The organism is Bacteroides sp. K03, from assembly GCF_019734355.1.
Lineage (GTDB): Bacteria > Bacteroidota > Bacteroidia > Bacteroidales > Bacteroidaceae > Bacteroides > Bacteroides nordii.
The window spans coordinates 57,672-115,019 of the sequence record NZ_JAASHC010000004.1 but is presented as its reverse complement, the minus strand read 5'-3'; the positions used below and the strand labels follow the sequence as shown (position 1 = coordinate 115,019).

The window sequence follows — 57,348 nt, the reverse complement described above, 5'->3', positions numbered from 1 at the left end:
TTCTTCCTTAGCTCAGTCGGTTAGAGCATCTGACTGTTAATCAGAGGGTCCTTGGTTCAAGTCCAAGAGGAAGAGCAAAGTTTAAAATCTTGACTGCAAATTATTCTTCCTTAGCTCAGTCGGTTAGAGCATCTGACTGTTAATCAGAGGGTCCTTGGTTCAAGTCCAAGAGGAAGAGCAAGAAAGTCCGTCACTATGGCGGACTTTTTTGTATTTATTCCCCTCAACAAAACGACAATGTCACCTTTATCATAGCCGCAAAACTACGCTATATGCTTATAGCAACCGTCTACCCTGTCCCATCCGTATAACTATAGCCACCATTCCCGAACACGCCGAATATCACAACTCATTAAAAAAAATGCTTCCCTTTAAAATATTCCTTTTTCACATTCGTCTACCAGAATAGATGGTATACCTCGACAACAAATTTAATAACCCTAAACTTTTCACAAGTATGTTTGGATTAAAAAGAAGAAAGATAATATCTTTACTCATAATAGACGCAAAGTGCACTGGTTGCGGTACGTGTATAGACAGATGCCATCAGGCTGATGACAAAAAAGATAGTGGAATAATGTACTTTAATAACAAAATCCCGGTTAATACACTGTTGTCGAGAAAACGTTACGCAGTGCTTCATCTGAGAAAACGGTTAACCCGGTTATATGAAGAACTTCTGGACAGTGAATAATTCTTTGACATAAGCCAAGCCATTTTCCAATTCTATTAGTTACTTTTGTGCAATACCAATAACAGTAAGGTAATATGGAAAAGAAAACAATTGTAGCACGCGTCGAGGTGCTTCCTGGCAAAGAACAGGAGTTTATCAGTAAAGCAGAACCTCTGATACAAGAAACAAGAGCTGAAGAAGGCAATATCAGTTACAATCTTTATCAGAATCCAACGAACCCGGTAGCATTCATCTTTTACGAAGAGTACAAAGATCAGCATGCAATAGATATACATGCTACATCCACACATTTCCGAACGTTCGGGAAGGCTATTAAAGGGTTATTGGCGTCAGAGCTAATCATCGAATCGTTCTAAACAAGTTATTCGGCTATAGCCAATGCAAGTATGCTAAAACGCACTTCACCAGCTTTTTCAAGGGCAGAAGCACAGGCCACGGTAGTAGCTCCGGTGGTAAGCACATCATCAATAATAAGTACATGCTTTCCCACGAAACACTCCGGAGTAACAAGATGAAAGGTACCATCCACGTTTTCCCAACGTTCAAACACAGATTTACGAGTTTGCGTTTCGGTATTCTTTTCACGTACCACACCGGAAGTTTCTACTGGTATGGAAGTAATAGCAGAAACTCCGCGAGCTATCCATTCGCTCTGATTATAGCCGCGTAGTTTCTGTTTTTTCTTATGAAGCGGTACAGGAACAATTACATCCACCCCTTCAAAAAAGCCGGAAGAAAGTAATTCTGCTGCCACACAACGTCCCATTACTTCTCCAATTTCCTTTTGACCACCATACTTCAATTGATGAAGGATATGACGAAAATCACTTCCCCGTCGATAAAAGAAATAAGCCGTAGCTCTTTCCAGAGGTATTTTCCCCCAGAATAATTGCTCCGCCAAATTATCTTTAATCTGATGGTATCCCGTACGAGGCAACTCCATATTACAACGGGCACACAAACACTTTTCTCCTTTTGCCAATGGACCACCACATATCAGACAACAGCGCGGAAAAAAGAGAGAAAAGAAAGAGCTAAACCAGTCTTTCATAATACTTAATGATTAAGCAATCCTTCTGGCAGAAGTTCGTTTACCAAATTCTGCAAAAGCGAATGAATCCCCCCATTCGTAGCAATAATATGATGCCCTTCTATAAAATGTTTATTCCCACAAAAATCGGTCACCTCTCCACCGGCTTCCAATACAATCAATGCAGCCGCAGCATAGTCCCATTTACCAATAAATGCTTCCAACCAACCTTCAAAGCGTCCGGCAGCTACATAGCAGATAGCAGCAGCGGCAGATCCATTCATACGAATACCACCCACTCTGCCATAAAGGTTATCTAACAGGTGCAGTGCTGTCTGTTTATATGCCCCGTCATTGTAAGGCAGTTCTACTATAAGAAAAGAATTGGTTATATCCCGAACTTCCGAAACTTGTAACTGTACACCATTCAACCAAGCCTTCCCTCCTTTCCAGGCATAAAAACACTCGTCACGGCAAACCTCATAAACAACACCAAGTAATAATTCATCGCGGTTACGCAGCGCAATACTAACACAATAGGGGGCATTATCATGGATATAGTTAGTAGTTCCGTCCAGCGGATCAATTACCCAACAATAGGGTTCGTCATTATAAGTAGCCGACCCTTCTTCGGCAATAAATCCCGCCTCGGGAAGTAATGCAGAAAGTGCTGCTACTAACTTTTTCTCTGATTCCTTATCTACATAAGAAACATAATCGTGCGCACACTTCTCGACAACATATTCAGAGCGAAAATTCTTCCGCTCTTCTCTCAGAAAACCACCGATAGCATTTGCTATACAGCATACATCGGCAGTCAATTGTTTTAAATCTAACATCTCATTTTAATTTAATCCTTCGATTTTCCCAAAGAATACACCTTCGACATTCCCGCATAAATGCCGGTATCAGAAAAATCACATACGATTGTCTTTACATGCTTATCTACAGAAGGAATACAAATATCCACATTAATAACAGATTGTGTCTGTGCTGGATCTGCAATATGAAAATATAAAGCGGAATTCTCCAGATTTTTAAAAAGTAGCGCACAACCTTTATCCACCTTTACCGTAATCTTACCATGATTGAACGTTGCAGCCCGATAAAACACCATCTCCCAAACATCCAGTTTCTTATTTCTGACTACCTGAATCGAATCGCTATTGGCAAGAATCTCTATATTGTCTACCGGATAAGCAGTCATGTCTTTCACCGTCTTTTTATTGGGAACCACAATATAAGCATAGGTTGCATCCCGGGGTGACAGCCCATGATCAAAACCCAGCGTAAATACATCTGTATCCTGCTCCATCCTTGGGGCAGCCGTATTGATATCATACCAGTTGCCGGACTGTGTTTTATTACTTAGAAAAACATTACCACCCATAGGGAATACATAGCCAACCTCATTGTGTAGTACCCAACTCAGTTTATCTTTATAGAAGTAATTTCCAGCTCCTACTGTGGAAATCCGGTTATTATCGGCTATGGTAACCGGTAACTCGTTATTGAGCAGACATTGATTCACCGTTGTACTGATACTCTCCGTGGCAGTAGATGTAATCCCTGCACCCAGACATACAACCTCATCATCAAAAAAGAACCATGCCTTTTTTGCAGTAGTATTTATTCCGGCATAATCATCCTGATAGGCATAAGCAGTTACCCCATAGATACTGTCTGACACACCACCGGCAAAGGTGGATGTTCCTCTCGTTTGCCAATCACTGGCAGCTTTAGGAATAGTTGTCATTTGCGGTGCTGTCACTCCGGGTATTTTTGCCCAGTCCCACACCGGGAAGATATTATAATACTCATCTCCCTTTATTACTATATTAGTACAACCATCCGAAAGGAAATAAGTTTTCAGATTCTCGCCATTCCCATACTCACACCGCATAGTACGAGAAGAAGCCATACGAACATCAAATGCATACCCCGGACGTACATGCAACGTATAATCTCCGATAAAATAGTGTGTATGGCACGGTTTCACAGCATAATCCGCTGGTTTCTTTCCGGCAAGGCGATCAACAATCGCCTCATATTCATCTGCATATTCCGGATCCAGAATGATCATTCGTTTAGCAAACTCAGCCATTGCGCTTTTATCCAGAATACCGGGACGGCTTACTCCACGCCCCAACACATCATATGACATATATTTACCACGAATCGTCTGGTAATAAGTACCCCGCATGAACTTACTCAGAAGTGCCAGTTTATCTGCTGGCAAAGCATACTGGGTACCTCTTGTATACATAGCCACCTGGGTCACTCCTTTCAGTATTTCGTCACCATAGCCACCTATATACAACTGTACTCCATGCTGAAAATAACAGTTATCATATTGAAATCCCTCCTTAGTAGTATACACAACAGTACTATATGAATAAGCAATGGCCTTTTTCAACATCTCTTCATCAGCTGTCAGGCAAGCCCGGTAAATCCAATGCAAGGCAATATCAGTCATATTGGCTCCGGTCCGTTTGGCCGGATCACCACCTTCAGCTTTCATCCGTTCCAAAGTTTTATGCTCAAGATCGGCAGGAATATGCTTTTTTCCCGTGCGCATCTGAATTAAAAGAACACCCATCCGTTGTGGTTCGGCTATCTGATTATACCACCAATTACTACAATTCGGATTACGCCGGTACCAATATTCAAGTGCAGCCACAATCTTACTATACAATGCTTCCTGCCGGTAGTATTTATTCTTCGGATTTGTATAGGCAAAAACAAAATCATAGACACGGTCAATGTGAATCAACGGTTCCCAGTTTGTACGGTCTGTACGACTATAATCTATATCTGTAAATGAACCATCGGCAGCATTGTATTTTGCCAGATATTCATCAATAGAAGGATTGCCGGCAAAATCCATCCGTATCTTATCCATCAACATTTCAAACTCATTTACTTCTCCCGGTGAAGGAGATAAAAGGCGGGTATTTGCCATGCTCGGTAGAAAAGGCACTGCAAGTACAACCAATACTACCATACAACGAAACACTGTTCTCATAGTCTGTTTTTTATAAATTACTTCTATAAATTGTCAGTAAAGTTGGCAATTTTCTATGAGATACAAGCTATTATACAGTATATTTTTCCTCTTTTTAAGATCCGGAAGAACCTAATATGATTCTGCTTCAATGATAATTAAATACTATATTTTACAAAAAGTATAAAAATCGGAACATTCCCTGCCTGTGGCTGTTTTATTCCTATAAACAATTAAAATAGAACGATTATGAGTGGTATTATTAACAGAAACAATCCTATTGCCGAAGAGAACATTGATCCTGACGGACGTCCGGCAATTGATAAGTTTGAAGATTGGAGTAATGAAGTATCAGAAACCGAAAATGCGTTTCATGATACCAAAGAAAACATTACTAAAAGTAAGAAAGAACGGATCAAGGAAATGGATAAAGTCATCAAAGAAGATTTGAAATGAAACAGTGCTTCTTCTCTCAGAGAATGCTGATTATCAAGCATTAAAAAAGTACGTACTTTTTTACTACAAACTAACGTATTTAACACAGCGTTAAATACGTATTTAAGTAGTAGTGAAATACGTACTTTCTTTATATAAAGAATCTATTTATTGGTGTACACATCCACCTTGAACTCTTCGGAAGGAAGAGTGGTAAGTTCTCCATAAGGAGTAAGAACTGACTGAATTCCTCCCTGTCCGACCCCCGAAGTACCACTATTCGTACGAATATACTTTCCGCAAACAGCCATATCCCAATCCGTACGGAGGCGCCAGTGAGCATCATCTTCTGCAGAATTCAGCGGCGAAGTACCTACTACCTCACCGGTAGACAAAGAGATATAAGTCCACTGCATATCATTCAGTCCGGATAAGGTAACCAAACGGTCTTCCTCTTGTATAACAGATTTCTCCGAAGCACAAGAAGTGAACAGACCTATACATATTAAAATAAAAATAATCGGTTTCATAACTAATTTTTCATTTACAGTTATCAAGGTAGAGGAGCATAACGAATGGTCAGTTTTCCATTCTTCCGGTCGTATCCCTGGAACTGTAATTTAACGGTTTGTCCGTTTGCTTTACGAACCACAAACGGGTGAGACTGAGGAGTATTAGTATCAGGAACCAGCCACTCCACAGGACTGGCTGAAAGTCCGCTTTCTATAGTAGAAGAGGTAGAAAGCTTTAACTCTCCTTTGATAGGCAGATCTTTCTCTGTACACGCATATTCTGTTCCAGTGCGATAGTCATTCACAGAAAAACTGTTTATTTTCCCTTCCCCTAATTTCCCATTGCCAATTTGCCTGACAATCAGAAAATATTTGGGAGAGCGGAAAGACTGAAAATCAGCTAATTTATCTGTAAAGTTAAGCCCTACTTCAATAGTCTTGAAAGATTCAAGTGTACCGTTTCCCTGCATATAATAGTCACCACCCTGTGTCAACATTAACGGATAATCTAATATGACGGAAGGAGAAGCGGCATCTCCTTCGGCTACACCCAAACGAAAATAGAGATCATTACGAGATGTATAAGTCAACTTCACCCGAAAAACAACAAGCGGAGTATGAATCTCCGGTTCTACCATAAGTGCCTCTGCATCCAAATCGGCAAGACCACCCTCAGCGGCAGGGAGTAGAAAATATTTATAAGGATAATAGCACTTACCTTCACTTCCCCACCAGGTTCCCCAGGAATTTACTACAATGAAAGCTCCACGCTCGTCTTCAGTAATCTCTCCATCACCATTTAAATCATAGGCTACCGTATCATCATACCCGGCAATGGTAAGAGCATGTGCTCCGTCCGTACCGGGACGGGTGATCATATGTGTCAATCCAGTGACAGATGTCCCCTTATAGGTAACCTCTTTCCAGTCAGAGCTCTTGCACGAAAAAGTAACCACACCACCCGGTTCTCCCTCTTCGCCACGATTATAAAGATACTGGCGAAGACGATCTATACCTTCCCGCGTCTTTAGAGTAAACTTTGAGTAACTCTTCACCCGATAATTCATAGCGCGAAGATATTTATCATAACCAGTCATCCAGGTAGTAGAAGAGGTGGCAGCACTCTCATCATTCATATCACTCAATGTTACAGCACCAGCTACCTTCATCATGTTATAACCCAGTTCAGGATGAGAGCCCTGGTCATTTCCTTCATTCAGATAATTCCAGGTAAAATGATAATTGAATATGTGTTCAGGACTATCAGCAGCACGATCAAGCAAACGGTTCAACTCATAAGTATAAACATAGCGCACACCAGAGGCTTGTGAGCAGGAATTACCCAACTGAGAAAATACAGGAGGGAAATATTTCAAGGTTGAATTATCTACACCCTCCGGGAGTACAGCAGAGGAGGCAGAACGTGTATTCGTCCCCCACTCCGGTATTCTTTGCCTGCGGGAGATATCCTCCTGTGTCAAAGGCTTCACCGGATAAACAGGGCGTACCTGCTGTGCTACCGATGACAGACCGATAGCAAGCAGGCAAGCTATTAAAATTATATACTTTCGTGAATTATTCATTTACGATGATTCATTATCCGATTATAAGTTTTAAGTGCCTCATCACGCACAGCTTGTGAATAACGGCTATCCTGACTCATAGCCTGTGCCACCTGGCTTATTTCATTGTGGCGACATGACATCCTGAACCATCCCAGCGCTTCAAGCAATGAAACCTGAACCGGTTCATTATCCGTTTTCTGGAGATACTCCAATAACTGAGGAATCTGGCTGTGCACATTATAATTGCGTAAATAGCGGATACGCCCCAACCGTTGATTCACCGTCAGACTATCATCTGCATAAATAGAACTAATATCTTTCAGCCAACGGTTAGAATTTACTTCAATAGCACGTTTAATGCCTTGCTCTGCCTTTTCGCTCTCTACATACAATGACGGATTAAACTGTTTCTGAAACTCAGCCGTCAATGCTTTTTCCGGGAGAAGTGCAAGTGCCTGTTTTACATTAAATTCAATACGCTCCGCTGTATTATTACGAATGGCAGCACGAATCAACGCAGGAACCAGACGATCATCTCCATTACGAGCAATCATATTGATAGCAAAACGCTGGATCATTTCATAACTATCGGATACAGCTAAATCAAGACAACGGATAAAGTTATCATCGTCATATTCAGAAAGTAATACCAGACATTCCATACGCACGATATCAGACGGGCTACTCATAAACTTATCCAACAGTTGTTTGGAGTTCATCTGTCCGCCATCCGAAAGCTGCCTCAATGCCATAGCCTGCAAAGCAGGATAAGAACTATTCAGTTGTTTCTTCCACCAGGCAGCATTTTTAGTTGAAAGCACCTCATTGATATCAAATCCCAGAGAAACGGGAACAGCAAAATGAAAAGTAGGATCACCAATCAAATGCCCTTCCAGATAAGGATTTTCCATCGCCATACGCCCAACTCTCATACCCAGACCAACAAGTCCCAAATAACGATCTGTCCACTTCTCCTGTAACACGTTTACACTGTTTGCAAGTACAGCCATTGTATTGCCTTTACCCGAAATATAGGCACCGGCTATATATTTATCTTTATGGAAAGAACCGTTGAAACAAGCATCCAGCACGATAAAACGGGCATTGGGAGTATAGTTGTCAAAGTCTTCAATATACAAATCGAGACTACGCAGGAAAAGAGAATCTTTTTGGGTGATTTCCGGATCAAAACTACCTTCAAACCAGGAAGCCGGCAGATCATCGAAACGCTTACTTAATACCAACTGTATCGAATCAGTATTCTTTCCCTTCTCACGGGCATGACGCATTGTTTCACGCAAATAAAGCTTGATGCCCTCCACCTGATCTTTAGTAGTCTGCGGTTCGGGCAGATCATTCATATATTCTATTTCCACATCTCCGTGATGATGGAGAATAGCGATATCAAGATCATTGCGCTGAAGTTCGGACATCAGGCGATACTTCACAGCAGCATCCCGTTTGTGATCAATATACTCAATGCCATTTTGCTGTATCCGTGTCCAGGGAAAGTTTTCAACTAAAGCTAACTTCTCATCAATCCGGGCCATCATAGATTCGGATACATACCCCTGCCCACTGAAGTAAAGTAACTGATCGGCAGGGTTAGTATTTTGCTTTAAAGCCACTACCTTTTGCAGATAAGCACGTAACTTATCATATTTAGAAGCATCATCAGCCGACATTTTTATACGTCCCGAATAGATTTCAGGAGACAGAAATTGCGGAGAATCCGGAGACAGAGAGTAGTAGTAATACAATGGATACTGTTCATCTTTATCCAGAAAATTGAACTTCAGATCGAAGTCGTCATAGAAACGGTCAGAAGGCACCGATGATTCGGTACGGGGAAAGGTTTCCTGATTCATTTTAAAAGCAGAAGTCAGGTGTTGTGCATCACGTATCATAGGTACCGGAATATCCCCGACAAAAACAGCTCCTTCAATAGGGCATTCCTTTTCAAGATACAACTGTTGAAGCTGAAAGCGAATCGAATCAGGGACTCCCCAACGGTCTACAATGATGTAGGTCTTTAGTCCGTCATTCTCTACAGCCTTAGCATAATTATCTATATCCGTACGAGCTTCCTTATAGCTCACCGGATCAACTACAATAGCGAAACCCCGTTGAAGTTTTGCAGCCAATGCAACAGAGGTTATTGTTCCGGCAAGAATCAGTAAGCTAACTATTCTTTTTATCATTTTTCGTCTATTACTTTAATTCATTAAAAAGTCAAATTCACACCCACATTTAATTGATTACGGTTTGTACCGTCCAGAGGTACATAATCTCCCGTGTAATGTTTCAATGTATACTCCGCATATACTCCCAGCCACGAGTGAAAACCGGAAATAGCAAGAGGAACCTGTGCCTTTGCACCTATATTCCCTTGACAGTAGGCAGCTGCAGAGGTTTCAAAAGCAGGAAGGCTATAAACAGTTTTCAGCTTCAGTCCATCAGCTGAAAAGCTGGAAGAAAGCCTGTGATTATACATCCCGTTAAGATAGATGCTAAGCAGACTTTTCTTAATAGGAAGGTTCTTACAGGCATTCAGTACAGCATAAGCAGCCGTATATTTCTGCAAATAAACCTCCGGATAATTTTTTATATCAGACTGACGGACTCCGGCCTTCACCTCCCAGGTGAAATGTGGTAGCATTTGCCGCATCCGGTCCATACGGTAGGTAAGTGAAGCATCCGTCCGTTTCTCGATATGGCATACGGAAGCATCTTTTACTTCCCATACGGTATTGCCATCTGCATCACTGGACTGTGTCTGGATATACCACGTTCCTTCTACTTTATTATGCGAAGCCTCAAGAGTGACATTATGCATTGTTCTTTCTCCGGAAATCCGAAAACGGTTCGTTAAAGAGAATCTTGTACGTGCATACTTTCCTCCTTTATATTTATTACTGCTGCTACCATCTATTGCTTCTTCTGTAGATTTCTCGTAACCTAACTCAAGAAAATCAGCCAGATGAGCCGCATTATTCCAACCCAACTGCAAATTACCCTGATAAGCAGTTCCGGTGTATCTCCGTTGGAAGCCAATCGCCTGCTGACTTTCATAATTTCCCATACCCCGGAACAAAAATAATTGATAGGTCTCGTAAGTTTTTACCAAAGTATAATTCACCGATTCACCCAGCCAGCGTACACCGGCAGAAGCACCAATTCTGAAGTTACCCCATTGATAATCCACACCCGGATTGAGCAAAAAGCGCATTCCTTTGATATCGGGGCGAGGATCTGTCTGATCCGCACTGCTTCCAACCTCATATATCGCTCTCAGCCCGGCTCTCCAATGTGCATTAATCTCATAAGAGAAACCTCCATTAAGTCTGAACTTCTCCACATTGTAATCACCCGTAAGTGAGTCGGCTACAATAAACGGGTTATCATCAGCTATAAACAGCGTACTGTTCCATTTCCGGTCTGTCTGTTTACCATTCTCATAGCTGACATCTCCTTCAAAAGTTATTTTGCCAATCCGCTGTATACCAAACAAGCTTCCACTCCACCAGTGTTCACGCGAGGACTGATCTACCAACCGGAAGTCACCCGAAGAACGAAGGAAGTTAATGTTGATATCCGTCACACTACGCAGAGGTGAATCGGAAATTGCCGTCGGATTATTACTGCCGTATTGTATATTACCCAGATAGAGCACATCCTGATACAAGCGTAGCGAATCTTTCCTGCCTTGCGCATGGCAAAGGCAGGAAAGAAACAAACCTATTATTAGAGAGAATTTCAGCTTTACAAACATGACTCGTTTTTTCTTTATTTATCTACTCCTGTCGGATGTGTTCCCGGAGTAGGAGTTTGTCCACCCAGGATGAAATCTTCGCTGGAGTTGTTTGTGTCTTTATACACCACCCGACCGTTATTAATAGCAATTACTTTACGACGGAGGCTCTTACCGGAGTATCCGCCATTCTTCAGAGAACCGTCAGAAGAACCGTCTACCCATGCCATACCCACATCCTCTGTAGATTTCAGGTGTTTGTATCGTTCGCTTGTTACAGCTGGTACAATATCGATACCATCAATTACATATTCACGTGGAATCATCAGCTGTGCCTTATCACTCTTACCGGGAGCCACCATCATATTCTCCGGATCAGCTACAAATGTTACATTCGTCATTCCTTCCGGGAGCTTAGCCAAAATCAGCGCCTGCCCATCTACAGAAGGCATGAAATCCATACCAAAGGAAGCATTCAGATAGAGGCAATCCATATTAGGAATTCCATTAATATCGGTATCGGTACTTGAGAACGGACCACAATAAATATCCCAGTCAGCTGTGCTCAAATCTACCGGAGAAGCTACATCATCACCTGTCAATTGACGTTCATTGTGTTTGATAGGATTCGTTGCAACCACCACACTTTCACCGGGTTGAAGAGGATGTTCCTTACCTGTTCCCGGGAAAGCAACGGTAAAGCTTGCCATCGGATAACGATCTAATAATTCTCCGTTTTCATCTACCCAGATAGAAGGAGAAGGAACATATACATTTACCGGAAGACCGTTGTCTACAATACCTAAGATAACTCCATCAAGATACTGCACTTCATCCGAGTTATTATAGATTTCATAGAAGGCATCTTTGAAATACCAGTCTTTCACTCCTGTAAAATAGACTTCTTTAAAAATCAATCCACTACCAGAGGCAATTGCCAAAGGTAAACTTACAGATTGATCGCTATAAACAGAAACTTTGCTTACCAACCCGTTCAGATTGTAATCTTTAGCACTACCTGATGCGCGGAAATCATATTCACCGGCATTCAAGGTAAACGAAGCTTTACCATCTACCGGATTAGCTACCGATTCTTCGGATGTTTGAGTATTAACGGCTGTTATTACCAATTCTGTTACATCCGCCATACTGATATCCGTGGGAAGAGTCACAGTTACATCCACTGTGTATTTCTTTGCGATGTTATCATTCTCATCATCTGAACACGATACCAAAAACAACATTGCCAACAAAGGCAATAAACAAAACAACTTTTTCATCTTTAGTTTTCTTTTTTAGTTATTACATCTTAGATTTTGATTTTTACTTCTGCTCCAAAGTAGATCGGAATAGTCAGGTCTTTGTAACCTGCAACGGTCCGGTACTTATAGCTCTTTGATATTTTGAGGAAATTATTTGCTGTAAACGAGAGTTCCAGCATCTTTCCCAATTCTTTTGTCAAACGAAAATTCAGTAATATAGTAGTCGGGTAATTCTCTACCCCAAAGTAATTACTGTGTCCATACTGAGTCATCATCAGGCGATATTTGTGTATATCCTGATATTCGGCTTTCCACTCATTGAAGTTTCCCTGCTTGTCGATGAAGCCTATAGGGTTGACAAAGTATTTCTCTTCATTGTTACCACTCAACGGATCAACAGCCTTGTAGAACAGATTATTTCCACTTTCATCTTCGTAAATACGCTGATAGCTCTCTTTCCATACAATCTGTGCCGTAGTGGAGAAAATCATTTTCAATTTAGGAATATGCGTGATAAAGCGGACGTTCGTATTGAAACGTTGTTCTATAGAACCACCTCCTCCGGGCATCACAGCCATATAAGGATAAAGTTTTCCCTCATACGAGGATCCTATCTTCGAATAGGTAGGCAATGTAGAATGACGCTTTACATAGAGCCACGCACCGTCTACCACTACAGATGTTTTCAGAAGAGGAATCTGTCCGAAGTTGATGCTATACTCTACTCCCCGCTTGATGGTACGGGTATTGTTCACTGGCATATTGTAAGAATACAAGGTAGTATCATTTACAATTGTAGCCGGGTTTCTTATTCCGTCTTTTTCATAATAAAGCATACCGTTGGTATAATTCACATTATCCACATATCCCGGAACCGAATAACGCCGAAAAGGCATCGTCACAGGTACTCCTTTGAAAGAATACTCATTGGTATGTTTTTCATAGAAGAAAGTAACATTTCCAGTTACCTTTCTGATACGTCCTGCCAAACCTATTTCCATCTTCTGGCTATAAGCTGGTTTCAGATCAGGGTTAGAGGTATTATCTATGACTTTGGTAGTCATAATAGAAGTGGACTTGCTCATATCATCGGCAAACATTAGATTGAAACTTGATTCGTCAAAATAAGCCTTATCAGGATACAGGTAGAGAAGAGTAGGTGCTTTGGCAGCAATACCAAACCCACCTACAATACTCAAGTCATCAAACACTTTATTATTGTCACCGTTCAAGATATTATATTCCATATTAATACGAGGTTCTACCATAAACATATCCTTTCTTCCGGCACTCTTATCTATAAACAGATTACTGAGGCGTACACCTCCCTGTAAGGTCAATGTTGTTTTCCGAATGGGTAACTGGGCTTTGTCTTCTATGAAGAAAGAAAGTGTATTGATAGCCGGAACTGATTTGAACGACCGGGGACGAATAGACTGAATATCGTTTACCACCGGAGGAAGCTTAGGATCAAACATCATCCCATCACCCCGGTTCACATTATATTTCCATTCGATGCCTGCTTTCAGGGTCATAAAACAATCGGATGAGAACTGGAAAAGTTTATTGGCTTTCAACTGTCCGAACACATCCAAAGGTTTACCGTCCACCGTATAGTCGGAATAATAAGATGAGTTAAGGAAATAGGTTTGGTATTCGCCACTCACATACGAATTAGCCACCGGAGTAATACCCGATTGCAAGATGATCTGTTCACGACGATAATCCTGCTGATGGCTATAATTTACCATGAAACTATATCCTAAAGAAGAAATCCAGGAAGTATTCAGGCGCCAGTTACCTTCAAGGTTGAAGCGCACTCCCATATTTTCATTTTTTATCTTCTCATCCTGCTTCAGTTGAGGATCTGATTTTTCACTATTTATGTTCTGATAATAGGCCAGCCTCATGTTGAAAGTCAGAGGCCGGGAACTTTTCATAAAAGTATTGGAATATCCCAGATTGGCCGTAATCCGGTCAAATCCGTTATAGCGTTTACGTATATCTGCATACGACTGTGAGTAATCGGCGGAAATATTCATTGCTCCCATTTTCTCACTGATAAGGAAACCTTTTCCGGCATAGGCCATTTTAGAGAAAGGATCTGCTTTCAGTTTTACTTCGAGCGGAGTAACCCCCGAACGAGTTTTGATAATGACCGCACCTGACGTAAGATTTCCATACTCTACAGAGGGAATGCCCCGGATTACTTCCATAGATTCAATGTTATCCGGAGAAATGGTACGCAGGTCAAGTCCTTTTCCACTCACCGACTGAGCATTCAGACTCGTACCGGACTTACTGGTGGAAAGCACCTGCATATTTGCATCATTCGAAAGTGGAGCACCATCCACCATCACCGATGTACCCAAAGCATTATTATCATTGGAAGATACTTCACGAATATAAGCCTGCCCCACGTTATTCAGATCCGGATTCTTAGTCAGATTGCCAGGAAGGAGTTGCAACATATCTTCCACACTCTTGGGTTGGATATGCTGAATGGCACTCTGATCTATTCTGGAAGCCGATCCCATCCGCTGCTCCTGAGCGGTGACGACTACTTCATTTAAAGCCAGAGTCATGGGAGAGAGTTTAATAACAGTTAGCTTCATCTCCGGCTTTATCTCTATTTTCTTAATTGTCTTTTGATAACCCAACACGGATATCTCACACGTATAAACTCCCGGCTTCATTCCCGGAATTTTAAATTTACCATCCATATCGCTAATTGCCCAAAGCGCATGATCCGGTATCTGTATAGTAGCAAATTCAATGGGAGCTCCTGTTTCCGCATCAATGAGGGTTCCATTAAAATCAATACGTTTGACTGGAGTATTCTGCGAAAATATACAAAGGGAGGATATCAAAAATAGTATTAGAAAAGATGCTCTTGTTACAGCATATTGTTGTCTCATATTCGTTCTTATCTTTACGCCTGATGTTGAGCTGCAAAGATACTTCAGTAAAGAAGGCAAAAAAATACCTATCAATAGGGATATTCACATCGGAATACCCTATCAATAGGTATTGTTTAAAATGAGGTAACACAAGAAAAAAGAATGTCTCAAATGATTCCTCTTACCCTGTCTTCGAAAGCAGACAAAGCAGCCTTGGCACCTTCACCCATGGCTATAATGATTTGTTTATAAGGTACAGTTGATACATCTCCGGCAGCATAGATACCCGGAACATTTGTGCGACAATGTGAATCAATACCAATCTCACCGGAACGGTTCATCTCCACAACTCCACGGAAAGAAGCACTGTTGGCAGCCAGACCTATCTGAACGAAAACGCCATCCAGTTCCATTATACGCTCTTCGTCTGTTTTACGGTCTTTGATACGGAGAGAAGTTAATTTATCACCATTACCTATTACCTCCGTCGTCTGTGAACTAACAAATATTTCCACATTAGACAAGCTTTTTGCTTTCTCCTGCAGAACAAGATCGGCTTTGAGCTCGTCCATAAATTCAAAGACTGTAACCTTCGAACAGATACCGGCCAAATCGATAGCCGCTTCTATTCCTGAATTTCCACCACCGACAACAGCTACGTGCTTACCTTTATAAAACGGACCGTCACAATGAGGGCAGAAAGCTACGCCTCTTCCGATATAGTCTGTTTCACCGGGCACATTCAGCTTCCGCCAACTAGCACCAGTAGCAATAATCAAGGCAGGAGCTACAAATTTCTCACCAACAGAAGTCGTCACAAGTTTCTCTTTTCCGTTGACTTCTACAGTTTCAATGCGACGATGTTCCAATAAATCTACCGGATATTGTAACAGATGCGTTTTCAAATTATCTGCCAGTTCACTTCCAGTCGTATGTGAAACAGATATCAGGTTTTCAATTCCTACCGTCTCCTTTACTTGTCCGCCAATACGTTCGGCGATAATTGCCACCCGCAATCCTTTACGTGCCGAATAGATAGCAGCAGAAACTCCGGCAGGACCTCCACCGGCAACAATAACATCGTAATTCTTTACGGTAGTGTCTATTTCGCTTTCATTGATACCATATTGGACCTCCAGTTTGGTAAGTAACTCACCAAAATCACCACGCCCTACATGCAGTAGTTTTCCATCGGCAAATACAGAAGGTACCCCCTGAATCTTAAGAGCTTCTACTTCGTCCTGATAAAGACCACCGTCCACCATCTCATGTGAGATAGAATTGTTCAGCGTAGTCATAGCATTGAGAGCCTGCACCACATCGGGACAGTTGGTACAAGTAAGCGAAACGTAAGTAGTAAGGTGTATCGGGCCTTTCAAGGCTTTCACACGGTTACAAACCTGTTCATCGGGAAAATTCTTTCCCTTACCGTCAAGATTAAGAATGGCAAGTAGCAGAGAAGTAAACTCATGCCCGTTAGGAATACCCCGGAAGGTAATACCGGTCTCATTTCCATTCTTCAACAGAGTAAACTCCAACCTTTCTCCCTCATTCACCCGACAAGAGATATGGGGAGAGCAATCGGCTACATCAGCCAGCAGATCGAGTAACTCGCCACGGCTTTCGTGTCCGGACGATACGTATATATCAAAAGTAAAATCAGCCTCTAATCCGGCAAATATACTTTTCAGTTGTTCTTTTAATGTAGGGTCTAACATAATTAGGAGATAGAATAATAGGAGTTAGAATATAGAATTGGAAGTCAGAAGTCAGGAGTCGGAATTATAGAATATGAGAGTCAGGAGCTGGAATACATGAATCAGAAAACACCTGAACAGATTCTAACTCCTGACTCCTAACTTCCAAATTCCAATTTAGATTTTTCCTACCAGGTCGATACTTGGTTTCAGCGTAGCTTCCCCTTTCTTCCATTTTGCCGGACAAACCTCTCCGTCGTGAGTAGCTACAAACTGAGCAGCCTCTACCTTGCGAAGTAGTTCACTTGCATCACGACCGATGTTATTGTCATGCAATTCGGCTACTTTAATCAAACCTTCCGGATTTACCAGGAAAGTACCACGATAAGCCATACCTTCTGATTCAATATATACGCCGAAAGCACGGGCCAAAGCACCTGTCGGATCTGCCAACATCGGATACTTGATTTTACGGATACTGTCTGAAGCATCATGCCATGCTTTATGAACGAAATGTGAGTCACAACTTACAGAGTATACCTCTACACCCATTGACTGAAGCTGATCGTATTTTTCGGCTACGTCTACGAGTTCTGTAGGACATACAAAAGTAAAGTCGGCAGGATAAAAGAAGAAAATCGCCCATTTACCTTTAACGTCATTATTGGTCACTGTTTTGAAACTACCGTTATGAAAAGCCTGAACACTGAATTCAGGAAGCTGAGAATTAAGAATTGATTCCATACTAAACTTATTATTTATTGATTAAACTTGTTTTTGTTTCTGATGCAAAGATAGGGGGATACCTACCGGAGAAACAAAAAAAGTCCAATCGAATAATTCTATACTCTGATAGACAAAATCCATTATACTATCTGTCTTTTTTGTACTTTTGCAGGAAACTATAAAGAAGAAGAAACATGGAACATCCTCTGTCTCAGTTCAAATACTGTCCGAAGTGCGGTTCGGAGCATTTCAACATACACAATGAGAAATCTAAACAATGCACCAATTGCGGGTTCGTATACTACTTTAATCCATCAGCGGCAACAGTTGCCCTGATTCTGAATAAGGAGAATGAATTGCTGGTATGCCGCCGCGCCAAAGACCCGGCAAAAGGTACGCTCGACCTGCCGGGAGGATTCATTGATATGAACGAAACAGCAGAAGAAGGTGTAACACGTGAAGTGTTAGAAGAAACCGGATTAAAAGTGAAAGAGGCAACCTATCGGTTTACTCTTCCCAATATTTATGTATATTCAGGATTCCCGGTACATACACTGGATATGTTTTTCCTCTGTAAAGTAGAAGACACCAGTCACATTGCCGCAATGGACGATGCTGCTGATGCCTTCTTTATTCCTGTTGCAGAGATCCGTCCCGAAGACTTCGGACTCAGCTCTATCCGCAAAGGTCTTGGAATTTTCCTATCTACTCTGTAACACCTGCCAACAGGTCATCAAGCATTTTCTTTAGCTGGGGTTTTCCAACTGTCCCCAGCTTCATCCAGGGTTTCCCTTCCATCGGGCAAAATAATAAATTCGGGATAGTACGGATGGAAAAAGCAGACTCTAAAAGAGGCTCGTTATCAACATCTATCTTATAGAAGTCAATCTTACCGGCATATTCAACAGCCAATTCATCAAGAACCGGCGATAACCTCTTGCAATAAATACACCAAGGAGCATGGAAATCAACGATACAAGGCTTATCTCCTTTGAACTCCCAGCCATCAGGATATTGCCGGAAATCAGATATTCTCTCATTAAAACTCTCTTTTGTCAAATCAATTACTTTCATATTCTTTAGGGTTTAATTTTCATTGTTTTCTATGATGCAAAATTACGGTATTCCATCCAGGCAGGAAATAGCAATTTAACTGATTCATATAGCAATTTTTCCCGCTATCACACAAAGATCAAATCTACATATCAGGCAGAAGTTCATCCTATTATCAGAACATTTTTCCTTCGATGGACGTTAAAACCTGTAAAACTAAAGAGCTGTTTGCTGTAAAGTCCCCAAAAACAAGTACTTTTGCCAAAACACTAAATTATGAAAAGAAGAATTTCACGATTTATATGTGCCCTGATATGCTGTACGCCTATCATCACGTCGGCACAAACAAGCGAAAAAATCACCTCGCCTGTCAATCTATATAAGGAAGGAAGAAACCTGTTTCTGCAAAAAAATTATGCAGCAGCTACTCCGCCATTAAAAGCTTTTATCAGACAGGAACCTAATGCCTCATTGCGTGAAGAAGCAGAATATATGCTGGTATGTTCAGCATATGAACTGAAAGATAAGAACAGTATCACCCTGTTGCGCAATTATCTGGAAAAATATCCCGATACTCCTTATGCCAACCGTATTTATGCTTTACTTGCTGCCGGCTATTTCTATGAAGAAAAATATGACGAAGCACTGGCACTGTTCAACTCCGCCCAACTGGATTTGCTGGGTAATGAAGAGCGGGATGACATGACCTATTTGCTGGCTACCTGTTATCTGAAAACGGGGAATGTAAAAGAAGCTGCCATCTGGTTTGAAACCCTGAAAGCCAGCAGTAAGAAATACGACAATGACTGCGCTTACTATATCTCTTATATACGCTACACACAGAAGCGCTATGACGAAGCATTGAAAGGTTTCCTCCCTCTGCAGGACAATCCCAAATATAAAGCATTGGTGCCCTATTACATTGCAGAGATTTATGCAATCAGAAAAAACTATGATAAAGCTGAGATTGTAGCACAAAACTACTTATCGGCATATCCGCAGAATGAACATGCTGCCGAAATGTACCGTATCCTGGGAGATGCATCTTATCATTTCCGCAAATACCACGAAGCAATCAACGCATTTGAGAGTTATCTTGAAAGAGATGCTTCGCCCCGCCGGGATGCCCTCTACATGTTAGGACTCTCTTATTTCCAGACAGGAGTATATTCAAAAGCTGCCGAGACGTTGGGAGAAGTAACAGGTACCAACGACGCATTGACACAAAATGCGTATCTGCATATGGGACTTTCCTACCTGCAACTGGCCGAAAAGAACAAAGCCCGTATGGCTTTTGAACAGGCTGCCGCCTCCAATGCCGATATGAAAATAAAAGAACAGGCTGCCTATAACTATGCCTTGTGCATTCACGAAACGTCCTACTCTGCATTCGGAGAGTCGGTAACCGTTTTCGAGAAATTCCTGAACGAATTCCCCAATTCCCAATATACCGAAATGGTAAGCAATTATCTTGTTGAGGTATATTTGAACACCCGCAGCTACGAAGCGGCACTGAAATCCATTGAACGTATTGCCCATCCCGGTACCCGCATCATGGAAGCGAAACAAAAAATACTGTTCCAACTCGGTACACAAGCATTTGCCAATGCTTCTTTTGAGCAGGCAATCGGCTACTTTAACCAGTCTGTTGCCATTGGCCAATACAACCGCCAGACCAAGGCCGATGCCCTCTACTGGCGTGGAGAATCTTACTACCGCCTGAACCGCATGGCGGAGGCTGCCCGTAATTTCAGAGAATACCTGCAACTGACGGAACAGACTAATAACGAAATGTATGCACTGGCAAACTATAATTTGGGATATACCGCTTTCCACCAGAAAGATTATACACAGGCACGCAACTGGTTCCTCAAATACATACAACTGGAAAAGGGTGAAAACAGAACAGCACTAGCCGATGCTTACAATCGTATCGGTGACTGCTTCCTCAACGAACGTAATTTCGACGAAGCCAAACATTATTATGCACAAGCCGAAAGTATGAATACCTCTTCCGGAGATTATTCATTCTACCAACTCGCCCTGGTATCAGGACTGCAAAAAGATTATTCCGGCAAAATCACTCTGCTGAACCGTCTGGCAGGCAAATACCCCACATCACCTTATGTTATAAATGCCCTTTATGAAAAAGGACGTTCATACGTACTGATGAATAACAACAACCAGGCCATTGCCTCTTTTAAAGAATTGTTGAGCAGATACCCCGAAAGTCCTATCAGCCGTAAAGCTGCTGCCGAAATCGGTCTGCTGTATTATCAGGACGGAAACTACGATCAGGCAATCGATGCTTACAAACTGGTAATCAACAAATATCCGGGAAGTGACGAAGCTCGTTTGGCAATGCTCGATCTAAAGTCTCTTTACGTTGATATGAACCGCATTGATGAGTTTGCCGCACTGGCAGCTTCCATGCCGGGCAATATACGTTTTGACGCCAGCGAACAGGATTCTTTAACTTACATCGCTGCTGAGAAAATTTATGGACGCGGACGTATAGAAGAAGCGAAAAGCAGTTTCAACAAATACCTGCAAACTTTCCCCGAAGGTTCCTTTAGCCTGAATGCTCATTATTACCTTTGCCTCATCGGAAAAGAGCAAAAGAACTATGATATGATTCTGCTTCACTCAGGCAAATTACTGGAATATCCGGATAATCCATTCTCTGAAGAAGCATTAATAATGCGTGCGGAAGTTCAGTTCAACCTGCAACAGTTTGCAGATGCATTAGCATCCTACAAAATGCTGAAAGAGAAAGCAACCACAGCGGACCGCCGTCTGTTGGCAGAGACAGGAATGTTACGTTGTGCACATCTCATCAAAGACGATGCAGAAACTATTCATGCCGCAACAGCCTTGCTGGCAGAAGCCAAATTGACTCCCGAATTGGCGAATGAAGCACTTTATTATCGTGCTAAATCTTATATGAACCAAAAAGCTGACAAGAAAGCATTGGCCGATCTTCAGACACTTGCCAAAGATACCCGTAACCTTTACGGAGCAGAAGCGAAGTATCTGGTGGCTCAACAATATTACACTGCCGGAGAGTATGCCGCAGCCGAGAAAGAGTTACTCGACTACATCGAACGGAGTACCCCCCACGCTTATTGGTTGGCACGTAGCTTCGTCCTCCTGTCGGATGTATACATGGCTATGGACAAAAAGCTGGATGCACGGCAATATCTGTTGAGCTTACAACAGAACTATCATGCCAACGATGACATTGAAGGCATGATTGAAAGCAGACTTGAAAAACTTAATAAGTAACGAAGTATGAAACGTAATCATTATATCTTCCTGGGAGTGGCGCTCGTCGCACTCCCTTCACTGGCTCAGGTGCAAACCCAATCCAAAGATACGACCATGAACCGTACTGTTGTGGTTGAGCAGGAATACAATCCTATTATTCTGGATGCCTCTAAAGTAAATGTTTTGCCCAAAGTAGAAGAGCCTGTAGTAAACAAGAAAGAGGTTGAATATGCTATAAGTTCTACTCCTGCCTCCAATATCCCTGCGGGAACAATGCAGGCTTATACCGGAAAAGAGGTACAACCGACAAGTAAACCAGGATATGTACGCGCCGGATATGGTAACTATGGTAACCTGGACTTATTAGGTAATTATCTTTTTCACCTTTCCAGTCGGGATAAGCTGAATGTAAACTTCAGTATGGACGGCATGAACGGTACGTTGGACATGCCCTACGGTGATGCCCGGAAATGGGATGCACATTACTACCGTACGCGTGCTGCCATAGATTATCTGCATCAATTTGGCAAGATAGACCTGAATGTAGCAGGACACTTCGGATTAAGTAATTTCAACTATGAGCCTTATGGTTTTTCTTTCAAAAAACAGAAGTTCACTTCGGGCGATCTGCATTTCGGAGTGAAATCTACAGACGAAACAATGCCGTTACAGTTTAATGCAGAAACCAACCTGATGCTTTATGACCGGCAACACAACCAATTCTTCGGTGGTGTGAATGAGATGCAAATACGTACCAAAGCCATTGTCAGCGGAAACATCAGCGATGAGCAACAAATAAGTATTGCTTTCAAAATGAACAACCTCATCTACAATAATAAAAGAGACTTTTATAATGAGGAGATAAAGAGCATTTTTAAAAGCCGTACCGTCGTAGACTTAAACCCGTACTACGAACTCAACAACGATGATTGGCGACTGCATCTGGGAGCCAATGTTGATTTCTCTTTCGGCAATGGCAAATCATTTCGTGTCTCTCCGGATGTAACCATACAATATGTATTCTCAGACAGTTATGTGGTCTACGCCAATGCTACAGGTGGCAGACAACTCAATGACCTGCGCCGATTGGAGACTTATAACCCATACAGCGACCCTTCTAACGAGGTGAGAGATACCTATGAGCAGCTCAATGCCACTTTAGGGTTCAAAGCAAGCCCCGTAACAGGTTTATGGTTTAACCTCTTTGCCGGATATCAGAATCTCAAAGATGATCTGTATCAGATAGAAAATAGCTGGATAGGCGGAACAGCCGGCGATTTCATTGACCTGAGACAAACTTCAACGAATAATATTTATGCCGGGCTCAGTGCCAGTTATGCCTATAAGGACTTGTTTACACTCTCAGGTAAAGGTATCTACCGCCATTGGCAAGCCAGCGATGCCTATACAGATAATGTATCCTCCCCAAATTACAATCCCGCTCTATGGATGAAACCGGAGACGGAACTTGATTTTAAAGTAGAAGTACATCCCATTCCGGCTCTGTGGTTAAATGTAGGTTATCAATACATCTGGCGGGCTGAAAGATATTACGGATTTAGCAAAACATTCTTCCCTGCCGTCAGCGATCTTAGTATAGGAGCCACTTACCACTTGTTTAAAGGAGTCTCTGTCTATGCAAAGGCGGATAACCTGTTAAACAAGAAATTCCAGCGTTATCTGCTCTATCCCACTGAAGGCATTAATTTCCTGGGTGGTCTGAGTTTCCGATTCTGAATGCCAATGGCATCTCCTGTAACTTCAGACCAACGCAACAGGTATATAAGAGAAGGTGCCAAAAGTAAAATTCGCTATCGTTAAAACGCAGATTAACGCTAATTTACGCAGAGATTACATTTAATCTGCGGCAATTAGCGTTAATCTGCGTTCTTAAAGTTACATATTGATAGCCTTTCTCAGACTTTTAATACACCTTTTAATCCCAGGTTCCGCGAGTAAAATCCGGTACTTCAATCAGTTAATCCTCCAATCTCTCTCCCGGCAAATCGCCCTGTGCTTTCTCTTCCTTTATCACCTCTTTGCTCAACATCGATTTCGGGAAATAGCTCGACAACGGTATACGAATAAACTTCATTTTCCTGATTTGCCTCGTTAACCAACGATCCGCTATAAAATAAACACGCGACACTTCCACTGTCGCCGGAGTTACATCTTCCGGACGTTCTGCTCCGGGACTGGTAAGAGCTACCTGAAATGTACCGATTCCTTTCAGACTCACCGAATATCCTTCTGCCAGAAGTTCTCCCAGTACCAAAGAGACATCCGTCAGGATGCCTTGTACTTCACCTTCCCGGAATCCGCCCCGCTCTGCTACGATACGGGCCACATCTTCCTCCGTTTTACCACCGCGCTCCTGCAGCTTTTTCTGTACAGCATACCACCGCACTTTCTTATTACCGCCTATGACGCTCACTTTCTTTCTTACTAAATAGGGTATTGACATTTTCTTATAAGTGTTTATTGATTAGGGTTTAAACATCCGATACTTTTCCCGTAGTCCTTTATTGTTTTACATGTACATCTAAAGCAGTACGACATGTACATCTCAGGCAATACGACATGTGCATGTGGAGCAGTTTTACATGTACATGTAAAACAACAAGCGATTACGACAAAGATAACCTTTCTTTACGGGGAAAGCAAACAATCCTGGTAAGAAAAGCAGATTTGGTTAAAACATATCTTCACACACCCCACCTCTTCCGAGTCCTAAAAAAAGTCTTTTTTTGCAAAAAAGAAACAGATTCTCTCTATATTATAAGGTAAGGAAAATGTTTTTTTCTACTTTTGCCTCCGAATTTTATGATGTAAAGAGGTTGTAACTTAGAAAGACATCCCCCCGGCATCCTTATTAAAGTAAAAACTATGCAGAAAAACCTTGTAATTGTCGAGTCTCCAGCCAAAGCAAAAACGATTGAAAAGTTTCTTGGGAAAGATTTTAAAGTACTTTCCAGTTACGGACATATCCGGGACTTGAAGAAGAAAGAATTTAGTATTGATATCCAAAAAGATTTCAAGCCGAATTATGAAATACCTGCAGATAAAAAAGAGCTGGTAGCGAAGCTGCAAGCAGAAGCCCAAAAGGCAGATGTCGTATGGCTCGCATCCGATGAGGACCGCGAGGGAGAAGCTATTGCCTGGCATCTTTATGAAGTGCTAAAGCTAAAGCCGGAACAAACAAAACGAATTGTCTTTCATGAAATCACCAAGACTGCCATATTAAAAGCAATCGAGAATCCGCGTGAAATCGATATTAACCTGGTAAATGCACAACAGGCCCGACGCATCCTTGACCGAATCGTAGGTTTTGAACTTTCTCCCGTATTGTGGAAAAAAGTTAAACCTGCTCTTTCTGCCGGACGTGTACAGTCGGTAGCTGTCCGCCTGATCGTAGAACGCGAACGTGAAATACAAGCATTCAAAAGCGAAGCTTCTTATCGGGTTACAGCCATATTCCTTGTGCCGGACATTGACGGCAAACTGGTAGAAATGAAAGCCGAATTGGCCCATCGTCTCAAAACCAAAGAAGAAGCGAAGGCATTTCTTGAAACCTGTAAAGAAGCTACTTTCACCATTGAAGACATTACCAAACGCCCGATAAAGAAGAGTCCGGCGGCACCATTTACCACCTCTACCCTGCAACAGGAAGCAGCGCGTAAATTAGGCTATACAGTAGCACAAACCATGATGCTGGCACAAAAGCTATACGAAGCCGGATTTATTACTTATATGCGTACCGACTCGGTAAACCTTTCGGAATATGCAACTGAAGGAAGCAAACAAGCCATCATCAACATGATGGGCGAAAGATATGTGCACCCGCGCCACTTCACTACAAAAACCAAAGGAGCACAGGAAGCACACGAAGCGATCCGTCCTACCTATATGGAAAATGCTACTGTGGAAGCTTCTTCACAAGAGAAAAGGCTGTATGACCTGATCTGGAAGCGTACGATTGCCTCGCAGATGGCCGAAGCCGAACTGGAAAAAACAACGGCGACTATTGGCATCAGTACTAACAATGATACTTTCACAGCAATCGGAGAAGTAATAACCTTTGATGGTTTCCTGCGTGTATATAAAGAGTCTTATGATGATGATACCGAGCAGGAAGATGAAAGCCATCTGCTTCCTCCATTGAAGAAAGGACAGATACTTAACCGTAAAGACATTGTAGCAACAGAACGTTTCACTCAACGTCCGTCACGTTACACCGAAGCCAGCCTGGTGCGCAAACTGGAAGAGCTCGGAATCGGTCGTCCTTCAACGTATGCACCTACTATCTCCACCATCCAGCAACGTGAATATGTGGAAAAAGGCGACAAACCGGGAGAAGAACGGTCATTTAATACACTGACACTCAAAGACAAAAAGATAACTGATGCCATACATACTGAAATCGTAGGAGCAGAAAAATCGAAACTGATCCCTACCGATATCGGAACTGTAGTAAACGACTTTTTGACCGAATACTTCTCCAATATTCTGGATTATAACTTCACAGCCAATATCGAGAAAGAGTTTGATGAAGTGGCAGACGGAGAAAAGAAGTGGACTGCTATCATGAAACACTTCTACAAGGGATTCCATCCATCTGTTGAATCAACTTTAGCTACGAAAAGTGAACATAAAGTAGGCGAACGTATCCTGGGTGAAGAACCGGGAACAGGTAAAGTTGTATCCGTAAAGATAGGACGATTCGGACCGGTTATACAGATTGGAAGTACAGACTCTGAAGAAAAACCGCGTTTTGCCCGTTTGGAGAAAGGGTTGTCAATGGAAACGATTACTCTGAAAGAAGCGCTGGAATTATTCAAACTTCCACGGGTAGTAGGAGAATATGAAGACAAAGAGGTAAGTATAGGTACAGGTCGTTTCGGTCCTTATGTTCGTCATGACAATAAGTATATATCTCTGCCGAAAACACTTGATCCGATGGCTATAACGCTTGAAGAAGCAATCGAACTGATCCAGGAGAAACGTGCAACAGAAGCCAAAAAGCATATCAAAGAATTTGCAGAAGAACCGGAATTACAAATTCTGAACGGAAGATATGGTCCTTACATTGCTTACAAGGGCAGTAATTATAAGATCCCGAAAGATGTAGTCCCACAGGATTTGAATCTTCAAACTTGTCTTGATATTATAAAACTACAGAGTGAGAAGGCCGCCACTACTCCGAAAAAAGGACGGGCGACAAAGAAAAAATAAAAAGTACATATAAGCCAAAAAGGCATTCCGGGATTCTGGAATGCCTTTTTGGCTTATATATACTTTTTTCCTAATATCCAGTTGTTTATATTCTTTTTGTTCGTATATTTGCAACGCAAACATACGAACATTTTAGTATATGAAAAAAAGTCTCACACAAACATTACAGATTGCCAGTATATCACTGCTAATCAGTTTATCTTCCTGCGTAAAAGATGTTGATTTATCACAGCCTGTTCCTAACCCGGTAAAAAGTGATTATTTCGACTTTCAAACGACTCTCGATTGTCCGATAAATATAGATTTAGGATTGGAAGACTATCCGGTTCTGGTAGAAGTCTATGGTGAAAATCCTTTTGAAGATAACGATGGAGTCATTACTAAAAAAGACATTGACCCCCTTTATCGCGGTATCACAGATGAACAAGGAAAGCTGAAAGGACAAACCGTACTCCCGTCTTACCTGAAGAAAGCATATGTCTACTCTCCTTATGTAGGTGTTCCTTTTATTGAAACAGAGATTACAGCAAATGGCATCTTTGCTAACGTCCATACAGCAAAGTCGCAAACAAGAGCCGCCGTAACCAGAAGTATGCCGTATACTTACCCTGCGGACATGAAAGTAATAGGCGATTGGGACGTATTCGGCTATCCGGCTTACCTGACACCCAGCCGCTTTAATTTCCCCGAGAATGAGCTATACTACATCACCGAAGCTACAAAAATCAAAGACTATCCAAAAGGTATGCGAGGCGCTCACCCCGAATACTTCGATCCGGGTAATGAAAGAGGAATACCTATCATCAAAAAAACAAAAGTGGATTTAGTAATGATAGGTAAGTATGCACCGGCAGTAAGTAATACAATTATTTATTATACTTATCCTACAGGACAAGAACCTGCTTCTGTTAACGATATTCAAAAAATAATAGCCTATCCGGTATCAGCCGGGATCTCCTGTGGCAGTACAGTACAATTGCGGTATTGGAATGAAAAAGACGGAAAGTTTGAAGATGAATTCCCGGAAGGGGTTACTATCGGTTGGGGAGTTTCTTCCAGTTCATTTAAAGACGGTAATGTAGGAAGCTCCGGCGGAAATCATAATTACTATTCAACCGACAAGCTGAACACAAGAAGTGGGGATGAAAATGCACAGCATACTATCGCTATTTTCAATAAAGATTATAGTTCGGTGATTATTGGTATGGAAGACAGACCCATAGCAAATATCTCTAACTATACGGATGTTGTATTGTATCTTCATACAGACGTATCGGGAGCTATTGGCGGGAATAATATACCGGATCTGGAAAAACCGGAAAATCCCGGTCCTTCAGAAGCGGATAACTACACAACATATTTTGGAATGCTTTCCTTTGAAGACCTATGGCCCAAAGAAGGAGATTATGACATGAACGACGTAGTGATTTACTATGAATCAAAAGTATACAAAAACGATAAGAATCAAATCATTGCAACAGAAGATCAGATACTTCCTTATTGGGATGGTGCAGGATATGATAAGTTTAATGGATTCGGATACCAACTATCCGTTACGCCTGACAAAGTAAGCTCGGTACAGATAACATCTGAGAACTACGAATTTACTTCGAGCCCTTTGTTCCAGTTTGACAGTAAAGGACTTGAGGAAAGAGTTGACAACGACAATGCAATAATTATAGTTGCTGATGACATGAAAAAGGCAACCAAACAGCATAGTAAGTTTATTGTAAAAACTACATTTGCAAGTCCGCAGTCCGAATCAACCTTCTTACTGCCTCCTTATAATCCATTCATTATTATCGATGCACACGAAGAAAGAGGCAAAGAATTACATCTGCCCAATTATGCACCCACCAAACGAATGGATACAAGCTATTTTGGCACTAAGAACGACATCTCCGATCCGACACAACAGATGTATTACATAGGAAAAGAGAACATGCCATATGCCATAAATATCCCCAATATTAAAAACTTTGACTATAAGAAAGAGGAAGAGGGAACACGTATAGACATGCTCTATCCGGAATTTTCACATTGGGTTCAAAGCAAGGGAACAGAAAATGCAGACTGGTATTTACATAAGAAAAAGTAAGATCAGCGGACAGAGATTTTATATCCTTTATCCGGATAGAATAAATCAGACCGAACAGCAATTCAGAATAAGCAACGAATGCAATCTCTGCAACTCTTTTCCGGAATAACGGGTGGAGCAGACAAAACAGAGCGTGCGGGAGTTCTTTAGTATATGATTCAACTAAAGAACTCCCGCACGCTCTGTTTTGTTCACTGAAATCCTTACATTCTTGCAGGAACCTCAATTCCCAGCAATCCCATGCCAAGACGAACAACCTTAGCCACATTGGCAGATAAAGCGACACGGAATACTTTTACCGCCTCGTTCTCTTCACGCAAGATACTAAAGTCGTGATAGAACTGGTTATATTCTTTCACCAAATCATATGTATAGTTGGCAATAACAGATGGGCTATAATCCGTTCCGGCCTGTGCTACAACAGCAGCAAAGTCGGCTACCATCTGAATAAGTCCTTCTTCTTTTTCACTTAATTCGATGCCTGAAGGAAGTTGCGCAGGTATAACAATACCACTCTCGGCAGCCTTGCGGAGTACCGACTGAATACGTGCATATGTATACTGAATGAACGGACCTGTATTCCCATTAAAGTCAATAGACTCTTTCGGGTTGAAAGTCATATTTTTACGTGCATCTACTTTAAGAATAAAGTACTTCAATGCACCTAAACCTACAATACGGGCGATATCATCTGCTTCTTCTTTTGTCAGTCCGTCCAGTTTCCCAAGTTCCTGCGAGGTCTCTTTTGCTGTAGCAATCATCTCCTCCATCAGATCATCCGCATCGACAACGGTTCCTTCACGGGATTTCATTTTACCCTCAGGTAGTTCAACCATACCATAAGAGAAATGCACAAGGCTCTTACCCCATTCAAATCCCAACTTATCAAGTAGAATAGAAAGTACCTGGAAATGATAATTCTGTTCGTTACCTACCACATAAATCATCTTATCAATAGGATAGTCGGCAAAACGAAGCTTGGCTGTACCGATATCCTGAGTCATATAAACAGAAGTACCATCCGCACGAAGCAAGAGTTTATGGTCAAGTCCTTCACCCGTCAGGTCGGCCCACACCGAACCGTCTTCCTTCTTGTAGAAAAAGCCTTTCTCCAGTCCTTCCATGACTTTTTCTTTTCCCTCGAGATATGTATTAGACTCATAGTATATCTTGTCAAAGCTAACTCCCATCTTACGATAAGTTTCATCAAACCCGGCATATACCCAGTTATTCATCATTGTCCACAAGGCGCGTACCTCCGGATCACCGGCTTCCCACTTCACCAGCATTTCACGGGCTTCATTCATCAACGGAGAAGCAGCTTCGGCCTCTTCCTTTGTCATACCACCTTTCATGAGCTCAGCCACTTCAGCCTTATAATGCTTATCAAAAGAGACGTAATAGTCACCTACCAGATGGTCTCCTTTCTTCCCGGACGACTCAGGAGTCTCACCGTTGCCATAAAGTTTCCATGCCAGCATAGACTTACAGATATGAATGCCGCGATCATTCACAATATTGGTTTTTACCACCTTGTTGCCGTTCGCCATCACAATATTGGCAAGTGCATTACCCAACAGGTTATTACGTACATGACCCAAGTGAAGCGGTTTATTGGTGTTAGGAGAAGAGTACTCAATCATTACTAACGGAGAATTATCATCTGCGGCAGTGATTCCGTATTGTTCATCGGCATGAATCACATTCAACAGTTCAATCCATGCAGAAGAGGCAATAGTCAAGTTCAGGAAACCTTTAATCACATTAAAAGCAGCTACTGCCGGCTCATTGGCCTGCAAATACTCACCGATTTCCTGTGCAGTCTGCTCCGGTCCTTTCTTCGACATACGCAGAAAAGGGAACACAACCAGGGTCAGATGTCCTTCAAATTCTTTTTTAGTTTTCTGCAACTGCACCTGCGCGGCAGATATCTCCTGACCGTAAAGGGCTTTCAGTCCGTTTATTACGGAATCCACAAGTTTATTCTCTATATTCATAGGTTACATTTTTTTTCTGCGCGCAAAGATACAAAAAAGGAGGCGTTAGCACGCCTCCTTTTTTGTAAATCTTTCAACTATATAGCTTATTCAACAGCTTCAGACAATTCTGCACCTGCTTTAAACTTAGCAACTTTCTTTGCCGGGATAGTGATAGCCTGTTTCGTAGATGGATTAATACCGGTTCTTTCAGCTCTTTCAGTCACTGCAAAAGTTCCAAAACCAACCAAAGAAACTTTGTCACCACCCTTCAGAGCATTCGTTACTGAAGACACAAAAGCCTCAAGTGCTTTTTTAGAATCTGCTTTGCTCAAGCCCGACTCTGCTGCGATAGCATTAATAAGTTCAGCCTTATTCATAATTCGTAAATGATTAATTAATATATATGTTACACAAAAGATAGACGTAAATTCCTCACAAATATAGAGTAACAAAACAATATATCAAATAAAAACATCCAAAAAACACAGCAATTTGCTGAAAAAGAACTAATAGCGACCACTTTTTCTGTTTTAAAACAGAATTTATTCGTACTTTTGCGACCATTACTTAATTATTTAGCATAAAAAGAAATTCAAACATATGATGCCTACAATTACTAAAAACCTGATAATTATCAATGTACTGCTTTATTTAGGAACCATCGTAGCTCAAAGTTATGGTATAGATCTCGCGGATTATCTGGGTTTGCATTTCTTCATGGCCGACAGTTTTAACCCTGCACAGTTAATCACCTATATGTTCATGCACGGAGGATTCACACATCTCTTTTTTAACATGTTTGCCGTGTGGATGTTCGGTCGTATCCTCGAACAAGTGTGGGGTCCCAAACGTTTTCTCTTTTACTATATTGCTTGTGGTATCGGGGCAGGACTTATACAGGAGATTGTACAATTTGTTGAATATAAAACCGTATTATCCGGATATACTATGGTTCAAACCATTAGCGGGACCATACCGATGAGTGAGTATCTGAACATGATGAATACCGTAGGAGCTTCGGGAGCCGTATATGCAATTCTGCTTGCATTCGGAATGCTATTTCCAAATCAGCAATTGTTTATCTTCCCACTTCCGTTCCCCATCAAAGCCAAATACTTTGTCATCGGATATGCTCTAATTGAGCTGTACTCGGGATTCGCCAATAACCCCAATGATAACGTAGCACATTTTGCCCATTTGGGAGGAATGATATTCGGATTTATTCTGATTATGTACTGGAGAAAAAAGAATAACGATCATGGCACATATTATAGCTGATTTAAAAGAAGCTTTCCGAAGAGGAAACGTCTTTATCCAACTGATATACATCAACGTAGGAGTTTTTGTAGCAACTACATTGATTAATATCTTTCTGTTACTTTTTAATAGGAGTGCAGACGGTATATTTGAACTGCTGGCACTTCCGGCTTCCTTCACCCGGTTTATCTTCCAGCCCTGGTCCTTGTTTACGTATATGTTTATGCATGCAGGTTTCATGCATATCCTGTTCAATATGCTTTGGCTCTACTGGTTCGGACAATTGTTCCTCTACTTTTTCTCGGGAAAGCATTTGCGCGGACTGTATATTCTGGGAGGAATCTGCGGTGGATTGTTATACATGATTTCCTACAATATTTTCCCCTACTTCTACCCAATGGTAGAAATATCAACTTTAGTGGGAGCTTCTGCCTCCGTACTTGCGATCGTAGTGGCAACTGCTTATCGGGAACCTAACTACCCGGTACGCCTTTTTCTCTTCGGTACTATCCGCTTAAAATATTTAGCTCTGATCGTAGTACTCACAGACTTGCTGTTTATCACTTCCAGTAATGCAGGCGGACATATCGCTCACCTGGGCGGAGCATTGGCCGGACTTTGGTTTGCTGCCAGCCTTAGCAAAGGTACAGATATTACAGCCTGGATTAATAAAATATTGGATGGCATTTCTTCTTTGTTCGATAAAAAGACCTGGAAGCGTAAGCCCAAGATGAAGGTTCACTATGGCAATTACAGCCGTGAACAAGACTACGACTACAATGCCCGCAAAAAAGCTCAGTCGGACGAAGTAGACCGTATACTCGATAAATTAAAGAAATCAGGATACGAGAGTCTCACTACCGCAGAGAAAAAAAGTCTTTTTGATGCAAGCAAAAAATAAAGCATGAAACACATCGGAAAAGTCTTCACTTATCTGATTTTAGCTGTCAACGTATTCTTTGTCGGGATTCTTTTATTAACAGCTTATAGTCCGTATATTCACCCTGTGGTGCATCCGGTTGAGTCGTGTATGGGACTCACTTTTCCCATATTTCTGGTCATCAACCTCTGTTTTCTCATCTTTTGGCTGATGGTGCGTTACAAGTTTGCACTTCTGCCCATTCTCGGCTTTGCCTTCTGCTATCCTCAGATCCGGACGTATTTCCCTATTAATATCCATACATCAGATATTCCCGAAGGGAGTATTAAAATACTCTCCTACAATATCATGTCTTTTGGAAACATGGAAAAAGAGAATGGCAAAAACCCTGTACTCGAATATATCCGCGCCAATAATGCCGATATCGTTTGCCTGCAAGAGCACAATGTTTCTTCAACAGCCAAGATACACCTGAATGCAAAAGAAGTAGAAAAGGGTATGAAAGCTTATCCTTACCGGCATATTCAACGTATAGGTAAAGAAATCAGCAATAACCGGATAGCCATCTATTCAAAATATCCTATCCTTTCAGCACGAGAACTGCAATATGAAAGTAGTTATAATGGTTCTGCAATTTATGAATTGAAAGTTAACGGAGATACAATCACCCTCATTAACAACCATCTGGAATCGAACAAACTGACCAAGGAAGACAAAGTTGTATATGAAGAAATGCTGAAAGACCCAAACGCTCATAAAGTGAAAAGCGGCACCCGCCATCTGGTTGGTAAACTGGCAGAAGCATCTGCCATCCGTTCTAAACAGGCGGACGTCATTGCAGCCGAAATAGCCAAATCTCGCCATCCGTATATCATCGTATGTGGCGACTTTAATGACACTGCTATCTCTTATACTCACCGGGTTATCGCAGAAAATCTGGACGATGCCTTCACCGAATCCGGACAAGGATTGGGCATCTCTTATAATCAGAATAAATTCTATTTCAGGATAGACAATATTCTTATCAGTAAGAATCTAAAAGCCTATAACTGCACAGTAGACCGTTCTATCAAAGATTCTGATCATTATCCCATCTGGTGTTACATCACCAAACGATAAATCCATAACCAATGAAACGAATGACAATACCCAATAGCAATACCTATGGAAATAAAGAAAACAGTAATCATTTTAGCTGCAAGTTGTATGATGTACTCCTGTGCTACAAAAACGGATAATAATCCGTTCTTTACCGAGTTTCAAACCGAGTATGGTGTTCCGGCTTTCGATAAAATCAAACTGGAACATTACGAACCCGCTTTTCTGAAAGGAATAGAAGAGCAAAATCAAAATATCAAAGCCATTATCGAAAATCCGGAAGCGCCTACATTTGAAAACACAATTGTAGCGCTGGATAACAGTTCGCCTATTCTGGATCGTGTCAGTGCTATCTTTTTCAATATGACCGATGCAGAAACAACAGATGAACTGACCGAATTATCTATAAAAATGGCTCCGGTACTCTCTGAACATAGTGATAACATTTCCCTCAACCAAGAGCTATTCGCAAAAGTAAATAACGTATATCAACAAAAGAACGACCTGCATCTCACTACAGAGCAAGAACGCCTGCTGGACAAAACCTATAAAAGCTTTGTACGGTCAGGAGCTAATCTTTCTGCTGAGAAACAAGCGCGCTTACGCGAAGTCAATAAGGAACTTTCTACTCTTGGCATCACATTCAGCAACAATATCCTGAATGAGAATAATACCTTCCAGTTATTCGTAGATAAGGAAGAAGATCTTGCCGGCTTACCCGAATGGTTCCGCCAAAGTGCAGCCGAAGAGGCAAAAACTGCCGGACAAGAAGGAAAATGGTTGTTTACATTACACAATGCCAGCCGCCTGCCTTTTCTCCAATATTCAGAAAATCGCCCACTTCGTGAGAAAATATACCAAGCCTATATAAACCGTGGCAATAACAATGACAAAAACGACAACAAAGAGATAATTACCAAAATAGTTAGCCTCCGTCTTGAAAAAGCCAATTTACTCGGTTTTGACTGTTATTCAAACTTCGTTCTGGATAATACAATGGCTAAAAATTCAGCCACTGTTATGGACTTCCTCAATAACTTATGGAGCTATTCGCTCCCTAAAGCTAAAGCAGAAGCTGCTGAATTGCAAAAGCTAATGGATAAAGAAGGTAAAGGTGAAAAGTTAGCGCCTTGGGACTGGTGGTATTATACCGAAAAACTCCGCAAAGAAAAATACAACCTGGATGAAGAAGAAACCAAACCTTATTTCAAACTGGAAAATGTACGTGAAGGTGCTTTCGCAGTAGCTAATAAGCTATATGGCATCACTCTGACCAAATTATCAAATATTCCTGTATATCATCCCGATGTGGAAGTATTTGAAGTAAAAGACGCAGATGGCTCCCAACTGGGTATCTTCTATGTAGACTATTATCCCCGTCCCGGAAAGAGCGGTGGTGCATGGATGAGTAATTATCGCGAACAAAAAGGGGACATCCGTCCACTGGTTTGTAATGTTGCCAGCTTCACTAAACCTGTAGGTAATACCCCATCATTACTTACCATGGACGAAGTAGAAACACTCTTTCATGAATTCGGACACGGGCTTCATGGCCTACTGACCAAATGTAATTACCAAGGTATCTCAGGAACCAATGTTGTACGCGATTTTGTAGAACTTCCTTCACAAATCAATGAACACTGGGCTACCGAACCAAAAGTACTGAAGATGTATGCAAAACATTACCAAACCGGCGAAATCATTCCTGATTCAATCATCGACAAGATTCTGAAACAAAAGACCTTCAACCAGGGATTCATGACAACAGAATTACTCGCAGCTGCTATCTTAGACATGAATCTTCACAACCTTACTGATGTAAAGAATCTGGATGTAATTTCCTATGAAAAAGAAGCAATGGATAAGCTCGGACTTATTCCTGAAATAGCACCACGTTATCGCACAACGTATTTCAACCACATCATTGGCGGATATGCCGCTGGTTACTATAGTTACCTTTGGGCCAACGTTTTGGACAATGATGCCTTTGAAGCCTTCAAAGAGAATGGTATCTTTGATAAAACAACAGCTAATTTGTTCCGCCACAACGTACTTGAGAAAGGAAACAGTGAAGATCCGATGGTACTCTATAAAAACTTCCGCGGAACAGAGCCACAACTGGAACCGATGTTGAAAAACAGAGGTATGAAGTAATGAAAAATAATCTAAGGTTAAAAATAACAAGCTGAATGCTGAGCTTTTTTAACTTCAAGTAAACTTTAATATCCCCTGAGGTAATTCAGAATCCTCCGGGGATATTTTGTTTCTCCCGGATAAATTTCTACATTAGGAGCAAAATGTGCCCTAAACCTCAAATATTTGACTCCTAATTACCACTGAATGTGAAAAAAAAACTATATTTGCAGCCTTATATGCGACAGAATTAAATTAAAAAGTAATCATAATAAATTAAAAGTAAAATGCAAAACAAAGGATTTGTAAAAGTTTTTGCGGTACTTCTCACGCTGGTATGCGTGTTCTACCTCTCTTTTTCCTTCGTTACCCGCCACTATACTAATAAGGCAAAAGAAGTAGCGAATGGTAATGCTAAAGTAGAACAAGAATACCTGGACTCTCTCGCTAATGAGCCAGTCTGGAAAATATGGAAGTGGAATTACACGCTGAAACAATGTCGTGAAATGGAGATTAGTTTAGGTCTGGACCTTAAAGGTGGTATGAACGTCATCCTTGAAGTATCGGTACCTGATGTTATTAAAGCACTGGCTGACAACAAACCTGATGAAAACTTCAATCAGGCATTGGCAACTGCTGCCAAACAAGCTGTCAACAGCCAGGACGATGTGATCACCCTATTCGTTAAGGAATATCGCAGAATAGCACCGGACGCCAAACTTTCTGAACTTTTCGCGACACAACAGTTGAAAGACAAAGTTAACCAGAAATCATCTGATACTGAAGTAGAGAAAGTATTACGTTCTGAGGTAAAAGCAGCCGTAGAGAACTCTTATAACGTACTCCGTACCCGTATCGACCGTTTTGGTGTGGTTCAACCCAATATCCAAAGCCTCGAAGATAAAATGGGACGCATCATGGTAGAACTTCCGGGTATCAAAGAGCCGGAACGTGTGAGAAAACTTCTTCAAGGTTCTGCCAACCTGGAATTTTGGGAAACATATACAGCCAAAGAAGTATTGCCTGTTATGGAAGCTGTAGACAGCAGAATACGTAATGTTTTGGCAAGCTCTGTAGTAACCGATACTACCACAACCGTTACAGAAGAAGTTGTAGCAGAAGTAGCTCCTGCAAAAGCCATTAGCGTTACTGACAGTATTAAGGCCACACTGAAAGGTGACAAGCAAGAAGCTTCCAGCAACATGGAGCAAATCAAGAAAGAGCATCCATTGTTGGCTATTTTGCAGTTGAATACAAGCGGTCAGGGTCCTATCATTGGTTACGCCAATCATAAAGACACTGCTGAGATAAACAGATACCTCTCCATGAAAGAAGTAATGGCTGAACTTCCCAAAGACTTGCGCTTAAAATGGGGTGTTGCTGCAGCTGACTTCGCTCCGAAAGGACAAATTTTCGAATTGTATGCTATCAAATCTACAGAACGTAATGGTAAAGCTCCACTTGAAGGTGATGTAGTAACAGATGCAAAAGACGATTACGATCAACACGGTAAACCGTCTGTAAGCATGTCTATGAACTCTGACGGTGCACGCCGTTGGGCACAATTGACCAAGCAAAATATTGGACGCTCCATTGCTATCGTACTTGATAATTATGTATACTCTGCTCCGAACGTAAGTACAGAAATCACAGGTGGTAACTCAATCATCACAGGTAACTTTACTCCGGAACAATCAAAAGACTTAGCAAACGTTTTGAAGTCAGGTAAGATGCCTGCTCCTGCACACATTGTACAGGAAGATATCGTAGGTCCGTCATTAGGTCAGGAATCTATCAACGCAGGTGTATTCTCATTCGTTGTGGCACTTATCCTGCTAATGATTTACATGTGTGCTATGTACGGATTTATCCCGGGCATGATTGCTAATGGTGCATTGTTCCTCAATTTCTTCTTCACGCTGGGTATTCTTTCATCCTTCCAGGCAGCACTGACAATGTCGGGTATTGCCGGTATGGTGCTTTCACTTGGTATGGCAGTAGATGCAAACGTACTTATCTATGAACGTACGAAAGAAGAGTTGCGTAGTGGTAAAGGTGTAAAGAAAGCATTAGCCGATGGTTACTCAAATGCATTCTCTGCAATTTTCGACTCCAACTTAACTTCAATCATCACCGGTATTATCCTGTTTAACTTTGGTACAGGTCCTATCCGTGGTTTTGCCACTACCTTGATTATCGGTATCCTCTGCTCATTCTTTACAGCAGTATTCATGACTCGTATCGTTTACGAACACTTCATGAATAAAGACAAGTTGTTGAATCTGACATTTACCTCTGCAATCTCTAAGAATCTGCTGGTAAATACTCATTTCGACTTCATGAAGAACAATAAACGTTACTTCATAATCACAGGTGTTATCATTCTGGTATGTATTGCTTCATTCGCAATCCGTGGTTTGAGTCAGAGTATCGACTTCACCGGTGGACGTAACTTCAAGGTGCAGTTTGAACAACAAGTAGAACCGGAACAGGTACGTGAATTGATTGCAAGTAAATTCGGTGATGCCAATGTAAGTGTAATCTCTATCGGTACTGACAAGAAAACCGTTCGTATCAGTACTAACTACCGCATCGAAGAAGAAGGTAATAATGTAGATTCTGAGATTGAGGCATATCTGTACGAAACACTGAAACCATTGTTAACTCAAAACATTTCATTAGCAACTTTCATTGACCGTGACAACCATACAGGTGGTAGTATTGTCAGTTCACAAAAGGTAGGTCCGAGTATTGCAGACGATATCAAAACATCTGCTATCTGGTCTGTTGTTCTGGCTCTGATTGCTATCGGTCTGTATATCCTGCTTCGCTTCCGCAATATTGCTTATAGTGTGGGTTCTGTGGTAGCATTGACATGCGATACTGTGATGATTATCGGTGCTTATTCGCTGTTGTGGGGATTGGTTCCGTTCTCACTGGAAATTGACCAGACATTTATTGGTGCTATCCTGACAGCTATCGGTTACTCTATCAATGATAAGGTGGTAATCTTTGACCGTGTGCGTGAGTTCTTCAATTTGTATCCGAAACGTAACAAACGTTTGCTGTTCAATGACTCACTGAATACAACATTGGCCCGTACTATTAATACTTCATTGAGTACATTGATCGTGTTGCTGTGTATCTTCATCCTGGGCGGTGACTCTATCCGCAGCTTCGCATTCGCAATGATCCTGGGTGTTGTCATCGGTACACTGTCTTCTCTGTTCATTGCTTCTCCTATTGCCTATACAATGATGAGTAAAAAGAAAGAAACGGCAGAAACTGCGACTGTTGCTGTAGAATAATAACAGACAACTTATATAAAAAAGAAGAGGAGAAAGTTATGATAGCTTTCTCCTCTTCTTTTTTATAATAAGGCTGAGACTTTATAATACTGGAATAGAAACTTACAGAAAATAGCTATCCAATAAAAGAGTTCTTATGCGCTGAAAGGGTGATAACCTTAAAAAGATAACAACTCCGGTTGTAGCCAAAAGCTATAAGCATGATATCTCAACAGAACCAAATATTCGGAATGTACAGGCTTTCCCCAAGAATTATCACCGCCTACTCCTTTTTGTGCATAATCAATATTCAGATAATAATCTTTCTCTTCTACCATATCTACTGACGAACGCATCCGTGTACCTTCTTTAGTAAAATATCCGTTCTGTCCCGTAAACTGAATATTAAAACAGAATATTGGTTCACCTGTTACTTTCAAAACATGTCCATTGGGACTCTTTAATTGCAACCAACGAACATCTGTACGATACCCATTCTCTTGCGGACGGATATAGTTATAAGGAAGTTCATAAACCGGTATCTCATATCTTCCTACTAATGCAGCAGTTTTACGATCCGAATAGTTCTCCCAAGGACCACGTCCATACCATTGTGCCAATGAAAGTTCTGAATTTATATTGGCAACCTGTCCTATCCGGGGAATGGACATATTGGATTCTCCATTATAATAATTCGGTGTAAAATAGTTATCTACTCGTATCGTACCATCAGCATACACTGTGTAATCCGTATCAAAGAAAATAGTGTGCTGGGGTTTATCCGAAACAGTAAATTGAGTTTTAATATGTACCTTTATCTGACCATATTGCTTTATTCTCTTAGACACAGCAGCAACAGGTTCTGCTGTAACCTGTAATACTTTCATTTTAGAAGCTGCATCTTTCCAGACATTGTTCTCACTATCCCAGTCATCATTATCTGTATTAACACGCCAAAAATCGGGTAGAAGGGAAGATTTCAGATAGTCAAAATTCTCATATTGCAAAGATTTCAATCCACCTTTTTGTTTATCAAAAAGCAAATTCAGCCCACGTTCTCCTTTTATACCGATCACAGTATCATTCTCCCAATAAGTCAATGTTTGGCTTAGCGTATCAACGGTCATTTTTTTAGCCGAACGGTTCAATGGAATCTGATCATAAGCGACTGTCCAACCCTTAGGCAACAAACCGTCTGCTTCCTTTTGCTTGAATTCGACATTCAAAAAGTATTCATATTGATCAGAAAGAATCGTTTGATAGGGTATAGTCAACAAGCCAGTTGCGCGAGGCGTTAATGCAAACGGTATACTACCACTTTCTACTACGTTCCCATCCTGCAAAACATTCCACACCAACTGATATTTATCAGCATTGGTAAATGAAAACGTATTTGTCACTTCAAACATCTTCTCTCCCAATTTACTACGCCGTACGCGCAAGCTTTGTAAAACTTTCCTAGCCTCATACGCATGGGGATTAGGTTTTCTATCCGGAGAAAACAATCCATTAATACAAAATGCCCCATCATTACGAATCTTTTCCTGACCAAATCCACCTCCGTACTCATAGTAATGTACCCCATTACGATACGCATCCATTCCCTGATCTACAAAATCCCATACAAAACCACCTTGTAACACCGGATAAGTCTCTATCAGATCCCAGTAATCCTGAAAATTCCCAAGACTATTACCCATAGAATGTGCATACTCACATTGAATGAGAGGCATACGAGTATCGGGCGACAAGGCATAGTTCTTCATAATCTCTCCTTTCATATACATGGGACAATAAATATCCGTATGCGGTAAAGTCCCTGCCTGCTCAAACTGTACCAACCGACTCTTATCAAGTGTTTTCAGCATTTTATAACCTTCGATAAAATTGAGGCCGTCACCACATTCATTACCCATAGACCAGATAATAACTGAAGGATGGTTTTTATCTCTCTGAAACATACGATTCATACGATCCAAATGAATATCTGTCCATTCGGGATCACAGGCTATGTGTTTTTGAGGATCTATTACATTCTGTAAAGCCGCTCCCAAACCATGCGATTCAATATTAGCCTCATCAACTACATATATCCCATATTTATCACACAGCTCATAGAAATAGGGATCGCACGGATAATGACAGGTACGAATCGCATTGATATTAAATTGTTTCATCAACTCAATATCCTTCTCCATTGTTTCACGAGGAATATAATGTCCATATTTAGGATGATGTTCATGTCGGTTAGCTCCTTTTATATAGATAGGAACCCCATTTACCAAAAGCTGTGCATTCTTTATTTCGACTTTACGAAATCCTACTTTACATGAGCTATACGTGGTTTTACCATCTATCTCCTCTATCCCAATTAATAATGTATATAAATACGGTGTTTCAGCAGTCCAGTGTGTACAGTTCTCAATTACCTTTTCCAAATTCATATTTTGTTCTTTCAATCCGGACAAGGTAATGGTTTGTTTTTCTCCCCAGACTTCTTTATTCTCTTTATTAACTAAAGAGAAAGAGACATTAACCGAGGTTTTCCGTGCCTGAGTATTTTTTAGCGTATAGTTCAATTCCAACAGACCGTTCTTGTATTGTTTATCCAAATCTCCTATAACAAAGAAATCTTTTAGAAACACCGGAGATGTAGCATATAACCATACATCTCTTTTTATACCCGCCAATCGCCAAAAGTCCTGGCATTCCAAATAAGAACCAATGGAAAAGCGATAGACTTCAAGAGCTATCACATTCTCTTTCCCATATTGTATGTAAGAAGTTACATCAAACTCCGCCTGCATCTTAGAATCCTGAGAATACCCAACCTTTTGCCCATTCACCCAAATATAAAAAGCAGACTTGACAGCTCCCAGATGAAGTACCACACGTTTGTTCTTCCATGCCAAAGGTACATGAATTGTACGCCGGAATGCTCCTACAGGATTCCATTCCGTAGGAACACGATACGGATAAGGATTCACATAATTAAATTCGTAAGGATGATTCATATACAAAGGTTTATCATACCCTTGTAAAGGCCAACTACCTGGTACATCAATATCATCCCACTGAGACACATCAAAGTCCATCTGATAAAAGTCAGCCAAACGTTCGGTAGGTTTGTCGCAAAAATGGAATTTCCATTTACCATTCAGCAATATATTATCCGGAGCATTCTCATATCCCCCTCTCAATGCTTCATTTCTATCCGAATAATACCAAAACGTAGCACGTCCGTCTTCTCTGTTTATCCCGGTTATACGAGGATTTTCATACTCTTTCTGCTGTGCAGATGCAGATATACCAAGCATACATAATACAATATATATAATCTTCATTCTCTCCTATATTTTAAAACAAACAATAACTCCCCGATACATAAATATTTCCACATTAATGCATCAGGGAGTATAATACCTATTGATTAACCTATATTATTCATTTACAATCTTTCGTGTCACTACATCACCATTTACAGTCTGTACTTTCACTACATACATGCCACGGGGCAATATAACAGAAGCTTCATTTATATCTCCGATTTTCTCACCAACCGCTATTCCATCCACCGAATATACATTTACCTTGTTTAAACCGTTACCTTTTGCATAAATAGTTCCATCTACCGAATAAATCCTTACCGCTGTTTCAGTATCATTCACATTCTGCAAGCCGGTTGAGACCTCTTCACGTCCATCAAATTCATCATTCAACACGATTTCATCGATATAGAACTTACCGGCAGGATTATCCCAATTATCTTCGCCATTGAATCCGAATAGAAATTCGATAGCAGCAATCGATTCACCTTTCAGTTCGGATATATCCATAACAAAATCTTCCCAAGCATTTGCATCATAAGGCATATATTCAGATCTAGCCTGATTACCCATATGATCCTTAACAATAACTCTGACTGTTTGTCCACCCGTATACATCATAATGTGAAGATTTGTATTCGGATAAGATGCCTTAACATAACCATTAATCGGCAATTGCAAAGCATGCCACCATGTAGCAGAAGCAGGTTTATTATAGCACAACGCTTTCTTAGTCAGATTTACAGATTCTGAAGCCGGATTATCTACTATCGAACAAGAAGCATTCGGATCAAACAGAGTCCAATCCAACAAATTCGTAGCTGTCATATCAGGGTCATCGAAGTTCACAATGTCAGTAATTTCAAGTTTATTTGCTCCATCCGGATAGAAGGTATCCAACAATTGGAAATCATCAAATAAATACTTTGTTTCGGGTACAGCTCCCGGACCACCCCATTGTAACTCCGGCTGTATCATTATCTTCCCAATACCTTTAGCATTCTTCAAATACTCCGACAAATCAATTACAATATCCTCCCAGGAGTTTGCCTTTGTATTGTTGAACATCAATTGATGTAACTGATTAACACCGCTTTCGTCATATATATGTATTTCACTTGCCCCCCCGATTCTTGTGCGATACATTTTAAAATGAAGATAAACGTGCTTATCCGACGCAGGTTTGAAATACACGCCTTCGGCCGGTAACATATTTACTTTATGCCACCAATCATGCTGGTTGGTAGCAGTAATCGCATAACACTTTTCCGATTTATTAATACTGTTCTTCTGAGGATTATCTTCAACACCTATCCTCTCTTCTCCCGTTCCTTCATAAGAAATATTCTCTAATACTAAAGAACTACCTTCAAAGTCCTCCCACAGAGGAGTAGAAATTTGTGCATTAACCCCCAATGCAAACACTGCCGTACATAAAGTAATAATTTTCCTTTTCATGATAAAGTTATTTAAAGTTATACAATCTGTTTTGAAAACGACCGCAAGTTAGCGAGGAGTCTAAAAAGCGGGATTCACGCTAGTAACATTCACTCGCTAATTGGTAACAACCGGCTTATTTTATATATTTTATACCTGTCACCGAGTTTGGCGCCAGTATTATGAGGCTTTTTTTATTAGAAAAAGCGGTTTCTGCACCATTCATTCCTCTTTCCGTATAAGTCACCGTATATTTTTCAATCTTTGAATAGTCCGCTTCCGAAAAAAGAGCAATCTTAACAGGATACTGATATTTATTGACTATAACCGTACAGGCCTCACCATTATTATTAATTAATGAAACCACATTCAAGTACTCCTCAGCTTCTGTATAATCAGTCTCCACAACCCGATTTTCACCTATACCGAGTCCAAGTGTTTTCGACAATAATCTGAATACATACGCTTTAGGCAGTAATCTTCCTTTTTTATTGCGTACATCCCATGCATAAAGCCCGTGTGCATCTGCTGAAATGCCTTGTTCAGTCGTTCCGTTTTCTGCAATTGCCTGTAAATAGTTCCAATGCATAGCTCCTGCCAGACCGTCGCGCATCCAGTTTACCAAACAATTCCCGACAAACAGATGTGATTTTGTTCCGATATAAGTTACCGAATCCGCAGCATTGCTAATAGATGTACTCCATTCTGTGAAATAAACCGGTAAATCACCATAGCCGAATTTTGCCAACTGTCCCTTTACCCTTGTTACAGTCTCTTGCTCTGTAGGAATGCCATAATCGCCATATACATGATGAGAATAGAAATTGAAGTTATCCTTATTAATACGTATGTCGGCAAAAAAATCACGATTCGTACTGCCACCGACTCCACCATCCGAATGAGTCACAACAGAAGTTCCTCCCATCGGCATATCGGGAGTAATCTCCCTTACTACTTTTACACAAGTCATATAAATATCCGCCAAAGCTGCTCCTGCCGATGCATACGGGCTCTTATCAATCGTCATGAAATAACCCGGCTCATTATAGACCTCTACCCAGTCTATATATTTGTAGTAACGGCTATATACTTTACGAACAATATCTGCATAAACATCCAAATCCATCGGTACCCCTTTACTGGTTCCGTTGTATGCTAACCATCCCGGACAATAAGCAATAATCATCATTACTTTCATCCCGCTCTTCTTGGCACGAACAGCCAGTTCCAGGTCCGAGAAGTCCCAGGTATCCGGATTCTGCACATCATTTACATTATTAATATAGTCTTGATAAGTTATATTGGAAGGCAAAATTTTCTCAAGCCACATATCACAACGAATACAATTGAACCCGGCCTCTGTCAACTGAGGCAATATCTTACGCGAATGGGGTAAAGAAGGGTTCTGGCATCCACCAAATAACATATTACCGCAAGTATTATTTATTTTCCCGAAATCGACTGTAACATTCAAAGCATCACTGACCTCCTCATCAGTTGTAAACAAAACCTCACTCAATCCGAAAGCATTACCTCCCCAATTACCATTACCAATAGTTTTAGCAATCTGAAGACGTACATAACGAGCCTGAATACCCGATAGACGGATCGGAGTATTCTTTCCATCATTCAGATTGGTAGCATTCAGTCCGTCAATTCCGGAGGCCTGTGCTAACTGGAACGGATAGTTTGCATCAACCACGTAACCGGGATTTTCGGGAGCAGCCAATTCTGTCCAATTGGTATAGTCATCGGAATATTCTATTCGCATATTCTTCACCCCCTTGTTCAAATTGCCGGGTCGGTTGAAATTCCAGATATACAATCCCTGCAAACGATAGGATTTCTTTAAATCGAATGTCAGCTTCACATCTCCCAACACTCCCGACCGACTACACCACATGGTAGAGCCATCGGCAGCATCGTCATGCGTAGCATCCAAAGATTTCTCCGACATACCCGAAAAGTTCACCAAATTGCCAGACAGCATGATACCATCCGAGTTACTAGCAGACACGCTGACAAATGGAATAATATTTTCAGTTCCAGCCGCACTTAACGACAACGAACAGAAAAAAGCAAGCAGCATATAAATCAATTTCTTCATCATTTATTTATTAATTGATAGATTCATTAAAATTTAACTCATTATTAGAAGGCCAAATAATAATCTACAAGCGGATAATCATATCATTTATTTTTTACAGGGTTCAATTACTCCCCAGGAAGTATTTGGTTTGTCTCCCATTTCCAGAATTAACTCTCCCCCCTTGAGTAGTTCTGAGGCCGGAAAATAAAATTGTTCCAATTCTTTTCCGTTCAAAGTAGCACTTTGAATATATTTATTACTCCTGGATACATTACGGGCTTCAATTGTAAAAGTTTTGCCACGATTATAGCGCTCGCCCAAGTCGATTACTACTTTTTCATAAAGAGGACTGGTTATCTCGTAAATGGGATCAACACGGCATCCTCCATCAGTTTGGAAGAGCCCTAATGTAGCCATCACAAACCATGAACTCATTTGCCCCTGGTCTTCATCGCCCAAATATGCATTGGCAATACCGGAACCATAATAGTTATCGATGATAGAACGAGACCATTTCTGAGTTAACCAAGGTTTATTTGCCCAATTAAACAAGAAAGCAAAGTGCATAGATTGCTGGTTACCTTGCACTACCGGATAATCCCAATACTGATCATTCGGAGCATTGTATCTCCAAGGTTCACTTGCTTCAAATCCCCAGTTCAGACGATCAACAAATTTTTTCTCACCTAACATATTAATCAGAGCTGGAACATCTTGAGGAACAAAGAAACTCAACTGCCAAGAATTACCTTCCACATAATGATGATCACGCCCCGATTGAAACGGATCAAAGTCAGATATAAAGTTACCGGCAGTATCACGCATATGCGCAAACCCATTCTCGGGATTAATGGCATTTTTCCACCAGTAACCACGTTCGTTAAAAGTATCATACTCCGTATATTTACCCAATGCTTTAGCCATTTGTCCAACCGTCCAATCATCATATGAGTATTCTAAGGTATTTGAGAAACGTCCTTTTTCAATAGGTACATATTTATACTGGAGATAAGGAATCAAATCACGATTCCCGGCAAACCCACCTGCAACATGCGTGGCAGGAGTGGTCTGCATCTTCTTCATAGCCTCGAAAGCTTTCTCCGAATCAAAATCACGGATTCCCATCTGATATGCCGCTACAATCAGAGGAATCTCATGTTCAGCCACCATCACCGGGATATACTCCATTCCGGCAGGACCTTTGGCCAGCCAACCGTTTGAATCATACATCGCCAGTTGCGAGTTCACCCACTTAGAACTCCATTCCGGAGTTACAAGATTCCAGAATGGATTCAAGTTCCAAAACGAATTCCAAAAAGCATCACATCCTAAAGCCGCATGTTCCGGATTAGTAAACTTACGCACTTTTTCATCAGGAGACATCCATTCACCGTTTATATCACTAAAAAGATTACGACAAAGTGCCCTGTACATATTTGTATAGAAACGTACTTTTTCAATACGATCATTCGTTGTTATAGTTAAACGGTCCAGAATGTCATTCCATACTTTCTTCTGATTCTGCACAACAGCATTAAAATCCCAATCAAAGCGGTCGGTAATCTCTTTTTGCAGATTTTCTGACGCATTAGCTATACTGACAAACGAAATACCGGTACGAAGCTGAACTACCGGATGTGTCCGTGTATCAAACTCTACATATAAACCGGCATCTTTCAAATCTTTTCCAGAAATACAATTCGAATCTACGAGTTGTGTATTTTTCCATCCGCCTATTTTCTTGATAGGAGCGTCGAACTCTATCACAAAATTCACCACATAATCCTGATCAGCATCATTACTCCATACACCAGGAGAATATTGATGGCAATATCCTTCAATTCTGTAATCGCTTACTTGTTCTACTTCAACGTCCGAAAGTTTATAATCATATTCCGCCTGAATATGCAAATCTATCATAACACGTCCATCCCGGTCTTTCGGAAAAGTATACTTCTGAAAACTAGCTCTTTCCGTAGCGGTTACTTCTGCTAGAATTTCCGTATCAGTAAGAAATACTTTATAATAGCCCAAAGGAGCTTCTTCACTTTTTTTATCAATACGCGAACGATATCCCTCATCCGGCCGGAACTGATCACCTACTTGCGTAAACAGTTTACCATTCGTAGGCATTATTCCAAGCCCGCCCATTGTCCATTCATGAATATGACTGAAACAACCTAATGTTTCGAATGTAGGCTGATAACCAGCTTGCCAACCTCCATTTTGATTATCAGGACTCAATTTTACCATACTAAACGGCATCCAAGGACCGGGAGCAATCATCCAACGCGAATGTGCCGTACCTATTTTCGTATCTACATAGTCAGCAAAAGTTTGTAAAGTTTGAGGAGAGCGAATCACGGAACCTTTCTCCAGCAACTGATTATTCGCAAAAACCTGATACTCACTCTTTTTATTCTTTTTGACAGCAGGCATCGGAACTTCAAAAATATAACGTGCAGTATCCAACAAGGCTGTAAAGATTTCTACTCCATCAAGTTTTACCATTAATTCCGGTTGCCCTTTCAGATGTTCTACATCTACTAACAAAGGCTGAAATTTTACTCCATTCTGTTCTATTTCATAAGTAGCAGATGATACATTACGCAGGAAAGCAAATTCATTATTTTCACCCAATATATCACTGTTCCCTTCCAGGCGAATCTGATCGAATACAATCCAGCCGCCCTCAAGTATCGAAATCTTAACAGTATTCCCTCCTTCCTTCAAGTCGATGGCTTTAACGGGAAACTCCAATATTTGTTCTTTCGCTTCTTTCATATCGCCTTCAAGTACTTCTTTAGAGTGGCCTTTTATCTCAAATTTTCTCTCTACTGAATTTACTGTTACTTTCACTAGTGAACGGGTCGGATTAGCATCTACCAAGTCGACAATCAATTTAAATTCACCTTTCTTCGGCAATTTTGCAACATTAAATAAAATATTCGTTTCATGCGTTCTCCAACCGGAAGTATGCCATGTTCCTCCCCACGTATCGTCGGGGCCGGGTAATACATAAGGAAAATCCTTTTTAGCCACTGAAGTACCGATGATATAATAACGATCTTCATACCCGAAATCATTTGCCAGGAATTTTTTATATTCAGAGGGTCCCATCGCCAAATCGGCTCCGGAATTATCTCCACGACCAATCGTCCATACCACTTTGGCAGAAGCCAGAGAAGCGACAAAGCAGATCAACAAACAAAAGGAAATTACCTTTCTCATAATAACTCTTTATTTTTTCAATTTGGATATTATCAATTTAATATGAATTCGTATGCACTGTTAAAAAAATACTTCAGAAGCATAAAGCATACATTTTTTATAATTTACTGATTGAATATAGCTTATAAATTCAAAGCAGTATCTTTCGAGTTTCAGAATGGCCGTCCTTGCTAACAACCACCAAATAAAACCCTTTTGGTAAACCGCATAAACTAACAGAATGGCAGTCACCGCCCAATGGTATTTGTTCAGATATTAATTCCACCCCTGATAATCCTTTTACACAGACATTTTCCCAATCACCAACCACGGACAACAATTTGGTATCGCGATTATAATAGAGCTTGAATTGGGCCGAAGAATTCACTTCCTCTATTGAACTGGGCAAATCCCCTGTAGTAAAAGTCAGAGTTTCTCCCTCTACCTTAATATTTGAGATCACAATTTCGGCCAATTCACCGTTACTGATGAATGGATACGGATTAGAAGTTGTATCAAACAAATTTCGACCATTTACATCCGAGAACAAGGCAGCATTCAAATCCCCTGTCTCATTAAGTCCGCCATCTTTGCGAAATACATAAAATTCCGGAATCCGATCAACAGAACCGCTTTGTGTAGTATTTACCCGGTAAATCAATAATCCGGATTCCGGTAAATTGCGTTCATAAACATTCTGATTATTGCGGTATTCCAGAACAAAGAATTCATTCGGATCGTCAGTAAGAATTTTATAGGCATTATTTGTCGGTTTATTGGCAGAATTTAATGTATAAGTAACGTTACTTCTGACTGCCGGAATCTCTTCCGCCCACATACCACCCGAATATTTCCAACGATTGTATACCAAAGGGAGAGTTAATCCAGGCCCATCCATTACATCCCACATGCCAACCGGACGGGGATACTCTGAACGGGAACGGTATAAATAAGGGAATCCCAGCTTATTCAACAGATAGCGGCAATGGGTAGCCAGAGAATTCCGCTCATAAAGAATCGTATAGTCTCTGATTTTCTTTCCACCCAATTCAATATCTCCGTTTGCCTGAATGTAACGGTCGGAAAGCTCTCCGGTCTGAGGAGAATGCACTCCTTTATCCATTCCCCGGCCACCTCCCCGGAAAACGATTACAAAATCATCGATATATCCGTCACCGTCTTTATCATAAACATCTCCATCAATCTTCGCCGCTATTTTTTCAGCCAGTTCTTTTATAATAAAACCGATAGAAACATCTGCAAGCCCTGCGCTGATATCCTTTCCCCTGCATTCAGGGAAACTCTTTGCCCAAGTACTGTCGTAACAGTAAAAACAGTATTTCAATTCATGAGAACGTTCCGAAGTATCTTGACCGGGTACAGGAAAAACAGATGTGTTCACCTTCAATTTACCATTCGATACAGTACGTATATAAGACTGGACCGACATCTCTCCGGCACCATTGAAAAACTCTTCATAATAACTACCGGATTCATCAAAATCCGGATCATCAAGAAAACGAGCCAACACAACAATCCGGTTTCTTTCGCCCATCCATCTGTTATCGGCCTCAGCAGATAACCCACCGGTAATCGTGGCAAACAGTAAACAACAAACAATAAATCTCCAATCTTTCATAAATCAATTCTCCCCAATTATAAAGGTTTGTTTCCCATTTCAAGAACCAACTTTCCACCATTCGCAATCGCACTGAATGGAATACGAAAGTTCTTCAGCAGTTTACCATTCAACCGAGCACTACGGATGTAACGGTTTTCAGGTGAATTATTCAAAGCCTCAATAACAAACTCTTTGCCCGTATAATATCGGGGATCAAGAGTAATTGTAATCTTATTGAACAAAGGAGAAGTAATATCAAGTTCTGAAGCAGAAGTTACTCCCCCATCCATCTCGAACAGCCCCATAGCGGACATTACAAACCATCCCCCCATCTGTCCTTCATCTTCATCACCTTCCCAACCTTTATAAGGAGAATCACCGTAAAAGCTATCAAGTATCTCTCTCGTATATTGCTGGCATAAAGCCGGTTTACCCAAATAATTGAATATAAAGGCGGAGTTCATATTCACTTCATTTCCCTGATTGATGTAAAATTCGGCAGATTGTCCCATCGTACGGTCAAATACATGCGCTGCAAAGTTGTGCTTCCGTGACTTTTCAAATCCTTCGGACAACCGTTCCAACGCTTTATCCTTACCGATTAACTCAATCAATCCTTCAATGTCATGAGGTACATACCAGGAATATTGCCAGGAATTACCTTCAATAAATCCCACATTCGAAAATACATCAAACTGATTGTCCCAATTACCGGACGAATCTTTGCAACATACATATTTATACTCCGGATGATAGACATTTTTATAATTCATGGAGCGGGTCTCCAAGAAAGCAGCTTCCTTCTTTTTCCCAAGTGCTTTTGCCAGTTGGGCTACACAAAAATCATCATAAGCATAATCCAGTGTTTTAGACACAACATTGATCTCACTCGGCATATAACCATACTTAATGTAAGCATCCAGATCAATCTGTCCGTATGTTCCTCCACAAGGATGTTCTCCACCGGGGTTGGTAACCATTTTATAAATAGCCTTATAAATATCTTCACCGTCCTTACGTATTTTTTTCTGATATGCAGCTACCATCAAAGCTACTTCATGCGAACCTTCCATAATACCGGAATACTCGATACCTGCCGGCCCTTTACCGGTCCAACCCGTATGCTTATACATCTCTAGCTGGGTCGTAACCCAATTATCTATAATCTCAGGAGAAAGAATAGACCATAATCCGTTCAGATTCCAATATGAATTCCAGAATGCATCACCGCCATAGACAGCCTCTCCCGGTTTTAGCTGCCGTATATTTTCACAAGCATCCCTATACTTTCCGTCTATGTCATTCCAGGTTTGCTTACCTGCATACGCACGATACAGATTTGTATAAAACTTGCATTTGTCCTGTTCAGTACCGCCCTCTACTTTGACCTTTCCCAACAGGTTATTCCAGGTTTGACGTGCATTATTTACACAGGCATCAAAATCCCATCCGAAGGGTTCCGCCACCTCCTCTTGTAAATTCAACCGGGCTCCTTCCATGCTAACCAACGATAAACCGGTCTGTACCAAAATCTCTTCTTTATCCGCTGTTTTATAAGTAACGTAAGCACCCATCTCACCTGAACCGGAAATCTCGCCTACATTCTCTATTATTTCCGTATCTTTCCAACCATTAAAAGAGTCGAACGGCTTACTGAAACGGATAGAGAAATAGAGTGTCCAATCATTCCAGCTACTCCAAGTTCCAGATACGCATTTCGCATATCCTTCAATCCGGGTATTACTGATCTTCTCGATAACTGCATCTTTCACAGAGAATCCGTAATCCCATTCGGTAGGAAACAAAAGATCTATTAAGACTCGGGAATCTTCACAATCCGGAAAAATGTATTTTTGGAAACTACAACGAGTAGTTGCCGTCATTGCAGCCTTTACCTGATGATCGTACAACTCCACTTCGTAATATCCCGGAGATGCTTTTTCCGTATCTTTCAGAATACGGGAATGATATCCCGCATTAGCTCCCTTGTAAGGAGAATCAGGTCCGGGATTCTCAATTGTGAAATCAGCAGTAGCGGGCATCATAGAAAGTCCGCCCATGGTCCAGGCGTGTATATGACTGAATGCCGACACGCTGTTTATTGCATATTCATATCCTCCCATCCATCGGTTTCCCTGATTATCCGGACCTATTTGTACCATACCGAAAGGCATCTGTGCATACGGCCCCAACATCCATCGGGAGTTGGATGTTCCGATAAAACAATTTACGTAATCCACCGGTTCTTTTTCATCGGCATTTACCTGAAACGCCGCAAACAAATAACACAACAGTATTGTCAATCTATACTTTATTCGCATATTACTTCACTTTTACATAGAAATAAAAAATATTCTTATTCTTAACTCCGTCATAACAAGTCAAAGAGAGTTTATGATAACGTTGCTTAATGGTAAATTGGGTACCATCGTGCTTTGTGTATATTTCTTCCCATTCGTATAAAGCATCCAAAGGAACTTTTACATTATATGCATATCCATATTCGGATGCCCTGTTGCCTTCATCGAAAGATTGTTCATCTTTCAGATTCCAGTTCGCATATTCCAATGCCAGATAAGCAATGCCGCTATCGTCCCTCACCAATGCTTTTATCTCTATAGTTTCTCCCCTGTCCACCTCAAAAGTATCTACAGCGATATCTGCCTGCGGAGAGTAATAATCGACACCCTTATTCAAATCCCGTTCACAGGAAGACATAAACACTGCGGCTATCGACATGCTTATAATCCATATTCTTTTTTGCAGATTCATATTTTATTTATTAAATTTCATTCAACATACATTATTACCATCCCGGATTCTGAACCAACCCTCCATTTTTCTGTAGTTCTGACTGAGGAATAGGATAGTAATTCATTTTTGTTTCAAACATCCGCTCTTCGACCACAAACTGTTCATATTCTATTTCTTCACCATTCACCGTGATTCGCATGCCATGAATCGGCCGGTTAAAATAAGTATTCCCTTCATTCCAACGCCGGACATCCCAAAAACGATGCTCTTCAAAAGCCAGTTCCACCCTCCGTTCATTCCGGATACGTTCGCGCATCTCTTCTTTGGACAATTCCATACGTATATTCAACTGAGGAATTTTAGCCCTTTTTCTTATCTGATTTACTGCATCGTATACCGATTGGTCAGGAGCTTCCAAATATTCATTCATTGCTTCGGCATAATTCAGTAAAATTTCTGCATACCGAAATAATATCCATGGACGACGACGCTTTTGGTCTTTCGAGAGATCAAGGTTCTGATCGATAAACTTGCGCATATAATATCCCGTTCTTGTAGCTGTAGGAGTTTTGTTCAATCCGTCTTTACCACCAACGAAAGTTTCAATCGGAGTACCACTAAACTTCAATCCGTTATAAGATATAGTATACTCCATACGTGGGTCACGGCTCTTATAGGGATTTTCTGGATTGTATCCGGAACGGGGGTCATCAATAGGATATCCCTTTGTCGTTTCATAAGCATCTACTAATTCCTGCGTAGGATTAGTATATCCTTTACCACCGTAACTGATCGGATTATTATACAATTCTATTTCATTCGAACTTTCCGAACTGGTAGCAAATAATATCTCATTATTATAAGGCGTAGTGAATACAGAATAGTAAGCACTTAGCAAGCCAACCCGAGAAGGATTTTTTACTTGGATATCCATAATTTCTTTAGCGGCATCAGCTGCATCTTTCCACAATTGTTTATCTCCAGCAGGATTATTCAATTTACTGGCAAGATAAAGTAAGGCTCTGGATTTCAATGCTAAAGCAGACAGACAAGTAGCCCGTCCGTATTCAGCTGCATCCTTATTAAAGTTATCCAAATAAGTTGCAGCATTCACACAGTCCTTAACTATAAATTCAATTGCTTCCGCAAATGTAGATTGTTTCACAAACATTGCTTCCTCTTCAGTTAATACTTTGTCAATTAACTGAATATTTGAAAAACGTTTAGCCAATTCAAAATGATAAAAAGCTCTCAGAAATAAAGCTTCCCCCCTCATACGTGTATAAGTAGCTTTCGATTGCTCGTTTTTATCAATCAAGCCGGCATCTTTAATAGTTGTATCCAACTCCCGCAAAAACACATTTGCCTTACGGATACCTGCGTACATTGTTTTCCAAACTTCTTCTTCCGGATTATAGAAAGGAGTGATAGCCCCATTGTTGTATCCATGAACAGCCGATCCCGAATAAGAACATATTGCTTCGTCCGAAGCACACGCGAACATAGCATTGTCAAGTCTGTTAAAACCATTCATCAATTCCCGATAAGTACTGTTCAGAAAACCCTGGGCAAAACGCTCGTCTGTAAAAATATCATCTTTGTCCAGATTTGTATCTATGTCTTTATCCAATATGCTGCACGAGCTCAAAAACAAAGTCAGCAACAAAAATAATTTAGATATGTATTTCATATAGTCCAAGATTTAAAATTTCAGATTTACACCAATATTAAATGAACGCATCACCGGGTATCCTGTTACACCGGCATCAACCACCTCCGGATCGACATCATACTTGCCTAGTTTATCCACAGTAAGTAAATTCTGTCCGTTCACATAGAGACGAAGTTGTTTGATATTTACCTTTTTCAAAAGTGATTTAGGTAATTGATATCCGATTTCTACATTACTCAACCTTAAGAAATTACCATTCTTAATCCAGAAAGAAGAAGAACGATAGTTATTCAGGTTGTTCTCGGTAGTCAGACGCGGAAAGGTTGCATCGGCCTCACGTACTCCTTTTTCCCAGGCTCCATAGGCCAAAGCCGTTACCTTATTATTATTCTGTAAAGCCCAAACAGCAGCATTATTCAGGTATACCGAACGATTGGCAACTCCGGACAACATAGCCGAAAAATCGAATCCGGCATAATCAATACCTAATGATAAACCCATAGTTATCTCCGGAACAGTCGGTTTGCCAATGGGCACTTCATCATACAAGTTTATATGATTATCTTCACCGGAATTCTGATTCTTGTATTTCAAGTCTCCGGGACGAATTTTATAAAATGTAGAAATAGGACTGTTCCTGATATCTTCTTCGTTCATGTAAAATCCGAGTGCTTCTAATCCCCAAAGTTGAGAAACAGACTTTCCTGTTCTTTTCTGATATTCTTTCAATCCTTCCACTTCGTCCATAGCCAGAATTTTATTCTTTGCCAACGAAATGTTCGCCTGAACGAAATATCCGAACTTATTAATCCGGTTATTATGCGTCAATGAGGCTTCCATACCCCGATTGACTACCGTACCTATATTTACATATGGAAACGGAGCACCGATAATCCAGGAAGAAGTATTTTGTTTCTCTGAAACAATATCCGTACGTTTATGCCAGAAAGCGTCTACCGATACGGACAACTTAGAGAACAGTTCGAAATCGATACCTACATTCACATTACGTGTCGTTTCCCAGGTCAAATCCGGATTTGCCAACCGTCCTTCCCACGCACCATCGCTCCATGCAAAACCACTACCGAAAATATATCCCCCGTAGGATTGATCGAATCCCGACCAATGCGATTGATAAGCATAGCGCTCAAAACCGGTTTTACAGTTTCCGGCTTCTCCATAAGAAGCTCTCAACTTAAGATAGTTGACAACATTCTTATTAAAGAATGATTCATTAGAAATAATCCACGCTCCGGATACGCTGGGAAAGAAACCAAACCGATGTCCCGGTGCATACTCATCGCTACCGTCGTAAGCAAAACTGAACTCCCCGATGTATCTTTTATCAAAACAGTAAGTCGCCTTCCCACTCATTCCCT

General features: G+C 41.0%; 36 protein-coding genes, 2 tRNA genes and 1 pseudogene (1 of these 39 cut by a window edge). 15 read left to right on the top strand and 24 right to left on the bottom strand.

From position 1 onward, the window contains the following. The first annotated feature begins 1 nt into the window (after window position 1). From HCG69_RS05160 to HCG69_RS05150, 4 genes and pseudogenes are all read left to right on the top strand, one after another. Window positions 2-75 (top strand) — tRNA-Asn (locus tag HCG69_RS05160). Between the two features lie 29 nt (window positions 76-104). Further along, window positions 105-178 (top strand) — tRNA-Asn (locus tag HCG69_RS05155). Between the two features lie 417 nt (window positions 179-595). Then, window positions 596-694: pseudogene (locus tag HCG69_RS20620) on the top strand (RNA polymerase subunit sigma-24); the annotation flags it as partial. A gap of 74 nt (window positions 695-768) precedes the next feature. After that, complete coding sequence (locus tag HCG69_RS05150) at window positions 769-1,050, top strand: putative quinol monooxygenase (RefSeq protein WP_221649149.1); 282 nt, start codon at window positions 769-771, stop codon at window positions 1,048-1,050. Between the two features lie 5 nt (window positions 1,051-1,055). Here HCG69_RS05150 and HCG69_RS05145 read toward each other — a convergent pair whose 3' ends face one another. The 3 genes from HCG69_RS05145 to HCG69_RS05135 are packed head-to-tail and all read right to left on the bottom strand — an operon-like array spanning window position 1,056 to window position 4,749. After that, window positions 1,056-1,745, bottom strand: coding sequence for a ComF family protein (locus HCG69_RS05145; protein WP_221649148.1), 690 nt, complete (start codon window positions 1,743-1,745; stop codon window positions 1,056-1,058). Window positions 1,746-1,750: 5 nt separating this feature from the next. Beyond that, the gene (locus HCG69_RS05140) at window positions 1,751-2,563 is read right to left on the bottom strand and encodes an inositol monophosphatase family protein (RefSeq protein ID WP_221649147.1); all 813 of its coding nucleotides are present in this window, start codon (window positions 2,561-2,563) and stop codon (window positions 1,751-1,753) included. Window positions 2,564-2,574: 11 nt separating this feature from the next. Then, entirely contained in the window at window positions 2,575-4,749 is a 2,175-nt protein-coding gene (locus tag HCG69_RS05135; protein ID WP_221649146.1) for a polysaccharide lyase 8 family protein, read from the bottom strand. 228 nt (window positions 4,750-4,977) lie between these two features. Between HCG69_RS05135 and HCG69_RS05130 the strand changes: the two genes are divergently transcribed. Then, window positions 4,978-5,184 carry a hypothetical protein gene (locus HCG69_RS05130; protein WP_221649145.1) on the top strand — a complete coding sequence of 69 codons (207 nt, stop codon included), beginning with the start codon at window positions 4,978-4,980 and terminating at the stop codon, window positions 5,182-5,184. Between the two features lie 143 nt (window positions 5,185-5,327). On the opposite strand, the gene HCG69_RS05125 is transcribed toward HCG69_RS05130, so the two are convergent. The 8 genes from HCG69_RS05125 to ahpC all read right to left on the bottom strand — a co-directional run bounded on the left by HCG69_RS05125 (window position 5,328) and on the right by ahpC (window position 17,594). Beyond that, complete coding sequence (locus tag HCG69_RS05125; protein WP_195350595.1) at window positions 5,328-5,693, bottom strand: HmuY family protein; 366 nt, start codon at window positions 5,691-5,693, stop codon at window positions 5,328-5,330. Between the two features lie 23 nt (window positions 5,694-5,716). Then, window positions 5,717-7,258 carry a hypothetical protein gene (locus tag HCG69_RS05120; protein ID WP_221649144.1) on the bottom strand — a complete coding sequence of 514 codons (1,542 nt, stop codon included), beginning with the start codon at window positions 7,256-7,258 and terminating at the stop codon, window positions 5,717-5,719. Further along, a complete protein-coding gene (locus tag HCG69_RS05115; RefSeq protein WP_221649143.1) occupies window positions 7,255-9,441 on the bottom strand; it encodes a HEAT repeat domain-containing protein in 2,187 nt (728 codons plus the stop codon). Before HCG69_RS05115 ends, HCG69_RS05120 begins: the two co-directional genes overlap by 4 nt. Window positions 9,442-9,464: 23 nt before the next feature. Further along, a complete protein-coding gene (locus HCG69_RS05110) occupies window positions 9,465-11,012 on the bottom strand; it encodes a DUF6850 family outer membrane beta-barrel protein (protein WP_221649142.1) in 1,548 nt (515 codons plus the stop codon). Between the two features lie 14 nt (window positions 11,013-11,026). Beyond that, complete coding sequence (locus HCG69_RS05105) at window positions 11,027-12,271, bottom strand: DUF4876 domain-containing protein (RefSeq protein ID WP_221649141.1); 1,245 nt, start codon at window positions 12,269-12,271, stop codon at window positions 11,027-11,029. Between the two features lie 29 nt (window positions 12,272-12,300). Beyond that, complete coding sequence (locus HCG69_RS05100) at window positions 12,301-15,171, bottom strand: TonB-dependent receptor (protein WP_221649140.1); 2,871 nt, start codon at window positions 15,169-15,171, stop codon at window positions 12,301-12,303. A 149-nt stretch (window positions 15,172-15,320) separates the two neighbouring features. Next, window positions 15,321-16,871, bottom strand: a complete 1,551-nt coding sequence (gene ahpF / locus HCG69_RS05095; protein WP_221649139.1) for an alkyl hydroperoxide reductase subunit F — start codon at window positions 16,869-16,871, stop codon at window positions 15,321-15,323. Between the two features lie 156 nt (window positions 16,872-17,027). Then, on the bottom strand, window positions 17,028-17,594 hold the full coding sequence (ahpC, locus tag HCG69_RS05090) for an alkyl hydroperoxide reductase subunit C (protein ID WP_025867048.1): 567 nt from the start codon (window positions 17,592-17,594) through the stop codon (window positions 17,028-17,030). Between the two features lie 176 nt (window positions 17,595-17,770). Between ahpC and HCG69_RS05085 the strand changes: the two genes are divergently transcribed. Beyond that, entirely contained in the window at window positions 17,771-18,292 is a 522-nt protein-coding gene (locus tag HCG69_RS05085) for an NUDIX domain-containing protein (RefSeq protein ID WP_221649138.1), read from the top strand. On the opposite strand, the gene HCG69_RS05080 is transcribed toward HCG69_RS05085, so the two are convergent. Continuing rightward, window positions 18,282-18,650 carry a co-chaperone YbbN gene (locus tag HCG69_RS05080; protein ID WP_196039921.1) on the bottom strand — a complete coding sequence of 123 codons (369 nt, stop codon included), beginning with the start codon at window positions 18,648-18,650 and terminating at the stop codon, window positions 18,282-18,284. The two genes, HCG69_RS05085 and HCG69_RS05080, sit on opposite strands and share 11 nt — an antisense overlap. A 255-nt stretch (window positions 18,651-18,905) precedes the next feature. Here HCG69_RS05080 and HCG69_RS05075 point away from each other — a divergent pair, with 255 nt between their 5' ends. Both HCG69_RS05075 and HCG69_RS05070 read left to right on the top strand, forming a co-directional pair. Next, the gene (locus tag HCG69_RS05075; RefSeq protein ID WP_221649137.1) at window positions 18,906-21,914 is read left to right on the top strand and encodes a tetratricopeptide repeat protein; all 3,009 of its coding nucleotides are present in this window, start codon (window positions 18,906-18,908) and stop codon (window positions 21,912-21,914) included. Between the two features lie 6 nt (window positions 21,915-21,920). Beyond that, entirely contained in the window at window positions 21,921-23,633 is a 1,713-nt protein-coding gene (locus HCG69_RS05070; protein WP_221649136.1) for a TonB-dependent receptor, read from the top strand. Window positions 23,634-23,874: 241 nt separating this feature from the next. Here the strand turns inward: HCG69_RS05070 and HCG69_RS05065 are convergent, their stop codons facing one another. Further along, entirely contained in the window at window positions 23,875-24,360 is a 486-nt protein-coding gene (locus tag HCG69_RS05065) for an HU family DNA-binding protein (RefSeq protein WP_221649135.1), read from the bottom strand. Between the two features lie 422 nt (window positions 24,361-24,782). On the opposite strand from HCG69_RS05065, the gene topA reads away from it, so the two are divergent. Both topA and HCG69_RS05055 read left to right on the top strand, forming a co-directional pair. Next, entirely contained in the window at window positions 24,783-27,128 is a 2,346-nt protein-coding gene (topA, locus tag HCG69_RS05060; protein ID WP_221649134.1) for a type I DNA topoisomerase, read from the top strand. A 139-nt stretch (window positions 27,129-27,267) separates the two neighbouring features. Next, complete coding sequence (locus HCG69_RS05055; protein WP_221649133.1) at window positions 27,268-29,226, top strand: LruC domain-containing protein; 1,959 nt, start codon at window positions 27,268-27,270, stop codon at window positions 29,224-29,226. A 203-nt stretch (window positions 29,227-29,429) separates the two neighbouring features. Here the strand turns inward: HCG69_RS05055 and argS are convergent, their stop codons facing one another. Together argS and HCG69_RS05045 are read right to left on the bottom strand one after the other, a co-directional pair. After that, window positions 29,430-31,223 (bottom strand): arginine--tRNA ligase, encoded by a 1,794-nt coding sequence (gene argS / locus HCG69_RS05050; RefSeq protein WP_221649132.1) that lies wholly within the window; start codon window positions 31,221-31,223, stop codon window positions 29,430-29,432. Between the two features lie 86 nt (window positions 31,224-31,309). Then, window positions 31,310-31,582 carry an HU family DNA-binding protein gene (locus HCG69_RS05045; RefSeq protein ID WP_221649131.1) on the bottom strand — a complete coding sequence of 91 codons (273 nt, stop codon included), beginning with the start codon at window positions 31,580-31,582 and terminating at the stop codon, window positions 31,310-31,312. Between the two features lie 226 nt (window positions 31,583-31,808). Between HCG69_RS05045 and HCG69_RS05040 the strand changes: the two genes are divergently transcribed. From HCG69_RS05040 to secDF, 5 genes are all read left to right on the top strand, one after another. Continuing rightward, entirely contained in the window at window positions 31,809-32,483 is a 675-nt protein-coding gene (locus HCG69_RS05040) for a rhomboid family intramembrane serine protease (RefSeq protein ID WP_221649225.1), read from the top strand. After that, window positions 32,464-33,363, top strand: a complete 900-nt coding sequence (locus HCG69_RS05035) for a rhomboid family intramembrane serine protease (protein WP_122202060.1) — start codon at window positions 32,464-32,466, stop codon at window positions 33,361-33,363. Before HCG69_RS05040 ends, HCG69_RS05035 begins: the two co-directional genes overlap by 20 nt. A 3-nt stretch (window positions 33,364-33,366) precedes the next feature. After that, the gene (locus tag HCG69_RS05030; protein WP_221649130.1) at window positions 33,367-34,461 is read left to right on the top strand and encodes an endonuclease/exonuclease/phosphatase family protein; all 1,095 of its coding nucleotides are present in this window, start codon (window positions 33,367-33,369) and stop codon (window positions 34,459-34,461) included. Between the two features lie 45 nt (window positions 34,462-34,506). Beyond that, window positions 34,507-36,594, top strand: coding sequence for a M3 family metallopeptidase (locus tag HCG69_RS05025; RefSeq protein ID WP_221649129.1), 2,088 nt, complete (start codon window positions 34,507-34,509; stop codon window positions 36,592-36,594). A 266-nt stretch (window positions 36,595-36,860) separates the two neighbouring features. Next, window positions 36,861-39,881 carry a protein translocase subunit SecDF gene (gene secDF / locus HCG69_RS05020; RefSeq protein ID WP_221649128.1) on the top strand — a complete coding sequence of 1,007 codons (3,021 nt, stop codon included), beginning with the start codon at window positions 36,861-36,863 and terminating at the stop codon, window positions 39,879-39,881. A gap of 158 nt (window positions 39,882-40,039) precedes the next feature. Here the strand turns inward: secDF and HCG69_RS05015 are convergent, their stop codons facing one another. From HCG69_RS05015 to HCG69_RS04975, 9 genes are all read right to left on the bottom strand, one after another. Then, entirely contained in the window at window positions 40,040-43,204 is a 3,165-nt protein-coding gene (locus HCG69_RS05015) for a glycoside hydrolase family 2 TIM barrel-domain containing protein (protein WP_221649127.1), read from the bottom strand. A gap of 96 nt (window positions 43,205-43,300) precedes the next feature. After that, window positions 43,301-44,644 (bottom strand): T9SS C-terminal target domain-containing protein, encoded by a 1,344-nt coding sequence (locus HCG69_RS05010; protein ID WP_221649126.1) that lies wholly within the window; start codon window positions 44,642-44,644, stop codon window positions 43,301-43,303. A 115-nt stretch (window positions 44,645-44,759) separates the two neighbouring features. Continuing rightward, on the bottom strand, window positions 44,760-46,733 hold the full coding sequence (locus HCG69_RS05005) for a discoidin domain-containing protein (protein ID WP_255585436.1): 1,974 nt from the start codon (window positions 46,731-46,733) through the stop codon (window positions 44,760-44,762). Between the two features lie 84 nt (window positions 46,734-46,817). Next, the gene (locus tag HCG69_RS05000; RefSeq protein WP_221649125.1) at window positions 46,818-49,943 is read right to left on the bottom strand and encodes a GH92 family glycosyl hydrolase; all 3,126 of its coding nucleotides are present in this window, start codon (window positions 49,941-49,943) and stop codon (window positions 46,818-46,820) included. A 130-nt stretch (window positions 49,944-50,073) separates the two neighbouring features. Then, entirely contained in the window at window positions 50,074-51,561 is a 1,488-nt protein-coding gene (locus HCG69_RS04995; RefSeq protein ID WP_221649124.1) for an immune inhibitor A, read from the bottom strand. A gap of 17 nt (window positions 51,562-51,578) precedes the next feature. Continuing rightward, a complete protein-coding gene (locus tag HCG69_RS04990; RefSeq protein WP_221649123.1) occupies window positions 51,579-53,864 on the bottom strand; it encodes a GH92 family glycosyl hydrolase in 2,286 nt (761 codons plus the stop codon). Between the two features lies 1 nt (window position 53,865). Further along, window positions 53,866-54,315 (bottom strand): hypothetical protein, encoded by a 450-nt coding sequence (locus HCG69_RS04985; RefSeq protein ID WP_221649122.1) that lies wholly within the window; start codon window positions 54,313-54,315, stop codon window positions 53,866-53,868. Between the two features lie 34 nt (window positions 54,316-54,349). Beyond that, window positions 54,350-55,987: a RagB/SusD family nutrient uptake outer membrane protein gene (locus HCG69_RS04980; RefSeq protein WP_221649121.1), complete on the bottom strand. Its 1,638-nt coding sequence runs from the start codon at window positions 55,985-55,987 to the stop codon at window positions 54,350-54,352. A gap of 12 nt (window positions 55,988-55,999) precedes the next feature. Beyond that, window positions 56,000-57,348: the final stretch of a TonB-dependent receptor gene (locus tag HCG69_RS04975; protein ID WP_221649120.1), read on the bottom strand. It continues 1,471 nt past the right edge of the window; 1,349 of the gene's 2,820 nt are visible here — the last part of the coding sequence; the start codon falls outside the window, past its right edge — the gene reads right to left on this strand; the stop codon is at window positions 56,000-56,002.

Coding starts and splice junctions, on each gene's coding strand:
- HCG69_RS05150 (WP_221649149.1), top strand. CDS start 769: ATGGAAAAGAAAACAATTGTAGCACGCGTCGAGGTGCTTCCTGGCAAA.
- HCG69_RS05145 (WP_221649148.1), bottom strand. CDS start 1,745: ATGAAAGACTGGTTTAGCTCTTTCTTTTCTCTCTTTTTTCCGCGCTGT.
- HCG69_RS05140 (WP_221649147.1), bottom strand. CDS start 2,563: ATGTTAGATTTAAAACAATTGACTGCCGATGTATGCTGTATAGCAAAT.
- HCG69_RS05135 (WP_221649146.1), bottom strand. CDS start 4,749: ATGAGAACAGTGTTTCGTTGTATGGTAGTATTGGTTGTACTTGCAGTG.
- HCG69_RS05130 (WP_221649145.1), top strand. CDS start 4,978: ATGAGTGGTATTATTAACAGAAACAATCCTATTGCCGAAGAGAACATT.
- HCG69_RS05125 (WP_195350595.1), bottom strand. CDS start 5,693: ATGAAACCGATTATTTTTATTTTAATATGTATAGGTCTGTTCACTTCT.
- HCG69_RS05120 (WP_221649144.1), bottom strand. CDS start 7,258: ATGAATAATTCACGAAAGTATATAATTTTAATAGCTTGCCTGCTTGCT.
- HCG69_RS05115 (WP_221649143.1), bottom strand. CDS start 9,441: ATGATAAAAAGAATAGTTAGCTTACTGATTCTTGCCGGAACAATAACC.
- HCG69_RS05110 (WP_221649142.1), bottom strand. CDS start 11,012: ATGTTTGTAAAGCTGAAATTCTCTCTAATAATAGGTTTGTTTCTTTCC.
- HCG69_RS05105 (WP_221649141.1), bottom strand. CDS start 12,271: ATGAAAAAGTTGTTTTGTTTATTGCCTTTGTTGGCAATGTTGTTTTTG.
- HCG69_RS05100 (WP_221649140.1), bottom strand. CDS start 15,171: ATGAGACAACAATATGCTGTAACAAGAGCATCTTTTCTAATACTATTT.
- ahpF (WP_221649139.1), bottom strand. CDS start 16,871: ATGTTAGACCCTACATTAAAAGAACAACTGAAAAGTATATTTGCCGGA.
- ahpC (WP_025867048.1), bottom strand. CDS start 17,594: ATGGAATCAATTCTTAATTCTCAGCTTCCTGAATTCAGTGTTCAGGCT.
- HCG69_RS05085 (WP_221649138.1), top strand. CDS start 17,771: ATGGAACATCCTCTGTCTCAGTTCAAATACTGTCCGAAGTGCGGTTCG.
- HCG69_RS05080 (WP_196039921.1), bottom strand. CDS start 18,650: ATGAAAGTAATTGATTTGACAAAAGAGAGTTTTAATGAGAGAATATCT.
- HCG69_RS05075 (WP_221649137.1), top strand. CDS start 18,906: ATGAAAAGAAGAATTTCACGATTTATATGTGCCCTGATATGCTGTACG.
- HCG69_RS05070 (WP_221649136.1), top strand. CDS start 21,921: ATGAAACGTAATCATTATATCTTCCTGGGAGTGGCGCTCGTCGCACTC.
- HCG69_RS05065 (WP_221649135.1), bottom strand. CDS start 24,360: ATGTCAATACCCTATTTAGTAAGAAAGAAAGTGAGCGTCATAGGCGGT.
- topA (WP_221649134.1), top strand. CDS start 24,783: ATGCAGAAAAACCTTGTAATTGTCGAGTCTCCAGCCAAAGCAAAAACG.
- HCG69_RS05055 (WP_221649133.1), top strand. CDS start 27,268: ATGAAAAAAAGTCTCACACAAACATTACAGATTGCCAGTATATCACTG.
- argS (WP_221649132.1), bottom strand. CDS start 31,223: ATGAATATAGAGAATAAACTTGTGGATTCCGTAATAAACGGACTGAAA.
- HCG69_RS05045 (WP_221649131.1), bottom strand. CDS start 31,582: ATGAATAAGGCTGAACTTATTAATGCTATCGCAGCAGAGTCGGGCTTG.
- HCG69_RS05040 (WP_221649225.1), top strand. CDS start 31,809: ATGCCTACAATTACTAAAAACCTGATAATTATCAATGTACTGCTTTAT.
- HCG69_RS05035 (WP_122202060.1), top strand. CDS start 32,464: ATGGCACATATTATAGCTGATTTAAAAGAAGCTTTCCGAAGAGGAAAC.
- HCG69_RS05030 (WP_221649130.1), top strand. CDS start 33,367: ATGAAACACATCGGAAAAGTCTTCACTTATCTGATTTTAGCTGTCAAC.
- HCG69_RS05025 (WP_221649129.1), top strand. CDS start 34,507: ATGGAAATAAAGAAAACAGTAATCATTTTAGCTGCAAGTTGTATGATG.
- secDF (WP_221649128.1), top strand. CDS start 36,861: ATGCAAAACAAAGGATTTGTAAAAGTTTTTGCGGTACTTCTCACGCTG.
- HCG69_RS05015 (WP_221649127.1), bottom strand. CDS start 43,204: ATGAAGATTATATATATTGTATTATGTATGCTTGGTATATCTGCATCT.
- HCG69_RS05010 (WP_221649126.1), bottom strand. CDS start 44,644: ATGAAAAGGAAAATTATTACTTTATGTACGGCAGTGTTTGCATTGGGG.
- HCG69_RS05005 (WP_255585436.1), bottom strand. CDS start 46,733: ATGATGAAGAAATTGATTTATATGCTGCTTGCTTTTTTCTGTTCGTTG.
- HCG69_RS05000 (WP_221649125.1), bottom strand. CDS start 49,943: ATGAGAAAGGTAATTTCCTTTTGTTTGTTGATCTGCTTTGTCGCTTCT.
- HCG69_RS04995 (WP_221649124.1), bottom strand. CDS start 51,561: ATGAAAGATTGGAGATTTATTGTTTGTTGTTTACTGTTTGCCACGATT.
- HCG69_RS04990 (WP_221649123.1), bottom strand. CDS start 53,864: ATGCGAATAAAGTATAGATTGACAATACTGTTGTGTTATTTGTTTGCG.
- HCG69_RS04985 (WP_221649122.1), bottom strand. CDS start 54,315: ATGAATCTGCAAAAAAGAATATGGATTATAAGCATGTCGATAGCCGCA.
- HCG69_RS04980 (WP_221649121.1), bottom strand. CDS start 55,987: ATGAAATACATATCTAAATTATTTTTGTTGCTGACTTTGTTTTTGAGC.